This window comes from Eggerthia catenaformis OT 569 = DSM 20559, from assembly GCF_000340375.1.
Classification (GTDB): Bacteria; Bacillota_I; Bacilli_A; order Erysipelotrichales; family Coprobacillaceae; genus Eggerthia; species Eggerthia catenaformis.
On the sequence record NZ_KB446646.1, the window covers coordinates 342,301 to 399,971 of the forward strand.

Sequence of the window (57,671 nt, forward strand, 5' to 3'; positions counted from 1 at the left end):
GCATCATAGGTAGTATACTCATCGCTTGTATAGCTTGTTTTTCTTGTTTTATTGAATAATAGGCAATAATAGTAGTAAGAGTAGTTGCTGTAAGGGATATTCTCTACTCTAAAGTGTACTTTGTTTCCTTTCTGCTCGACAGAGAACTTCCCATATACTGCATAGTAATCAAAGGTATTGCGACCAAAAAGCTGAGGATTATCTTCTTTCCAAACCTGTTGATCTAGTGACTGATCTGTTGTCCATCCAAGGAAAATAACACCTTTCTTCTCCAATACAGGATGTGTAAGAGCACTATCATAAACTCCTAATTTTTTTGAATTGTTGAAGTGATAATCTTTTACAACTTTACCGCCATTGAGATGATAACGCAGTGTCTGCTTGCGATTTTTGTGAGAAAGAGTCACTGTATACACCTCATCCTTTACTTTCTCTTTGGAGCATCCACAGAGAAGTGAAAGAATAATTAAGCTTAATAATATCTTTTTCATGTCAGGAATAACCTCCTTAATCTTTAATAAGTGCATTTCTATCAACTCTGCAAATATACTGTACTGTCTTTGTATGAACCGGACCATGGCGAAGGATATTATCAGTTTCAACAAGTAATATTCTTATAAAATTACCACTTTTCGGTAGGCTAGGGGCTTCCATTTTCATCTTATCATTATAAAAGTTTTGTTTTATATGTCTGTCAGTACAGAATCTTCCACTACTTTCATATCTTTTGATTCCTAGGAAATGTTCAGCTTTATTCAATGGTAATGCACTATTTTGCTTATCTTCATCACCTAATGTCCAGTAAATAGAAAAGAGTCCATTTGATTGCTTGTTTGATAATTCTATACCTTGACTTCTAGATAATGTATAGTCACCTTTCTTTGATGAGAATGATTGAATACTTTTTATCTTGGTATTATGATGAAAAGTAGCTGTCTTATAGCCTTTACTTAATCTTGTATCTAATTCATTATTAACGGCTTTAAAATCATGAATTGTACATTCAACCGCAGTTGTTGGATTGTTCTTCTTTTCTCTTCTTTTCCAGATAAGCAGATAATTTCTATCAGTAGAGAGAGCACCATCAGCACGTGATATTTTGCCAAAATCATCATAACCATTTTTAGAATCACATAAATACGTCAGGCGAGGGATATTCTCTCTTTTTATTGTTTTACCGGGCTGATATTCTACACGACCTAGCTGAGTTCCCCATTCAGCTGTATTATCTGTTGTATTTAGATCAACTAGGAAGTAAGTTTTTCCTTTATGATCAAAAAGTTCTAATGTTTGTCCATGACCACCACCAATAATTTTCATTGATGATTCATAGGTAGCCTCTGTATCAGCTTTGTTTTTAATAAGTCTATGAATGTAGACGTTATAAATATTTCCAATCTTTTTTAAATTAGTAACATAAATATATTTACTGCCTACATGGTAGGCTTGAATCACCGGACTCTTTCTTACGGATTTTTTCCAGTATTCATCTTTTTTTAGATAAATACAAGGATTATTTGGGTGATCCAACCTTAATGTATATTCAGGATTATTTATGACATAGTCACGTGCTTTCCATCTGATTCTTCTAGGTGTTTTTGGAGCTTTTTTAGTTTTTTCCTTTTCTTTACGTAAAAGTTTTTCATAAATAAGTCTTTCTTCACTGCCTAGAGTATCAATACCGTCTCTAACATCAAAATCATCTAATGTTAAAGAGTTTTCTGCTTCTTTAGGAGTTTGTACTTCATCCGCTTCATATCCTGAATAATTTTCTATAGATTGAATCGAAGATATGAAGTTTTTAATGTCTTCTTGAATAAGCTCTTCATATTTAAATGAAAAGCTATGAGACTCTTTTTGTTTCCATACTTTATTCCATTGTTCAGAATTTCTTATCACAAGACCGTTATGGGGTGTATCAGCAATCGCAAAGGCATCATGAATAGAATCAGGATTTTTCTTACACTTTATTCTATAGGATATATTCTCTAAATTTTTATTAGAAATATTTGTTAGAGTAAAAGTAAATATTGTATGATTATCTTCATACTTTTTTGAAATTGTAAATTCACATAATTTATCTTCACTCTGTCCTTTATGTATTTGATGATTATCAGTATTTACTATTATTGTTGAAGAGAGCAGAAGGGAAAGAGTAACAGATATAGAAGTGATTATTGAAATTATCTTCCTTATTTTTTTACTCCTTTTGTTTAATGAATAAACTAATCAATATAATATTCATCTCCTTTCACCGGATTAGTTTATCTCTTTGCTATATTATATCACTTTATTTTACTGATTAAAGAAAATCAAAATGTTTATAAAAAATAGCAGTCAATTTGACTGCTATTTTACTAATACATACTTTAAAATTAATGGAATACCAATATTTTTTTCGACTAGATAAGAAATGTTCGTTCCTTGAAGATATGATTTTGCTCCCTGAATAAGAGGAATTAATGCATAATCTTCTAATGCCATCTTTTCTAATTCAAGAATAAGATCAAAACGATTGTTTTGGTTTTCCTGATTTGATACTTCATCCAGTTTATAATCATATTTTATATTATGATAAGAACCAAAGTTTTCCTTAGACTGTGATGCTAATAAAGAAAGAAAAGGTATAGCACTTAAATATTGAGCACGTTTGCTTACTAAATAGAGATCATAATTTCTATTTGAGAAATCATTAACCTTTTTTATCTTAAAATCAATATGACCAATAATATTTAATCTACTGGCAATTTTCTGAGCGATTACTTTACTTTCAGGAGAGTTATCCATATAGGCAATAGTAACAGTAGGAAACTCTTTAGCTTTGATAACCTGTCTCATTAATTGTCTTGCTTTTCTTAAATTAGTTATAATCTCTGTTCTGGCACTATTCCTAATGAATTTTCCTGTTGAGTCAGCCTCTATTTCTGTCGGAACAAGCCCCGGCAAAGCCTTATATCCACCCTTTAATATATTTGTTGTATTTGTAGTAAAGGCTGTTCTGTCTAAAGCATAGGATAAGCTGGCTCTTAAATACTTATTTGACATATACCGGCTTTTAAAGTTAGGAGCAAGATACCAGGCTGTCTGATTTTCTTTGTTTATAAAGGTATCTTTTTTTGAATATTTTTCAGTAATATTACCACTGATAGCCCCATAATCAATCTGATGCTTTTCAAACATTTTAGCAGTCTGTTTACTGGATATATTAAAGAACATTTCGATTCTATCAGTAGGGATATTCTTTTTATCATAATAATTCTGATTCTTTTTAAAAGTTATCTTCTGATTATTCCACTGATCTATTAAATAGGCTCCATTAGATAGGATATATTCTTGAGAAGAAGCATATTTGTTTCCTGCTTTCTCTACAAACTTTCTATTTAAGGGATAGAAAGCAGGAAGAGTGAGATAACTCTTAAGATCATCAACAGGTTTAGTCAGTATTACTTTTAAAGTATCTTTGTTTTTAGCTTTAATACCTAAAGTATTTAAATCACTTTGAGAAACGGACTGAGATTTATAAAGCTTATCTGCTCCTTTAATATGAGCACCCAGAGAAGTAAAAAGATAAGTGTTAGGGGAATGAGAGGAAAAAGCTCTTTGCCAGCCATAAACAAAGTCATCAGCTGTAATATAATCCCCATTAGACCACTTAGCTTTCTTAATTTTAAAAGTATAGGTTAGTCCATCAGCACTTACTTCATAGTCTTTAGCAAGTTCCTCTTGAATATTACCGTACTTATCATAACCATATAATCCATCATTAATAGTATGTAAGGCAATGAATGATGATTCATCATTCGCTAATGACGAATCAAGTGTTTTTACAGAAGTATATTGAGTCATTCTAAAGACTGTATCTTTATTTGAATATTTAGATCCCACACAACCGGAAAGCATCAAGACCGATAATAATATAAGTAATAGTTGTTTTTTCATATATTCTTCCCCCTTAACGAAAAACATGGCTTAACCATGTTTTTATTCAGGTTTTACAATAGAGAATGATCCTTCTCCATATATTTTTATAATTTCATCTTTGTTTTCTTTAATCCATTGATCAATCGTTATTGAAGTAATAATCTCATCTACAATTACGACAGGAATTGTATTATCAAACTGAGCAACAAGATGTCTCTTTTCATCTTGCTTTGTGATATAGAATAAACGATACATACTCTTATCTTCGTTTTTGATATTATATTTATCTTCTGTCTTTTCTACCGTGAATAGTTTTGGCTTTTCTTCAGATTCTTTTTTCTGAGGTTCAGGATTGATTGTTTTCTTTTTATTTTTTTTTGTAGTCTTTTTTTTACTGACAGTATTTTTAGCTTTAACAGTAACATGACAAATTAAAGTTTTATCACTCACTTTTGCCTGAATATGTGTTTTTCCTTCAGATATTCCCGTTACCAGACCGTTTTTTACAGAAGCAATCTTTTTATTTAAAGAAGTCCATGTAATAGATGAGGAAGTATTAACCTTTAAATGAGATGTGTTTCCTATATATAATGTAATATTTGTATAATTTAATTTTAAATTTTCTTTTTTCTTAGTTTTTGTTTTTTCTTCAGTTTTAGGAGTATTTAGACCCTTCTTTTCTTTTTTAGAAGAGCATCCCAACAGCTGAATAAGTAAAACAAAACATATTAAGAATGCCAATCCTTTTTTCATAGTTATCACCTGTATACATACTAACATATTTTTTAGTGAATATAAATAAGACATTGACAGAGTCTATTATAATTATTAAAAATATGTTATAGTAAATTTAATTTAGAGGTGAGTTTATGGCTAAAAAAATTTTTTCTATTATCCTTCTAATAGTAGAAGTAATAATATATTACCTATTATTTAGTCTTATGAAGATAAATTTAGGTTTATTACGTGAATCTTTAGGTCTTTATTTAATTTATATGTTTATTTTTGGTCATTATTATCTAAGAGATACTTTGGTATGGGATGAGATTCAGAGAGTTTTTAAGGCAACAGTTGTTTATATTGCTACATTTATTGTTGTGTTGCCATTGTCTTTATATCAGGATAAGAGAAGGTATATTATCTTTTTGGCTTTTATTATGTTCTTTGTATCAATCTTTGTATCTAGAACTTTAAGAATAATTATGAGGCAATTTATAAAGCGAAGAACGCTTGTGATTGGAACCGGGAAAGATGCTTTAAAATATGCCAGAACCGCAAATAATAATAGATTTGCAGTAACTGAGATTATCGGTTTTGTGAATATGAATCATGAACCTGCTTTTAATCAGAAGTTTGAAAATGTAGTAGAAGGTTATGAATATGACTATCTGAAATATGAAGTATTCTCATATCATGATTTAAAGAGAATTGTTGAAGAAAGACATATTGAGCAGATTGCGATTGTTGATCCTAATATTTCTCAGAAGGCTATTGATATAGTGATGAGAGATGTGATTACACTGGTCAATAAGATTAAATATATGGCTCAGGATAATCATATGATGAATTTCTCCAGTGATATTAGAGATATTAATGGTTTCTTAATGATTTCTGCTTCTAGAAATGAAACGAATTATCTGACTGCTTTTGGCAAGAGGATGATAGATATTGTAACAGGCATGATTGGTGTATTATGTACTCTTCCATTAGCTTTAATTGTAAAGATAATGAATTTAGTACATCATGATCATGCACCTATTTTTTATACTCAGAAAAGAGTAGGAAAGAATGGTAAGATTATTGATGTTTATAAGTTTAGGAGCATGATTCCTAATGCTGAAGAAAAGCTTAAGGAAATATTGGCTAATGATCCGGCTTTAAGAGAAGAATGGGAATATAGTGCAAAGCTAAGAAAGGATCCTCGTATTACTCCGGCCGGAAAGTTTTTAAGAAAGACATCATTAGATGAATTTCCACAGTTCTTTAATATCTTAAAAGGAGATATGAGTTTGATTGGACCACGTCCGGTTATTGAAGAAGAATTAAAATGGTATGGTGAAGATACTGATAAGTTCTTATCAGTGAGACCGGGTCTGACCGGCTACTGGGCAAGTCATGGACGTAGTGAAGTAGATTATCCGGAAAGATGTGAATTGGAACTCTATTATGTAAGTCATCAAAGTATTCTGTTAGATTTAGAAATAGTTATTAAAACAGCTTTAGGTGTATTCTTAGGAGAAGGAGCAAGGTAATGAGAGATATTAGAGTTATAGTGGCAACACATAAAAAATATAGAATGCCAGGTGATTCTATGTATATACCTGTACATGTAGGAGCGGAAGGAAAAAAATCAATAGGATATCAGAGAGATGATCAGGGTGAGAATATTTCATCGCTTAATTCGGCATTTTGTGAATTAACAGGTTTATACTGGGCTTGGAAAAACTTAGATGCAGAGTATATAGGTCTTGCTCATTATCGCAGACATTTTAAGGGATGGAAGAAATCAAAGGATTTATTTGAAGAGGTGCTTACGTTAGAAGAGGCCAATAGTATTTTAGATCATAGTGATACAGATATTATTTTAACCAAAAAGAGAAAATATTATATTGAAACAATCTATGATCATTATGCACATACGATGTATGTAGAGCCTTTAGATGAAGCAGGCAGAATTATTGCTGAGAAATATCCTGAGTATAAGCCTTATTTTGATAAGCATATGAAAGAAAGATCACAGCATGCTTTTAATATGTTTATTATGAGAAAGGATAAACTGGACGCTTATTGCAGCTGGCTATTTGATATTCTTTTTGAATTGGATAAGAAGTTTGAACAGGCAGATTATAGTGCTTTTCATAAGCGTTATCCCGGTAGAATATCAGAACGATTATTAGATGTATGGCTTATGAAGAATAATGAGCATTATGTAGAAGTTCCTTTTCTATATATGGAAAAGATTAATAAAATAAAAAAGATTACAGGATTTCTGAAAGCTAAATTATTTCATAAAAAGTATGGGGAGAGCTTTTAATGGATAAAATTATTAATATATACAGTCAATACAAAGAAAAAATATTTTATCTGACTTTAAGCATTTATACATTTTTACAGCTTATGACGATTACTATTATGACAAGTCTATGGAAATTTGATTTGATTTTTAAAATAGGAAGATATCTCTGTTATGGTATATTTGCTTTAGGTGTTATAGATTATTTTCTTTGTGAGATTAAAACATATCAGGGGAATTTTATAGAGAAAACAATAAGATATATAAAATCACATTATTTATTAATCGTTTTTTTTCTGATAAGCCTTTTAACAGTTTTCGGTTCTAAAGGTTTTGGGGCACTCGTTATGTTTTTATTGTTTGTGAATGCCAGCCGCTATGAATTTAGTAAATATCTGAAATATATTCTTGTTGTGAATACGGTTGTGATGCTGATGATATTATTTGGCGGAGTATTAGGGATACTTCCGGATGTTCTTATTTATCGGGGTCTGACTGTAAGACATTCTTATGGATATATTTATCCGACAGAATGTATGTCACATTTTCTTTTTATGGTACTTATGTATTTTTCATTATATAAAGAAAAATATACGATTAAAGAGTTTTTTATCATAAATATTATTAATATTTTGTTTTATGCAATTACAGATTCAAGAATGGATTTTATAATTCTATTAATGATATCTGTAATAGTTCTTATTTACCATTATAAGGAAAGAATAATTGTTTTCTTTATTAGACCATGGACTATTATCTCATTAGCTGTTTCATGTTTTGCTTTTTCTTTTATGACCGCATTATTCTATAATGGGAATAGTAATATATGGTCAAAGCTTAATGGCTTATTAAGCGGTCGTCTAAAGCTTGCTCAGAATGCGATTAAGTATTATGGTATTCCTTTATTAGGAAGAAAGATTTCATGGCTGGGATCAGGAAGCAATGGAATAATTAAGACTGTTAATTATGCTGATTATAATTTTGTTGATTGCTCCTATATCCAGAATGTTTTAGATTATGGCATTATTTTCTTTTCATTATTATTTGTATGTTTACTGATGGCAATGATTATCTATTTTCATAGAAAAGACTATGCAGTGATTATTTCAGTTATGATTATTTTTATTATTGCGATTATAGAACCTAGACTATTAAGTATTCAAATGAATCCTTATTTATTATTAATAGGATCAGTGATTACAATGTCTAATATAGAGATTAAGCAGATGTTTAAAAAGAAGGAGAAAAGTGATGAGTAAGTATGATTATTTGGTTGTAGGAGCAGGTTTATTTGGTGCAATATTTGCTTATGAGGCAGCTAAAAAAGGAAAGCAAGTATTAGTTATTGATAAGAGAGACCATCTGGCCGGTAATATTTATACAAAAGAAATAGAAGGCATCAATATGCATGTCTATGGAGCACATATTTTTCATACATCTAATGAAGAAGTATGGAACTATGTGAATAAGTTTGCAAAATTTAATAGATATACTAATAGTCCTGTTGCGTTTTATAAGGATGAAGTTTATAATTTACCTTTTAATATGAATACATTCAGTAAGCTATGGGGAGTCAGAACACCTAAAGAAGCTATGGCTAAAATAGAACAACAGAAGAAAGCTTCCGGCATTACTGAACCTAAAAATTTAGAAGAACAGGCTATTAGTCTGATTGGAACAGATATTTATGAAAAGCTGATTAAAGGCTATACACAAAAACAATGGGGGAAGCTATGTTCTGATTTACCGGCTTTTATTATTAAGAGACTGCCGGTTCGATTAACTTATGATAATAATTATTTTAATGATGATTATCAGGGGATTCCTATTGGCGGCTATACTCAGATTGTAGAGAAGATGCTTGCTGAGATAGAAGTAAAGCTTAACTATGATTTCTTTGATCATCGCCAGGAATTAGAAAGTATTGCTGATAAGATTGTTTTTACCGGTATGATTGATGAATACTATGATTATAAGTTTGGAGAACTGGAGTATCGTTCATTAAGATTCGAAACTGAAGTATTGGATGAAGAAAATTTCCAGGGAAATGCGGTTGTTAATTATACAGAATATGAAGTGCCTTATACAAGAATTATTGAACATAAGCATTTTGAATATGGAATACAATCAAAGACGATTATTACAAAAGAATATCCGGCTGATTGGCATAAGGGAGATGAACCTTATTATGCTATGAACAATGATAAGAACAATTCTCTTTATACTAAGTATAAAACTCTTGCAGATAATGAAGGAGAAGTTATTTTTGGCGGTCGATTGGGAATGTATAAATATTTTGATATGGATGATACAATTGCAGCGGCATTAGAGTGTGTAAAGAAAGAATTAGGATAAGAGGAAATAATAATGCTAAACTTACGGTTGGTATTGTGATGTCTTCTGATAAAATTAGAAAAATAGGAGCAAAGCACGTGCCTTATTTTAGAACGGCAGAATTTCTAGCTGTAATGTTTGAAAATGAGAGACTTATATTAAAAATTATACAAAAGCAAAAAAAAAGAATCAAGAGCTGTTTTTATGACAAATTTCGGCACCGGATCAATTTGATATTAATGGCGGAGATATGAAGCATACAGTATTTAGAGTTGGACACATCGGATATTTAAATCATGATGATAATACAGTTTTAGTTAATGCCTTAAAAGATTTACATCAAAAAGGAAAGTTTTAGAAGTTAAGAGGATAGATTGATGAATGATTTAAGAAAACTACAATTAGAAGAGCTGTCAATTCTTAAGGAATTTGTAAGAATCTGTGAAGAGAATAATCTTAGATATTACCTTTTAGGAGGAACATTATTAGGAGCTATTAGACATCAGGGATTTATTCCCTGGGATGATGATGTGGATATCTGTATGCCAAGATGTGATTATAACAGGCTTCATCAGATTTATAGTAATCTAGATACAAATTATTCGTTAGTTAATTATCATCTTTCCGATACTTATAAGTATCCTTGGGCCAGAATGGAATCAAATAGTATGAAAATTATTAATCATTCTGCCAATATTCCTAGAATTGAAAAGGCTTGGATTGATATTATTCCTTTAGATGGTTTTCCTGATAAAGGAATAAAGAGAACCTTTCATAAACTTCATTTATCTTTTTGGTGGAATTTAAATCAGATTGTTCAGTTTGATGAACTGGTTGATCAAAAAAGAAAAAGAAGCTGGAAAGGAAAACTTTCTATCACATTAGCAAGTTGTTTTAAATGGTTAAATAAATGTATTTCTTTTAAGACAACTTTAAGGAAATTAAATCAGGTATTAGAAAAATATCCTTATAATAGTGATACTATAGATATTATTAATTTCTTAGCTGCTTATGGTTTTGATGAAGTTTTTCCAAGAAAATATTTTGAAGAAAGCAGAAAATATTCTTTTGAAGGAGAAAGCTTGGATGGTCCTATTGACGGAGAGAAAGTTTGTCAGATTATTTATGGAGATTCTTATATGGAGCTTCCTCCATTAGAAGATAGAAACAAACATAATGCAGAAATCATTGTGAATAAGTAGAGGGTCATTATGGAAACAGAGAAGATTATAACCATTAAAGAAATGCAGGCTGCATATATAGAAATGCTGGATGAGTTTGATGAATTATGCAAAGAGTATCATTTAAGATATGATCTGGCAGGAGGATCACTGCTTGGAGCTATTAGACATCAGGGATTTATTCCCTGGGATAATGATATTGATATTTCAATGCCGCGACCGGATTATGAGAAATTAATAACTCTTACTATTGAAAAGAAAATCAAGATGCATGAGGATAGAGATGTTATTTCGTGTAAGGATCATACTTTTCCTAGACATTATGCTCGTTATATTCGCTATGATTTAAGAAGAACATCGGAATTTATGGAAGATGATGATTGTCCTTTCATCGGTATTGATATTTTTACAGTAGATGGAGCACCGGAGAATTTAGAATCTTTTAAAAGACAAACGAGAAGGATTCATTTTCTTAGAAGATTATTATTGATAAGCACTTCTAAACCTAATACCAGCAGTCGAGGCAGGTTAATGGCTGTATTAAAGAATATTTTAAGACCACTTTTGAAAATGATGGGCTCTTATCGCATTGCCGGAAAAATGGATAAATTGTGTGCTCAATATAACTATGAGAATGCTGTTTATGTTGCTTCTCATAATGGTATGTATGGATTAAAAGAAAGATGGCTGAAAGAGGAGTATCTTCCTCAAGAATTATATAAATTTGGCAATCGAGAGTATTTAGGGTATAAGAATTATGATATCTATCTTTCTAATCTATATGGCGATTATATGAAACTTCCGCCATTGGAAAAGCAGATACCGCACTGTGATGACGGATATTATGTAGACCCTAAAAAACAAATGAAATATCGTTAAAGAAAAGAGGAATGGAATATGTATTATTTAAATCCGAATATTAAAGATTTAAACAGAATATTTGATCAGAATGAAAGAAAAGATTATTTAAGATTAGATCTTAATGAAAATCCCGGCGGATTACCGGAAGTATTTATTAAGAAAGTTTTAAATCAGGTAACACCTCAGATGATTTCTCAATATCCTGAGACATTGCATTTTACTGAAGTGCTTGCTAAGCATCTTCATACAAACATTGAAAATATATGCTTAGTGAACGGTTCAGCAGAAGGAATCAGATACATTATTCAGGCATTTACTGCTCCAAAGGGAAAGATTGTAGGTGTTGTACCTTCTTATTTTATGTTTCAGATTTATTCTGAAATGTATGGCAGAGATTTTATTCAGGTTCCTTATCATGAAGATCTCACAATATCCGTTGAGGATATTATTTCTCATCTTTCAGAAGAAACACAAATGCTGATTCTTCTTAATCCTAATAATCCTATGGGAAATGTTTATAGTGAAGAAGAATTTAAATGTATTTTTAAAGCTTGTCAGGAAAAGGAAATTACTTTACTGATTGATGAAGCTTATCATTATTTTTATCCTAAGACTTTTATTGATTATGCACTTGCTTCAAGACATGTTTTTGTTACTAGAACATTTTCAAAATTATTTTCAATGGCCGGATGTCGTTTAGGATATGTGGCAGGACATCCTGAAGATATTAAAATGGTGCAGAAATTATGTACACCACATAATACTAATGCTTTCGCAATGAAATTTGCAGAAGAAATTCTTGAAACACCGGGGATGTTGGATTCATTAATTAGTAAGTTTATGGAGGGAAGACAATATCTTATAGATTCATTAGATTATTATGGCTATAGACATAAAGGAGATGCGGGAAACTTTTTGTTTATTGAGCCTAAGACAGATGCCAATAAGATTGTAGAAAGAATGAAAGAAGAGAAAAAGATTCTTATTAAGTCTTACCCTCAGGTAGGGGAATTCGGTACTTGCTTAAGAGTTTCTATTGGGGAAAAGAAATATATGGAAATATTTATGAATGCATTGCGTGAATTGGATAAATAATAGGTTCAGGAGAGGAGATTCTTATGGTTAAGGTTATCACATATGGAACATATGATTTACTTCATTATGGCCATATTAAACTTCTTGAACGGGCAAAAGCTTTAGGAGATTATCTGATTGTTGGTGTGACAGCTGATGATTTTGATAAATCAAGAGGTAAGATTAATGTTCAGCAAACATTAATGGAAAGAATAGAAGCTGTCAGAGCAACAGGATTAGCAGATGAAATTATTGTTGAAGAATATGAAGGACAGAAGATAGACGATATTAGAAAATATGATATTGATATTTTTACTGTTGGATCAGACTGGGAAGGACAGTTTGATTATCTTAATGAGTATTGTAAGGTTGTTTATTTAAAGCGTACTGAAGGTGTTTCCAGTTCTGAAATAAGAGAAAAAGTCAGAGAAATCAGATTCGGGGTTGTCGGTGAGTCAGCTTTTCTTAATAAGATACAAAGAGAAGTCAAGTATGTTAATGGGATTACTCTCAAAGGTGTATGTACTGCTGATGCTTCTTTATTATCAGATGATTTGAAGGAATTAGAAGTCGTAACTGATAATTTAGATGAATTATTAGATCAGACAGATGCTATTTATATCCATTCTGATCCCGGCAGACATTATCAGGAAGCTTATCAGGCATTGCATAAAGGTAAGCATGTACTTTGTGAGTCTCCAATGACTTTAAAGGCGGAGGAATATAAAGAATTAAAAGACTATGCTTCTAAGCATCATTTAGTTTATATGGAAGCATTGAAGACTGCTTATATTACAGCTTATGAAAGAATATTATTACTTGTAAAAGGCGGTATTATTGGGAATCCTGTTGCAGTAGATGCGGTATGTACAAGTATGGAAGGACTGCAAAAAAGTTGGAACAGCATCTGTGACTGGGGTCCCACAGCTTTGCTTCCTGTCTTTCAAATATTAGGGACGGATTATAGATATAAAAAAATTATATCTTTATTGGATCCTAATAAAAATATGTATGATCAGTTCACAAAGATTAGTCTTATTTATGATCATGCGGTTGCTTCTATTAAAGTAGCTAAAGAAGCTAAATCAGAGGGAAGTCTTATTGTGACAGGAACAAAAGGATATATTTATGTACCTGCTCCTTGGTGGAAAACAGATTATTTTGAAATTAGATTTGAAGATTCTAATACTAATAAGAGGTATTTCTATCAGTTAGATGGAGAAGGGATCAGATATGAACTTGTTGCTTTTACTCGAATGATTTCTGATCATGCGGAATATTTAGTTATTAATGAAAATATCAGTCAGGCCATTACCGGTATTATTGAAGATTTTTATAGAAAGAAAGATTTTATTGAAATAAAATCATAGAGGAAAGAATCATGAATATTGCATTATTAACAGCGGCTGGTGTAGGTTCAAGAATGCATCAGGATATCCCTAAACAATTTATGAATGTAGAGAATAAGCCTATTATTATTTATACATTAGAAGCATTTCAGAATCATCCATCTATAGATGCTATTATAGTAGTTACTTTACCTAACTGGATAGATGTTTTACAGGCATATGCCAGACAGTTTAATATTACAAAATTAAAATGGATTGTTGCCGGCGGTGAGACAGGACAGGAATCCATTCATAATGGGCTGGTTAAGTTGCAAGAGGAATGTCATGAAGAAGATGTAGTAATGATTCATGATGGCAACAGATGTCTTGTATCAAGTGATATTATTTCTGACAGTTTAGCTGTTTTTAAGACACATGGCAGTGCGGTAGCTGCTATTCCATGTGTAGAAGCTGTTTTTAGGAGTAAAGATAATGGAGCTTCCTCAATTATTTCTATTCCTAGAGAACAGCTTTATAGAACACAGACGCCGCATACATATACTCTCAAAAAACTGTTATGGGCACATGAACAGGCGGAATTACAGAATATTGTTAATACTGCTGCAACATGTACATTGATGCAACAGCTGGGTGAAACAATTTATTTTTCAAAGGGTTCTGAAGAGAATTTAAAGATTACGACAGTTGATGATATTATGATTTTTAAAGCATTATTACATACCAAGAAAGATGAATGGATAAAATAAATGATAGATACAACATTTCAAGATGTCAAAAAAGTCATTAATCATATATCGGATATAGAAGAGTTATTTAACTCTTCTATTCTAATAACCGGAGCCACCGGCATGATTGGTATTTCTATCAGTGCCATATTGCTTTATTTAAATAAGATGAATCATGCTAATATTACTATTTATCTTGCCGGTCGTAATAAAGAGAAACTTATTAACAGATTCTTGCCTTTTACTGAAGGAAAAGATTATTTCTTTATTCAGTATGATGCTACAGCTTTATTAGATTTTAATCAGTCTTTTGATTTTATTATTCATGGGGCAAGTAATGCGAGTCCTGATTTATATACTTCTAAGCCTGTAGAGACAATGCTTGCGAATATTTTAGGTGTTCATAATCTTCTTAGCTATGCAGCAGAACATCATACAAAAAGATTACTCTATATATCGTCCAGTGAAGTTTATGGCAAGAAAGAAGATAATCAGCCTTATTTAGAAAATGATTACTGTTATCTCGATATATTAAATGATAGAGCCAGTTATCCAAGCGCAAAAAGAGCTTCTGAAACGTTATGTGTCTCTTATGCAAATGAGTATTCTATTGATACTGTTATTGTTAGACCGGGGCATATATATGGACCTTCTATTCTTCCCGGTGATCAAAGAGCATCCGCTTCATTTTCCAGAAATGTGCTTAGGGGAGAGAATATTATTATGAAAAGTGCCGGTCATCAGTTAAGATCATATTGCTACAGTATGGACTGTGCTTCGGCTATTTTGACTGTTTTAATTAAAGGAGAGAATAAGCAGGCGTATAATATTTCTAATAAAGATTCTATTGTAAGTATTAAAGATATTGCTTTTGCGATCGCAAAAGCAGGAAATAAAGAAGTTGTTTTTGAAAATCCTGATGATGCTGAAATGAAAGGATATAATCTTATGTCAAATTCAAGTCTTAATTCAGATAAATTAGAAAAACTGGGATGGAAAGCATCATTCAGCCTTGAAGAAGGAACACAAAGAACAATTACTTTATTAGAAAGAGGAATGATATAATGGATTATTTTATTAGTGAAACTCAGGAAGATGGCTTATCAAGAACGGCCGGAGTGAAAGCCAGAGATGATTTGGAGACTCTATTATTATCTCAGGGATATTTAAAGATCAGTATACCGGTAAGTGCTTATGATAGAAAAAAAGCCGGCAGTATCAATAAATTAAGATGGCATTATAATATTTATAAGATATGGAAAGATAAACTCTCTTTATTAAAAAAGAATGATAGGGTGATTGTTCAGTTTCCGATTATTGAGCATTCTCTACTGCTTCCGGGTTTATTAAAGAAACTGGTTAGAAAAGGTATTGACGTTAATCTTGTGATTCATGATTTAGAGCTTCTAAGAGCTGCTAAAAGAGATGATGTAAGCTTTAAGAATAAATTAAGACTAAGCATAGAAGAAAAGAACTGTTTAAAAAATGTATCACATATTATTGTTCATAATGAGCATATGAAAAAATTTTTAATGAATGAGTTTCAAATTCATGAAGATCAGCTTGTTTCATTAGAAATATTTGATTATTTAATAGATGATTTTGACAGTAATAAAATGAAAGTCTTTGATAAGTCATTACCGATTATTATTGCCGGGAATCTGCGTCAGCATAAAGCAGCTTATGTTTATGATTTACCGGATAATGTAAATTTTAATTTATATGGGATTGATTATACCGGTAAAGTTAATGATAAAATTCAATACCATGGTTCTTATCCTCCTGATGAATTACCTTATGCTTTATCAGGAAGTTTTGGATTGGTATGGGATGGTATATCCTCGCAGACATGTACCGGTGTATATGGTGAATATTTAAAGATTAATAATCCTCATAAAACATCATTATACTTAGCTTGTGGAATACCGGTCGTTATATGGAGTCAGGCAGCACTTGCTGATTTTATTATCCAAAATAAATGCGGTATTACTGTTGAAAATATTAAAGATATAGAAAATAAGCTTTCTTCTTTATCTGGTGATGAATATAATACTATTAAGAAGAATGCAGAAAAAATAGGGAGGCTGCTAAGAGAAGGCTACTATACAAAACAAGCAGTCAAAAACTGTGTTTCTTAATAGATGATGCTTATTAGGAGGTAATTTATGGATTATTTAAAGGGATTTATATGGATTTTTTGTTATATATCATTCCTATATGTTATAGGGACTGCCTTGTTTCCTAAAAAGAGTGCACCTTATCGTTTTTTAGGAGGTTATTTTCTTTATTTAGCTTTATTAGCAGTTGTCGGTATTCCTTTACAGATGTTTAGAGGAAACTGGAAGATTTTCTTCTATTACCAAATATGTCTGATCATTATATTATTAATCTTTGCTTATTGGTATATTAAGAAAAAAGAGATTGTTTTATTTGAAGAGGGAACTTTACAGTTTATTAAGACATATTGGTTTGTGATTGTACCGCCTGTTTTAATGATTTTTGTAAGTCTCTTCTATAATCATTATTTCTGGTTTAATGAAAGTGCTGATGGCGGTTTCTATCTTACCAGAATGGCCAGTATACCATATATTTCTAATCCGTTTGGTATTAATCCTAGTGTTGGCAATACTGTAGGATTCAGATTGTTTGGTGCTTATACATTCTCTACTTTTGAGCTGAATGCTTCTTTTTTCATTTATTGTTTAGATATTATGCCTACTATTTTTGCGCGATGCTTCTTATCTATGTTTAATTATTTCGTATATGCCTGTTCTCTCTATTGTTTAACTGAAGTTATTAATGAGAAAACAGGATCAAAGATAGCTAAGTTGCATCTTCAGTATTTCACATTAAGTATGCTGATTTTCAGCTTTTGTGCCAGACAGATGCTAGATTTAGTAAAAGTTTATTTTCTTAGCGGCTGGGCTATTAATGTTGCTATGTATTATGGGTCTATGATTGTCAGAACAGCCGGACTGATTGTATTATTATTACCTATTCTTGATGGTGATAAGCCTAATCTTAAGAATGCTGTTATTTTCTTTGTAACTTCATTTGCCCTATTCTCACAATCACCTACCGCACTTCCATTTATAGCTTCTGTTATGATAGGCTATATCTTTGTTACTTTAAGAAAGAACTATAGTAGAGAATTATTCTTTGTCAGTATATTCTTATTTGTATTATTCAATCTTCTTATTAAAGATACGAAAGTTGTAGATGATAAAGTATTATTTATTATGAAGTTGGACATGAAATCTTTTTTACCATTGATCTTTATAATAGGGTTCTATTATTTAGATAAATATAATGATGCTTTTAAGACATTAACTGAATATCTGATTATTTTTTATGTTTTAATAGTCATTGAACCATTTAATTTTTTCTTAAAGAAAGTCAGTGGCTTTAGCTTTGTATTAGGAAGATATTTATCAAGCTATTACATGTTGCTTCTTATTATCAGTGTCATAGTCATAATGATCTGTTTATATCAGCTTATCGCTCAGCTGCAATATCAGCAGATCTTTATCCCGGTGTCTTATATTTTGTTGGCACTATGCTTAACATTTGTCTCTGTTAAAGCAAAGACGCAATATAGTCATACAAGAATATCTTCTGAATTTAAGCTTTTCTTAAGACATCATCAGTTTGCGAATAAGGCGGTTGTAAAATTGGGATACTCTTTAAATGGATTAAGCAAGAAACATAAAGAAAAGCTTATTGTAGCAGCACCTTATAAAGTTGGTAGATTTAGAGAACAGGTACATGATGGATATGTGCATACTTCTATTATGGTGGCATGTTCATTAAGACAGTTTGCACCTGATATTATCTCTTTAAACGGACTGCAAAGATATCCGGATAATTCTGATCCGACATTTGAAGGATATGATGAGAATAAGATAAAGAGTTATCATCAATTTATTTTTCATCCATCAAAAAATACATTTAAAAAATTTAAACAGGATATATTAGAGAAGTACCCAATTAATTGTATTGTAACAATCAATAAGAAATCTGATTCTTTCTTAAAGGGTATAGGTTATAAGCTTATTAATGTCAGCAGTGATCATGAACATATAACATTTTATACATATTGTAAGCTGTCTTAGTGTTATAGTATGAAGGAGGATTTTATGTCTAAACAAAGATCATTAAAAATGAATTTTATAATGAATGCATTACTTACAATGTCTTCCTTCATTTTCCCATTAATTACTTTTCCTTATATCTCCAGAATATTATTACCTATAGGAATGGGAAAAGTAAATTTTGCGACTTCAATTATTAATTATTTTCTGCTTTTTTCTCAATTAGGGATACCAACCTACGGAATCAGAGCCTGTGCCAGAGTAAGAGATAATAAAGAAGAATTAACAAGAGTTACTCATGAATTATTATTTATTAATATTGTGATTAGTATTCTATCATATATTGTTTTCTTTATTACTGTTTTTACTGTTCCTCGTCTTTATAATGATAAGACTTTATTTATCTTAATGAGTTTTACTATTATTTTAACAGCAATAGGAATGGAATGGCTTTATCGGGCATTAGAACAATATACTTATATTACTGTCAGATCTATTATTTTTAAGTTTATTGCTTTAGCTGCCATGTTCTTATTAATACATAAACAAAGTGATTATGTGATTTATGGTGCTATTACTATTTTTGCATCAAGTGCTTCCAGTATACTGAATTTTATTAATGCCGGAAAATATATCAGTTTTAAGCCGGTAGGTCATTATCAGCCTCAAAGACATTTAAGAGCTGTTGCTACTTTTTTTGCGATGAGCTGTGCAGTTACTATATATACTAATTTAGATTCAGTTATGCTGGGATTTATGAAAACTGATGCAGATGTAGGATACTATGGAGCTGCGGTTAAGATCAAATCGATTTTAGTATCAATAGTGACTTCATTAGGAACAGTCTTATTGCCAAGAGCTTCTTATTATATTCAGACAAATGAGATAGATAAGTTTAAGGCACTTACTAAGAAAGCATTAAATTTTGTGTTTTTAATTGCTTTGCCTTTAATGATTTATTTTATCTTATTCGCAAAAGAAGGCATTTATTTCTTATCAGGGCAAGCTTTTAAGAATTCTATCATACCTATGCAGATTATTATGCCAACATTACTTATTATTGGTATTTCAAATATTACAGGTATACAGATTCTTGTTCCGTTGGGCTATGAGAAAGCGGTTCTTTACTCTGAGATAGTAGGTTCGATAGTTGATATTCTTCTTAACTGGCTATTAATACCTTGTTTTGCTTCTGCCGGAGCGGCATTTGGAACGCTGGTAGCTGAAGCTTCTGTTTTATTGGTTCAGTATCTTTATATTAGAAATGAATTTCCGAATCTTTTTAAAGGCATTAAGTATTTGAAACTTTTGATCGCAAATATTTTTGCTTTACTCCTATCATTCTGGGTACCTTTGTTAGGACAGAGTCATTTTATAACGTTGCTCATTTCAGCTATTCTTTATTTCAGTGTTTATGGTATAACTCTCATATTATTAAAAGAAAGTTTAGCTCATGAGATCTTTAATCAGCTGAAAGCTAAGTTATTATATATTATAAAACGCTAATTTATACACTTAATAGTTTTTATTAGGTGTTTTTCTTTTAAGAAATTCCACTATGCCCTTTATAGAATGCTAGTTTTATATTTGTATTTGTGGTATATTGTGTTTATGAAAAGGGAGAGGATTATGTTAAAGACTTTAGTGATATTGCCTGCCTATAATGAAGAACTTAATATTGTAAAAACAGTAGAAGATATCCTGACTAATGAGCCTCATGTTGATTATATAGTTGTTAATGACGGGTCTGGAGATAATACTTTAAATATCTTAGAAGAACATCATTATAATTATATTAACGGCTTTTTAAATCAGGGTCTTTTTGGTGCTGTACAAACAGGATTTAAGGTTGCATTGGAAGAAAACTATGATGTAGCTGTTCAGTTTGATGGTGATGGGCAGCATTTGGCAGAATATATTAAAGATTTGGTTGCTGAGATTGAAAAAGGAAATGATATTGTGATAGGCTCTCGTTTTGTTTCTAAAAAGAAGCCGATAACTGCCAGAATGCTGGGAAGTAGATTAATCAGTTTCTGTATACGATTAGTTACAGGAAAGAAGATTACAGATCCTACCAGCGGCTTTAGAGCCTATGGCAGAGAGTGTATTAAATTATATGCTAAGGATATGAATAATCCTCCTGAACCTGATACATTGGTTTATATGATGAAATCAGGCAAGAAAATAAAAGAAGTACAGGTACAGATGAAAGAAAGAGAATTTGGTGAATCTTATTTGAATCTTGCTAATACTATTAAGTATATGTCAAGAATGATTGTTTCTATATTCTTTATTCAGCCATTTAGAAAGGGGGAATAATAATGGGTCTAAAACAGCAGATGTTTTTCATTATTATTAGTGTAATTACTTTTATATTTATTATTAGAAAGATTCAAAAAAATCATTTAAATATAGAACAGGCTATTTCATGGATTTTATGGTCCATTGCTTTACTTATTGTTAGTATATTTCCCGATATTGCCGCTTTTTTAGCACGGATGCTGGGATTTATATCAACCAGTAATTTTATTTTTTCTATGTTTATTTTCTTTTTATATATTATGCTTTTTAGTCAGACCATTACGATCTCTAAAATGAAGGAAAGAGAATTGGAAATGATACAGAAATTGAGCATTGAAGAATATAAGAATAAAAAGAAAGGTGAATAATATGAAAATAAAGAAATATTACTTTCAGTCACATGGCGATGAAAGGGGTAATTTAGTAGCTTTAGAAGAATTTAAGGATATTCCTTTTCAAATTAAAAGAGTCTATTATATTTATGAGACTGCTCATGGTGTAACAAGAGGATATCATGCACATAAGAGTCTTGAACAGATTCTTATCTGTGTTAAGGGATCATGTGTTATTAAATTAGATAATGGAGAAGAAATTGAACATGTACTTCTTAATTCTCCTAAAGAAGGACTTTATGTAGCTAATAATATTTGGCGAGAAATGTCGGATTTTTCTGATGATGCAGTCTTAGTAGTCTTAGCTTCAAAGCCTTATGATGAAAATGATTATATTAGAAACTATGATGAGTTTTTAAAGTATGTAAGAGGAGAATAATATGAGAGTACCATTTGTAGATTTAAAGCCCATGCATAATGAATTGAATACAAAACTTCATCATGCTTTTGATGACGTTTTAGATGAAAGTAATTATATTCAGGGCGAGCAGCTGCATCAGTTTGAAAAAGAATATGCTGATTATATTGGCACTAAATATTGTGTTGGTGTCGCTACGGGTTTAGATGCATTGTATTTATTATTAAAAGCTATGGATATTCAATCAGGTGATGAAGTTATTATTCCTTCAAATACTTATATTGCGACTGCTCTGGCTGTATCATATGTAGGAGCATTGCCGGTATTTGTAGAACCTGATATCAATACTTTTAATATTGATGTTTCAAGAATTGAAGAAAAGATTAATGAACATACAAAAGCGATTATTGCGGTTCATCTACAAGGCAGACCTGCTGATATGGACGCTATTCATGAGATTGCCGATAGATACCATTTAAAGGTGATAGAAGATGCTGCTCAGGCACATGGAGCTTTATATAAAGGTCATAAGGTCGGATCATTATCTGATGGAGCAGGATGGAGTTTTTATCCGGGCAAGAATTTGGGGGCTTTAGGTGATGGCGGCTGTATTACTACAAATAATAAAGAAATAGCTGATAAAGTCAGAGCTTTAGGTAATTATGGTTCTGATTATAAATATCATCATATCTATCAGGGAACTAATAGCCGTCTGGATGAAATACAGGCTGCATTTTTAAGAGTTAAGTTACCTGAACTTGATAAATGGAATCAGGCAAGAAAACATATTGCGGAAAGATATTTTAATGAGATTACAAATCCTTTTATTCATCTGCCGCAAAAGCCGAATGAAGTATTTGATCATATTTATCATGTATTTGTGATTAGATGTGATAAAAGAGATGAATTAGAAACTTATCTTAATGAAAAGGGTATTGGGACAGTTAAGCATTATCCTATTCCCATGCATTTACAAAAAGCTTATGAGAATTTGAATATTAAAGAAGGAGAACTTCCTATCGCTGAAGAAATCAGTAAGACAGTATTAAGTATTCCTATTTATTATGGTATGAATGAGGATCAGATTTCTTATGTTATCAAATGTCTTAATGATTTCAAGTAATAGTATTAAATAAAAAGGAAAGGTTATCTCATGAATTATTTAAAGGGAATAGTATGGATTATTATATTTTCATTCTATCTATTTACGATTGGAACCGCTATTTTTCCTAAGAAGAAAGCTCCTTATAGATTTATTGCCGGCTATATTGTTTATCTAAGTGCATCCGCAATTGTCGGTATTCTTCTTCAGGTGCTTCAAGGAGAATGGAAAATCTTTTATTATTATGAACTTATATTGATATCTGTTTCTTTACTGATATCAGTTATCCGAATATTAAAAAGAAAGATATCTTTATTTGAAAAAGGAATGATAAGTCATTACTGGTTTGTCTTTCTGCCAGCCATTGCAATGATTTTTATCAGCCTTTTTTATAATCATTATTATTGGTTTAATGAAGCTACTGATGGCGGCTTCTATCTTACCAGAATCGCAACATTACCTTATATAAAAAATCCTTTTATTACTAATTCCAGTGTTGGAAATATTGCTTACCCGAAGTTATTAGATGTTTATAATTATTCGGTTTTTGAACTGAATGCCTCATTCTTTGTTTATTTATTAGATATGATACCGACTCTTTTTGCGAGAGGATTCCTATCTTTGTTTAATTATTTTTTGTTTTCTTGTTCTATTTACTGTTTAGCAGATTATATCAATAGCCAATTAAAGAAACCTGTTGAAGATTATTATCTTCAATATGCTTCTGTTTCCTTGCTTATCTTCGGTTTCTGTGCAAGACAGGTTTTAGATATATTAGGAATATATTTTTATAGCGGATGGGCTATGAATGTAGCGATGTACTATGGTTCTATGGTTGTAAGAAGCTGTGGGATGATTTGGCTTATTATTCCTTTATTAGAAGAGAAGAGTTTTTCCATAAGATCTCTATCAGTTTATTTAATAACAGCATTTGCTTTATTTTCTTTATCTCCTACATCATTGCCTTATAGTATAAGTATTTTTCTTTGTGGCATATTTATTAATTTGCTGAAAGAAAAGAGATATTTATTATTTGTCTATATTATCATATTAGCTTTAATAGGTTTATTGATTGGAAATAACACTCATGTTGATAAAGATGTTCATTATATTATTTCATTAAATATAAAAACGATCCTTCCTTTTTTGATGGCTTTAGGTATTGCTTATCTTTTTTATCATTATCAGGAATTACAGGATATGCTTTTCTGTTCTATCGGTATTTGCCTATTCTGTATTCTTCCGCCATTTAATTATATAATTAAACAGGTAAGTGCGTATGGATTTGTGATGGCAAGATTTATTTCCAGTTATTATATGTTCAGTATTTTAATCAGTTTAATAGGATGTTTATTTATACTTTATCATTTAATAATGAAATTAAGGTTTCATAAAGTCATGATCAGTTGTCTGTCTGTCATACTGATGATAGCTGTCAGCATGACGGCTATCTCTTTAAAAGTAGACTACAGTCAGACGACTGTTCTAGATGAACTGAGATTATTTTTAAGACATCGTTATTTTGCGGCTGATTCAGTTATAAAGATGAGTCAAAGAATCAATCAGCTGGATATTAAAAAAGATCAGAATTTTGTTGTGCTGGCACCTGTTTATGTCCGTTCTTTTATAGAAAAAGTGAATGAGACTGAAAATACCGCTTCTATTGCGGTGGCTAATTCAATACGTCAGTTTGCTCCCTATTGTATCAGTCTTAACGGTTTAGCTCGTTATCCTGCTAACAGTGATCCTCGCTTTGATAAATATAATAAGAAATGTATTTCTATTTATAATGATTTTATATATCACCCGTCAGAAAAAACATATCAGAAATTTGTAAAAGAAATATTAAATAAGTTTCCTGTATCAGTTGTTGTTTCTACTGATGAAAATATAAGTAAGTATATGAAAAGATCTCATTATAGGCTTTCTTATATAGAAGGAGATAGGGATACAGTTTATTTTTGTATTTATGTAAAGGATTAAGAGAAATTGTATAGAAATAAGAGAAAGGATATATCTAAGATGAAGATCAGTGTACTTATGTCAACTTATAAAGAGGATATTTCTTTATTAAGAGAATCTATAGAATCTATTTTAAATCAGACATATAAAGATTTTGAGTTTATTATTATTTTAGATAATCCTGATAATAAGGAACATATAAAGTGTATTCAGGAGTATGTAGAGAAGGATTCCAGAATAAGGTTCTCTATTAATGAAATGAATATGGGATTAACACCTACATTAAATAAGGGTATTCAATTAGCTAAAGGAGAGTATATATGCCGGATGGATGCTGATGATATATCGGAAATTGATAGAATAGAAAAAGAATATGATTATTTAGTATCTCATCAGCTTGATTTAGTAGGATGTTTATCTATGATGATAGATGAACAGGGGAATACTCTTTATCAGATAAAAAAGGTTCCTTCTTCTGTTCAGAAGATTAAAAAATGTTTAAAGTATAATCAGGTTATTTCTCACCCGACATGGCTTGGTAAAAAGGAGATGTTTAAAGATCTTAATGGCTATCGTCAGATACCTTTATGTGAGGATACTGATTTTACTTTAAGAGCAGTATTAAAAGGATATAAGATAGGAAATATTAATCAGTGTTTATTAAGATATAGACTTACAAAAGATAGTATTTCCAGAACACATCTATATGAACAGTATCTTTATCTAAAGTATATTACCAAAGCTTATCGTAAAAATGAAATTGCTGATATTAAGAATGCTAAGGAATATGTAGAAAGACATAAGAGTGAAAAGAAGATAAACAGATTCTTAAAAGCGAATCAGGTTTTTAATGAAGCGTTATATGCTCTTGAGAATAAAAATTATCTGACGGTTATTGGAAAATGTTTTCATTTATTATTTATTTCTAAGGATTATCTTGGAAAGATATATAGATTAGTAAGAGTATCTTTATAGAATTGGGGCAATGTATGAAAAAGTTATATTTTGTATTTGATCAGTTTCCCAGACCTCAAAGCGGCGGGTTATTAGGAATGTATAAGAATATTTTTAAAGAATTAAAAGATCAGTATGATATTTGTATTGTAGAAGTATTTAAATCACCTGATTTTCATAAGGATGCTTTTTCAGATTATCAGTTTATTACGCTTCATCATTATTCTATAGATAGTGATTTTGTTGATCTGCTAAGTTATTTAAAAGCCTTAAGACTCATTGAGTTTATTAAAGCATTATGGAATATGATGATATACTTTATAAGTATTCCTTTTTCCAGAAGAAAAGCAAAGCATTTATTTGAAAAGGATGCTTTGATAGTTGCTACTTCACCTAGTGCTGCAATATTCTTACATCATACAAATCGGTTTATATTAGAGATACATACAAAATATGAATATTTCTTTGAAGGAACATTGGCTTCCAGACTTCAGATAAAGTTTATGACGGCTCCTTCGTTGATTATTTTTAGATCAGCTGCTGATGCATTAAAAGCGAAAAATAAGGGATTAAATGCTGATTATATTTATAATTTTGCTGACAGTCCTCTAAGAGAAGATGAATTACCTGATTTGAGAAAGGGATATCTTTTTTTAGGACGTTTAGCTCAAAGTAAGAATTTATTTGAATTAGCAGATATATTTAATCAGATTCATAAAGAGAATCAGGAGATCTATTTAGATATTTATGGAACCGGAGTTGTAGAAGAGAGCTTAAAAGCTTATATTGATGATCACCGGTTTAATGATTTTATTCATTTAAAAGGATTTACAGTAGATAAAGAAGTGTATCTGAATTATAAAGCATTAGTCTCTGCTTCCAGATTAGAAGGGTTGCCTCTTAATATTTTAGAGGCTAAAAGATGTGGTATACCTGTTGTTTCTTATAGCTGGGGTGAATCAACAGCAGAGGTTATTCATAATGGAAAAGATGGTTATATATTGGAGAATCAAAATGATTTTAAGGATAAGGTTTTACTGCTTGATCAGAATGATCAGTTATTGATGGAATTATCTAAGAATGCTTTTGATGATTATCAGAGATTTTCACCAAAATCTTTTATTGTAAAATATATTGAGTTTTTAGAAAATTATAAATAGGTAGGTATCATATGGATGTATCTGTAGTCATTATCACATATAATCAGGAAAATTATATAAGAGAGACACTTATGTCAATTATTAATCAGGATATTGATTTTTCGATGGAAATTATTATTGGTGATGATTGCTCAAAGGATCATACCGGAGATATTATTAATTCTATTGATCAAAAATATCCGGGATATATTAAAAAGATTTTTAATAAGAAAAACTTAGGTGTTATTAAGAATTATTTTAATGCAGTGAGAATGGCTCAAGGTCGATATATTATGGTCTGTGGCGGTGATGATTACTGGCTACCGGGAAAGATGAAGATTCAGTATGATTTTATGGAATCTCATCAGGATATTGGAATGTGTTATGGGAAAGTAAAGGTTTTTGACGATTATTTGTCTAAGATGAGAAAGCATACTATTGGCAGTTCAAGAGAAAAAAGGGAAGATCTGATTTTCTCTAATGGGATTCCTGCCTGTACATCTTGTTTTAAAAGATCTCTGATAGAAGAGTATATTAATGATATTAATCCGGAAACAAAAGATTGGCTGATGGAAGACTATCCATTCTGGATCTGGTTATCTAATCATACAAAGCTTGCTTTTATTGATCAGGAGCTTGCGGTTTATCGCTATATTAAGAATTCATTAAGTCATCAGGCTTCATTAGATAAGCTTGAGAGATTTGAAAATTCTATCTATGAAATACAGTCTTTTTATTCTTATCAGGAAGAAAAAGAAAAGCTAAGAAAACAGCATATGTCTAGATTATTTAATTTGTATAATCGTTATGGTAATAGAAAGAAATATCAGTTACTGGCGATTAAAGAATCTGATTTATTTAATAAGATAATAGGATATATACCTTTACTTTTTAAAATCAGACAATTATTATTAATATTCATGATTAGATGTAATGAAAGATAAACAAGAGGGATCATTATGAGATTATTAAGATTTATTTATCAGAAGCTATCAAGATTTTCTTTAATTAGAAATATGGGTAAAAAAATCTATTTTCATGGTTTTATATGGGATAATGCGAAAGCTTATTTTCGTATGAAAAAACAGTATATGAATAGAAAAAAATCTGATACTATCAGAGTTGTTTTCATGATTCAGAATAAGATCAGCTGGGATGTTATTAAAACGGTGTATGAAAAAATGATGTTGGATAAAACCTTTGATCTCTTAATTCTAACAGTTAAAGATTTTAATGAAACGTATAATTCAAGTTATTCTTATTTTAAGAAAATGTATCCTTCTTCACATATTATACAAGCAGAAGAAGGTCAGGAACTTTTTGATTTAAAGTCTATTCATCCGGATTATGTGTTTATTGCTCGTCCTTATGATTTTTATTTGCCTGAGCAATATAAGAGTTCCAGTGTTTCTGCATATGCCAGAGTTTGTTACTGTTCCTATGGATTCGGACCAATGGTTATGAGTATTCTTGATGATTGCTATAGCGGGAGATTCTTTAGAAATGTAGCCATTTTCTTTGCTGAATCGGAGTTTTTAAAACAGTATAATATCAGAAGATTTCGGATTGCTCATAAGCAAGGTGTTAAAAAAACAGTAAACTGCGGTTATCCGAGTCTTGATCATTTCAGCCATATTCAAAATATTCAAACAGATTCTTTTAATATTTTATGGACACCAAGATGGAATGATGATAAAGAAATGGGGGGAAGCAGTTTCTTTGATTATAAAGATAAGATAGTATCTTTTGTTAAAGATAATAAAGATCTTTATCTTATTTTTAGACCTCATCCACTATTATTTGATAACTTTATTTCTAAAAATAAGATTACCGGAGAAGAGGCGGATAAGTATCTGAATTCTATTACTATTTCTAAGCTGATGTGCTATGATAACAGCAGTGATTATACTGAGAGTTTCGCAAATTCAGATGTTCTTGTCACTGACCCTTCTTCTATCCTGGTTCAGTATTTTATGACGGAGAAGCCTATTATTTATTGTGATACGGGAGTAGAACTTGATGATATTTTTACTGCGATTGTTGATGCTAATTATATTGCTAAAGATTTTGAGGAAGTAAAGAAGTATATTCAATTGCTTAAAGAAGGGCATGATCCTAAAAAAGAAGCGAGAAAAAATCTGAAAAGACAGCTTTTCTGCCATGATGGAAGACCATCTGCCGACAGATTTATAGAGGTTATTAAAGATGACTATATCCATTAGTCATCTTTAATAGGGAATGGAGGCTTTATGAAGATAAGGGAATTAAAAGAGAAAGATGCTCCTTTTATGTTAGAATGGATGCATGATTTATCTGTTGTAGAACCGTTAGGAAGAGATTTTATGCATATGAAGCTTGAAGACTGTTTGAACTTTATTAGCAGTCATGATGCCGGAAATATTCATCTTGCGATTGCTGATGAGAATGATGAATATATGGGGACAGTATCTTTAAAGAATATAGATAAAGAAGAGGGATTTGCTGAATTTGCGATTACTATAAGAAAATGTGCTATGGGTAAGGGCTATTCATCTTATGGAATGAATAAAATTATTTGGTATGGCTTAGAAGAGCTAGGATTGAAGTCTATTTACTGGTGTGTAAGGAAAACAAATCAGCGTGCTATCAGATTCTATGATAAAAATCATTATCATAGAATTGTTGATAGAGATGTGCCTTCTGCTATTATCAGCTTATATGATAAAGATTCTTTAAATGAGCTTTTGTGGTATCAAGCCAATAATCGGGAGTTATGATATGATTCAATCATTATGGCATAAGTATAAAGATGTTCCTATTACTGTTAAGGCATCTATTGCTTATACTTTATGCAGTATTTTACAGAATGCATTAGGATTTATTACTTTACCCTTATTTACAAGACTGCTTACAACTAAACAGTTTGGTCAATATAGTATCTATGCATCATGGGGAGCTATCTTAGTTATTTTTACGACATTTAATCTGCCCTATGGTTCTTTTAATACAGCGATGATTAAGTTTGAGAATGATAGAGACAAATATATTTCTAATGTACAGAATATCTGTTTATTATTCAGTATGATCTTTCTTATTATTTATTTACCTTTTAGTCAATTATGGAATAAAGTCTTTGAGCTGCCGACTCTGATTATGGTTACTCTTGTGATTGAAACATTAGGTAAAACCGTTCTTCAATTCTGGATGGGAAAAGAACGTTTTGATTATCATTATAAGAAGGTTATCTTTATTACATTGCTTATTGCGATTATTTCACCTATTCTGTCATTTTCTCTGATTATGAACTTTAGTGAAAAGGGATATGCCAGAATAGCCGGCTATGCGATCGTCAATATTATTGTTGGTGCTATCTTTTTCGTATATAACTATTCAAAAGGAAAAGAGTTTTTTAATAAGAAATACTGGATTTATGCACTTAAATTTAATATTCCTTTAATTCCTTATTATCTTTCTCAGACTATTTTTAATCAGAGTGATAAGTTAATGATTAATGCTTTTTCGGGAACGGAAAAAGCAGGTATCTATAGTCTGGCGTATTCACTTGGGATAGTATTAGTCTTTGTCTTAAATGCGATTAATAATTCTTATGTGCCGTGGTTTTATAAGAAGCTTAAGAGCCATCAGGGTTCTGATAATATAAAAATTGCGAACTTAATAAGTATATTAATGGCTGTCTTATTATTGGGGGTCATTATTACAACTCCTGAATTAATTGCTATATTAGGAGGAGAACAGTATCAAGAAGCAATCTGGGTTGTACCTCCGGTTGCTATGAGTCTATTGCTTCAATTCTATTCACAACTCTTTATTAATGTAGAATTTTATTATGAAAAACGTGGCTTGCTTGTTTTAGGGACAATCGGAGCAGCTGTTTTAAATATTGTCTTAAATGCGATTTTGATTCCTATTGCCGGCTATATTGCAGCAGGATATACAACGCTTGCTTCTTATCTGTTTTTTGCTTTAGCTAATTATTATGGCTATCTTAAAACAAAAGAACAGGCACATATTGATCAGAAACTCTTTAATCTTAGACAGCTTATATTAATCTTTATAGTCTTTATGACTCTGACATTTATTTGTATGCTGTTCTATAAGTTTATTATGATAAGATATATCATTGTATTTATTGCATTTATATTTATTGTCATTTTTAGAACTAAGATTATCGGACTATTAAAACTATTAAAAGAATAATTAAGGAGATAGATATGGAATTAGTTAAAATGACTCACGAGCAGATTCAGTCATGTATGCTGGAGATGCTGATAGAATTTCATGATTTCTGTTTAAAATATAAGATTGACTATTCTCTGATGGGAGGAACATTACTGGGAGCTATTAGACATAAAGGATTTATCCCATGGGATGATGATGTAGATGTTGCTGTGAAGGCTGAAGATTATGATAAGCTATTAGAAATTATTAAGAAGCATCCTTATCTTAATGAAAAAAAGAAATATAAATTCTTATATCCGTCAACTATCCCGAGCTGTTATCCATTTATAAAGATAATAGATGAGAATACTATTGTTTATGAGAAGAATATTTCTCATAAATATAGAACAGGTGTTTGGATAGATGTTTTTAAAATGTCCTATTTACCGGATGATGAACATCAGATGCAATCTGCTTTTAAGAAGGTTTCATGGTATAAGAGAATGAATCAGATTTGTATAGCCGGTAATATTAAAGATTTAAAGTTTAAGCTTATTTATCCTTTTATTCTTCCCATTCGTTTTATTTTCAGTCTTTTTGGTATTGATAGTCGGTATTGTTGTCGAAAAATGATGAGTTTTGATACCTGTTTTGATACAGAAACATATGGTCTTTTATGCTGGCCTGAGAATATTCTTATTGATACATTTAAAAAAGAATGGTTTGATGAGCTGATTGAAGGTACCTTTGAAGGATATCCGTTTCTGATCCCCAAAGCTTATGATCAAGTTCTCTCTCATGCCTATGGTGATTATATGAAGTTGCCTGATGAAAAAGATAGATTAATTCATGGGTTTGATGCATTTTATATTGAGAATTAGAGATTATTTTAATATAATGGGTTAAACAATAAAAATTTAAGGGGTTGTTTTATAAAAATGATTATAGACCGACAGTTATTACGTAGAATACAGCAGGAAAATCTTAAAAGCTTAAAAGAATTAGATAGAATATGTAAGAAATATAATATTCAATACTGGATAGCTTATGGCTCACTTATTGGTACAGTTAGACATCAAGGATTTATTCCTTGGGATGGTGATATTGATATTGGTATGTTAAGAGAAGATTATAATAAGCTTATTAATGTTCCTAAAGAGGAATGGAAAGAAGGAATTCTCTTTTTAACAGGTTATTCTGATGAAGAAATGCATGATAAGGTTATTGGCAGAGTTTATAATACCAATGTAACTGTGCAGAGTCCTATTGATCTTAGCTGGATCAGACCTTCTGATAATAAGCTTTGGTATACACATCTTATGCTGGATATTTTTATTTATGATCATGTAGATAGTATTGAGCATTATAATGAAATCTATGCAATGAATTGTAAATATGTTAATAGGTATAAACTTTATAAGTTGAAAAATAAGATAGCCGGATCTTTTATACAGAAGGTTAAAGGATATCTTAAAAGAATATATGTATGTATTTATTCAAGGAACTATAAGAAATTACTTGATCAGTTTATTAAGAATGCTTCAAGGTACCCTGAGGGAAAGTTAATAGGATCTTATGATAGTGATGATACAAATGTTTATGCTTTAGATGAAGTATTCCCATTAATTGAAAAGAAATATGAAGATATGACGGTTCCTGTACCCAAGAATTATGATCAGATATTAAGAGATTATTATGGTGATTATATGGAGTTTCCACCGGAAAATGAAAGATATCATCTGAATCTTATTTATCTTAAGATTAATGATGATGAATATATTATAAATCCAATGAAAGGATCTTTAGGAGATAAGTAGTATGAAAGGAATTATATTAGCAGGAGGAAGCGGTACAAGATTGTATCCGCTTACAATGGTGACCAGTAAACAGTTATTACCTATTTATGATAAGCCTATGATTTATTATCCGTTAAGTATTTTAATGCTTGCCGGTATTAGAGAAATACTGATTATCAGTACGCCCAACGATACACCAAGATTTAAAGAATTATTAGGTGACGGTCATCAGTTCGGGATTGAATTGTCTTATCAGGTACAGCCTAGTCCGGATGGTTTGGCACAGGCTTTTCTTTTAGGAGAAGAATTTATTAATGGTGACAGCTGTGCCTTGATTTTAGGAGATAATATTTTCCATGGTCATGGCATGACTAAAAGATTAAGAAATGCAGTATCAAGAAAGGATGGTGCTACTGTTTTTGGCTATTATGTAGAAGATCCGGAAAGATTTGGTATTGTTGAGTTTGATGAGAACGGAAAAGCTATTTCTATTGAAGAAAAGCCTGAACATCCTAAATCAAATTATTGTGTTACAGGATTATATTTTTATGATAAGAATGTTGTAAAATATGCTAAGATGATTAAGCCAAGCCGAAGAGGAGAATTAGAGATTACTGATTTAAATAGAATTTATCTTGAGCAAGGAAAACTTAATGTAGAAATCTTACAAAGAGGATTTACATGGCTTGATACAGGAACACATGAATCTCTTGTGGATGCAACAAACTTTGTAAAAACTATTGAACAGCACTCACATCGTAAGATTGCCTGTCTTGAAGAGATTGCTTATCGGAATGACTGGATTACTAAAGATGATCTTGAAAAGATGTATCAGATGTTAAAGAAGAATCAGTATGGTGCTTATTTAAAGAATATAATTGATGGAAAGATAGCTTAAGGAGAAAGATATGAATATAATTGTAACCGGTGGAGCAGGATTTATAGGATCAAATTTTGTTTTTCATATGTTAAAAAAATATCCTAATTACAGAATTGTATGTGTAGATAAATTAACCTATGCAGGTAATTTATCTACATTGGAACCTGTCATGAGTAATCCGAATTTTAGATTTGTAAAGTTGGATATTTGTGATAGAGCTCGTGTTGATAAGCTTTTTGAGGAAGAACATCCGGATATGGTTGTTAATTTTGCAGCTGAATCACATGTTGACAGATCAATTGAAAATCCGGAAATTTTCTTGCAGACTAATATTATTGGAACATCTGTATTGATGGATGCCTGTAGAAAATATGGTATTCAAAGATATCATCAGGTATCAACTGATGAAGTCTATGGTGATCTTCCTTTAGATAGACCGGATCTATTCTTTACCGAAGAAACACCAATTCATACATCAAGTCCTTATTCATCTTCTAAGGCAAGTGCAGATTTATTAGTACTTGCTTATTATCGGACTTATGGACTTCCAATTACTGTATCCAGGTGTTCTAATAACTATGGTCCCTATCATTTTCCGGAAAAACTGATTCCTTTAATGATTGCGAATGCTCTAAATGATAAGCCTTTACCGGTTTATGGAGAAGGATTAAATGTCAGAGACTGGCTATATGTTGAAGATCATTGTAAAGCAATTGATCTGATTATTCATAAAGGAAGAGTTGGAGAAGTTTATAATGTAGGCGGACATAATGAGAAAACAAATATTGATATCGTAAGAATGATCTGTAAAGAACTTGGAAAGAGTGAAGATCTTATTACTCATGTAGAAGATAGAAAGGGTCATGATATGAGATATGCGATTGATCCGACTAAGATTCATAACGAATTAGGATGGTTGCCGGAAACAAAATTTGAAGATGGGATAAAGAAAACCATTAAGTGGTATTTAGACAATAAGAAATGGTGGAAAGATATTATTTCCGGAGATTACCAGAATTATTATCAAGAAATGTATGGTAATAGAAAAGAAGTATAAAAAGGAAGGAAGAGGACTATGTTAAATAGATTACGGAAACATAAAAAGTTTATATTTATTTATACAGTCCTCTTTCTTATTCTTTATTTTTTAGGTATTCAAATATGGTTTATGTTAAATAATAAATCATATATATGGTATTTGGATGGTTTACAACAGCAGTATGTTTCATTTATTTATGTAGGAAAATGGTTAAGAAGTATTATTAAAAATCTATTTATTCATCATCGCTTTATTATTCCTATATGGAGTATGTCCATGGGTTATGGCAGTGATATAATCACAACTTTAGGTGGTGTTTTTATGGATCCTTTTAATTATCTGTCTGTATTAGTGCCTACATCTTTAACTGAATTTCTTTTTAGTTTTATAGTCTTTTTTAAAATTTATCTAGCTGGGATTTCTTTTTATGCTTTTTGTGCATATAAGAAAAAAGATCAAAGATCCTCATTAGTCGGATCTCTTCTTTATTGTTTTTCTCCAGCTTTTTTAATTGTTTTCAAACAAGCAGCATTTGCGAATCTTTTTATTTATTTTCCAATGATTATGCTTGGCTGTGAGAAAGTTTGGTATGAAAAGAAAGGAACGCTCTTATTCATCTCTTTATTCTTAATGAGTGCATATTCCTTTTATTTTACTTATATGATTGTGATTGGAATAATTATTTATTATGCAATTAAATTTTTCTTTGATAATGATGAAAAAACATGGAGAAGATTTTTTGAGTTAATATATCATTTTTCCTTTCACGGTATTTTTGGTGTTGCCTGCGGTTTATTAGCGAATTTATCTATTATTATTAATTTAGCAGCAGCCTCTAGACTCTCTATTCAGCGTATTATCCCTCTTTTCTATAATTGGGAAACAATTAAAATATACTTTACGAATTATTTTCAGATTATTGATGTAGGAGCGGACGCACTGTTGGGTTTTTCGATAGTGACATTTCTAAGTATTATGATCCTTTTCTTAAGTAAGGGTAACAAGCATTTAAAGATTAGTTTTATTTTACTTACAACAGCGTTATTTTCTAGTAAAGCAGGAAGTATTTTTAATGGCTTTAATTATGCAACTTATAGATGGAATTTTCTTTATAATTTTTTGATTATGTATATAGTGGTTGAAACATTTCCATTACTTTTAAAAATAAACAAAAAGGATCTTTTAAAATTAGTAATAGGATTTAGTATTTATTCAATGTCTTTTTTGTTTTTAACTCATTTCAGCTTTCATAATTTCTGGATGAATCTTATGCTTATGAGTATACTGTTCATTTTATTATTGTTTAATAGGGAAAAGCTAAATAAATATAAGAATCAATGTATTGCGGTCATATTTATTTTTTCTTTGCTTATTAATACAACAATTTATTTTAGCCCTGATAAAAATGACTTTATTAATCAAGAATTAAATAGAAATGAAGCTTTATATAAAATAAGAGCTGATGGTAAAGGACTTATTGAAAATAAGTATAAGACGAATAATATTAGGTTTGATGAGATTGGGACATCCCATTATAGAAATTCTGATATGATCACTTCTCTAAATAGCTATAATTTTTATTTCAGTTACTATAATAATAATATAGATAATTTTCATAATTCAATGGGATATAGTTCTATTCAAGGGGCAAATTTCAATTTTAGCTATTTAGGACTCGGGTATTATGAATACTTACATCTTCTTAATGGTACAAAGTATATAATCATGCCTTCTGATTATTATAAAGCCCCCCCTTATCCCTATAACAAATTAATGAAGCAAGAAGGTTCTTATGGAAAAAAATATAGTTTATATACTACAGATAAAAAAGTTTCTATGGCTCATTTTTATAAAGATGTGATTAGTGAAAGCGATTATGATCAGTTAGGTGAGTTTAATAGATACCAGACATTATTAAGGGCTATTAGCTTAGATAATCAGTATAAAAACTGTAATGTTAAAAAAGCTATTGGACAATATGGTTATCTTAATTATCAATTAACTTTGGATAAGGGTATAAAAAATAATCAAAATTATTATGAAACAGAAAAGGATAATGTATCATTTCATCTGAAAATAAACAAGATTAAAGATAAACAGATTTATTTACAAATAAATAATCTTGATTTTTTATCAAATAACAGTGATTGGTATGGGGTAACTATAGAAGCTTATCATCAAAATAAAAAGATTAATACGATGATGTATAATCTTTATAGTCAAACGCTAAAATCTCATTTATATGCTAATAAGCATAATTGGCTTATTAATTTAGGATATGCCGACAAGAATGTAGATGATATTAAAATTACATTATCTCATAAGGGAAAGTATAAGATTTCCAATATCTCTTTATACACAAAAACACGCCGGCAAATAGCGAATGATATAAGCCATTTAGATAGTGAAAATATTGATTTTGAATATAATACAAATAAAATAGATATTCTTACAAATAAAAATGAAGCCGGTTATCTTTATATAGCAGTTCCGTATTCTAAAAACTGGGAAGCAAAAGTTGATGGAATTAAAAGTGAAGTCTTAAAAGCAAATAAAGCTTTCATGGCTATTAAGTTATCTAAAGGAAAACATAAAATTCAATTAACTTACAAGCAAAAAAATGTTTTAATTGGTATAAGTGGGATGTTTCTTGTATTATGTTTCTATACAGTATTAAATTTTATCTTTAAAAGGAGAAGGGTTAATTATGATATCATTTAACATACCGCCATGTACCGGCGATGAAATAAAATATGTTAAGGAAGCTATTGATGCTCATAAGATATGTGGGGATGGCATGTTTACAAAGAAATGTAATCAATGGCTGGAGGAGAGATTCAATGCACAAAAAGTGCTTTTAACGACTAGTGGAACAACAGCTTTAGATATGGCGGCTATTCTTTGTGAATTTAATGAAGGTGATGAAGTTATTCTTCCGAGCTTCACTTTTTCCAGTACAGCAACTTCAGCAGTGCTGGGAGGAGCTAAGCTGGTATTTGTTGATATTAGACCAGATACAATGAATATTGATGAAACAAAGATAGAATCGGCTATTACTGATCAGACAAAGGCTATTATTGTGGTTCATTATGCGGGAGTTCCCTGTGAAATGGATACTATTATGGATATAGCTGAAAAATATAATCTTATTGTGATTGAGGATGCAGCTCAAGGTGTTATGAGCAGTTATAAAGGAAAACCGTTAGGAACTATTGGTGATTTTGGATGTTATTCATTCCATGAAACTAAGAATTATTCAATGGGTGAGGGCGGAGCTATTGTTGTTAATAATCCGAAATATAATGATAGAGCAGAGATTATTAGAGAAAAGGGAACAAACAGATCTCGTTTCTTAAGAGGTCAGATAGATAAATATACTTGGGTAGACTTTGGAGATAGTTTTTTGCCTAGTGAATTAAATGCTGCTTATTTATGGGGACAGCTGATTCATGCTGATGAGATTAATAATGACAGATTAGCGACATGGAATGCTTATTATGATGCTTTTAAGCCATTAGAAGAGGAAGGATTATGTGAACTTCCTGTTATTCCTAATGGATGTATTCATAATGCTCATATGTTTTATCTTAAGTTAAAAGACTTAAAGCAGAGAACAGAGTTTATTCAATATTTAAAGGAACATAATGTATTAAGTGTATTCCATTATATTCCATTACATTCAGCACCTGCCGGGCTTAAGTTTGGAAGATTTCATGGAGTAGATGAATATACAACTAAAGATAGTAACAGACTGACAAGATTACCTCTTTATTATGGTATGACTAAAGAAGACAGAGAGACAGTGATTCAAACTGTTAGAGAGTTTTTTAAGAAGTAGGTGATAGTATGGAAATATCGGTTGTTATTCCGGTATATGGATGCAGAGCAGCATTATTTGAATTGCATAAAAGATTAGTCTCATCTCTTTCTACAATAACTGATAGTTTTGAGATTATCCTTGTAGATGATAATTGTCCACAAAATTCATGGGAAGATATTGAAACAATATGTCATAGAGATCATAGAGTTGTAGGTATTCATTTATCAAGAAACTTTGGTCAGATTAAAGCTATCACAGCAGGACTTGATCATGCTAAGGGTGAATGGGTTGTAGTTATGGATTGTGATTTACAGGATAGACCGGAGGCTATTATAGATTTATACGATAAGGCTCAGGAAGGCTTTGATGTAGTATTTGGAAGACGTATTGATAGAAAGGACACGGCTATTACGAAGTTTCTTTCCCGTTCATTCTATAAAGTTTATGATTATTTTACTGAAGGGAATTTTGACAGCACTATTTGTAATTTTAGTATTTCAAAAAGAAAAGTTATTAATTACTATAGTCAGATGCGTGAACAAAATAGAGCATATACTTTATTTATTAAATGGCTAGGTTTTAAACAGGCAGCGATTGATTTACAAGCGGATGAAAGATTTGCAGGAAAAAGTTCATACAATTTAAAAAGAAAATTAACAATGGCATTTGAATTTATCACTTCACAGTCAAATAAACCTTTACGTTTTTCAATTAAGACCGGGTTTATGATGGCTTTAGTTTCTTTTGTGTACATCTTGTATTTGATTATTAAGGCTAGTTTAGGTGGAGTCATTATCGGCTGGACAACAATTGTAGCATCTATTTATTTAATGGGTGGACTGTTATTAGTTTCTATTGGTATTATGGGGATTTATGTAGGTAATATATTTAACGAAACAAAAAACAGACCACTTTATGCAATATCAGAAATATTAAATGAAGAAAGAAGGGAGAAATAAGATGATTTTAGTTATTGGGGCAACTGGATATATAGGAAGATATTTATGTCCGTATTTAAAAGGTAAAGGATACGATATATTAGCTTTAGGAAGATCAGAGAAAGGTAAGAAATTTCTTGAAAAAAGGAATATTAAGTTTAAATACTTTGATTTAGATAATGATAAAGCTTTTGACGGTATTGACGCATCTAAAGTAGAAGCTATTATTGATTTGTCAGCTTGTTTAGCTGAACTAGAGACACCTGTTCAGAAGTTTTTTGATGTTAATACATTAGGTGTATACAAAACATTGGAATACGCTAGAAATAATGGAATTAAGAAAGTAGTTATTACATCTTCTCATAAAGTGTATAATGATGTTTATAAGGATATTATTTCTGAAGAAGATCCGATATCATTTACAGGAGATCATTCGCCTTATATTATTTCTAAGATTGCTGCTGAAAACTTTATAACATACTATAATAAAGATTTTAAAATGAATGCTGTTGCATTAAGGCTGACAGGTGTACATGGATATGGAGAAATATTGGGAAGCTTAAAGACAGATGGATCATATAAAAAGAGCAGTTTTGAAATATTTTTTGAAAAAGCTATTAAAGGTGAATCTATAGAGATATGGGGAGATCAATCTATAAAAAGAGATCATGTTTATATTAAAGATGTTTTAAAAGCAATTGAAGCTGCTGTTAATGTAAAAGAGGCAAAAGGTATCTATAATATTGCCTCAGGAGTAGGATACTCACAATATGAAGAAGCTCTAGCTTTGGCTAAAGTGTTTGCAGAAGATAAAGTTTCTCAAGTAATTTTAGTTCCTGAAAAAAAGGGTCTTCCTAGAGGTTATGTTTATAGTATTGAAAAGGCAAAAAAAGAGCTTCATTGGGAACCTCAATATGCTGATTTAGAAGATATGTTGACTGATTATAAAAAAGAATGGATATCAAAAGAATATCATAATTTTCATCAGTTTAAAGAAGAAGATAAGCCACTAACATTATGATAGATATATTAAATATTAAAAAGAATCATTTGTTTATAAGCAGAGCTGCTACAGGAATATATTTAATATTAAGGTATCAAAATATAGAGAATAAAAAAATACTTATTCCTGGAAATATTTGTTATGCTGCTGTTTATCCGATTATTTATAGCAGTAATATACCGGTATTTTGCGATACAGATAATTTAGGAAATGTAAGTTATGATATTTTTATAAGTAGTATTAAAGAATGTAAGGCAGCTATCATTCCTCATATGTATGGAAATCCCAATCAGGATATAATTAGGATTGCAGAATATTGTAAAAAACATCATATATTACTTATTGAAGATTGTGCTTCTTCAATGGGAGCAGTACTAGATCATAAATTTTGTGGTACTTGGGGAGATTATAGTTTATTTAGTACAGGATATTCAAAGACAATAGATTTAGGATATGGAGGAATTATTGTTTCTAATAATGATTTATCATCTATAGATCAGGCATATAAAAGCCTTCCGGTTAAAAATGCTGAGACTGATGTTAATGATGCTTTCTTCTCAAAATTATATAGACTTATAAGAAATAATAAAAACCAGTCTATATCACCTTTTATATGGGCAGGATTAAGAAATAATTTAAAGAACATTTATATACACTATACAGATTTAAAAGATTATCAGGTTAAATTATCTAAGCAATTAATATCTCTTCAGGAGAATATAGATGAAAGGATTAGAAAAGCACATCTTTATCGGTCAGCTATTCATATTAATGAGAATATAAAACATTATTCATTTAATAAAGGTGCTGTTCCATGGAGATATATTTTATTTGTTAATCCACATTTCAAATATAATTTTATTAATTATTTACTTAAAAATAATGTTCCGGTAAGTGACTGGTATCCTAATGTTACAGAAATTTTTGGAAATAAGATTTCTTTATTAAATATAGATTTAATAGAATGTTCTATTATTAATTTACCGATTACTATTGAAGATAGTGAGATTATAAGAATTATAAATATTATCAATAAGTATAAGTTTATATAGGGGGATAATATGAAAAAACTGGCAATTATAGGAGCATCCTATCTACAGCTTCCATTAATTAAGAAAGCAAAAGAAATGAAATTGGAAACCCATGTTTTTGCTTGGGCAGCTAATGATGTAGGAGAAAAAGAAGCCGATTATTTTTATCCGATCAGTATTATAGAGAAAGAAAAAATATTAAAGAAATGTCAGGAAATAAGTATTGATGGTATCTGTACTATTGCTTCTGATTTGGCAGTTATTACGGTTAATTATGTTGCCTCTGTAATGAATTTGCCGGGTAACAGTATGGAATGTACAGAGCTTTCTACTAATAAGCATTTAATGAGACAGGCATTCTTTTTAAATCATGATCCTTCTCCTAAGAGTTTATTGGCAGCAGGCATTGATGATTTAAAAGATATATCATTAGATTATCCGGTTATCGTAAAACCGATAGATAGATCAGGAAGCAGAGGCATTACGAAGCTGGAGTCTTCAGAAGGATTAAAAGAAGCGATTGAAGATGCTAAAAAACAAGGCTTTGATAAGCATGTCTTAGTAGAGGAATATGTATCAGGACAGGAATATAGTATTGAATGTATTTCCAATAATGGAAAGCATCATTTTCTAGCTGCTACTAAGAAATATACAACCGGAACACCTCATTTTATTGAAACCGGACATCTTGAACCTGCACCATTAAGTGATGAGCTGCTAGAGAAAATAAAGAATAGTGTATTTCATGCTTTAGATTCATTAAAAATTAAAAATGGTGCTTCTCATAGTGAGCTCAAGATATCTGATACAGGAGATATTAAGATTATTGAAATAGGTGGCAGAATGGGAGGAGACTTTATTGGCAGTACACTTGTAGCTTCTTCCACCGGCATTGACTTTGTAAGAGGGGTTATTGATATTGCTTTAGGAAATCCGATTGATTTAAAGCCTATGTACACCGGCTGTCCAACAGGAATTAGATTTATTTTTACTGATCAGGATCTTAAAGTATTAGAAGAGTTAAAGAAAGATGATCATATTGTTTTAGTAGATAGTGAAGTACATATTATCAAAGAAGGAACTGTCACAGACAGTTCTACCAGATTTGGATATTATATATTTAAGGCAAAGAGAATAGAAGATTTAGAGAAGTATCTTCCTAAAGGAGAATGATAATGAATAAATCAACAGTTAAAACTTTAATCTTATTACATTTGATGCTGATGATTTATTCATTAAGCGGAATATGTTCAAAAATGGCTTCTAAGCAGACGTTTTTAAGTATCCCTTTTATTCTTTATTATGGAGCTATTATTCTTCTTTTAGGCTTTTATGCAATAGGATGGCAGCAGATTATTAAAAGACTGCCTCTTACTACAGCTTTCTCCAATAAAGCTGTTACGGTTGTATGGGGATTAGTATGGGGAGTTTTATTCTTTCATGAATCTATTACATTAGGTAAGATTATAGGGATTATACTTATTATCAGCGGTATAGTTATTTTTGCTTCATCAGATCAGGAGGAAACAAATGAATAGTACAGTTATTTTTTATTCATGTTTTCTTTTGTTAGGCGTATTTGTAAGTGCTATTTCTCAGGTTATGTTAAAAAAAGCATCACAAAAGAATTATGATAGTTTTATTCAGGAATATACTAACCCATTAGTATTCTTTGCTTATGTATTATTTGTAGGGACTACCTTTTTATCAATCTTGGCTTATAAAGGCATTCCTTTATCAATGGGGCCGGTATTAGAAGCAACAAGCTATATTTATGTAACATTCTTTGGTGTTAAAATATTTCATGAAAAGATTAATAAACAAAGAATAATAGCATTAGTATTGATTATTTCAGGAATCATTGTTTTCTCATTATTAGGATAGTATAAACAGAAAGGAGCATTTTATGTTAAAAATAATAAAGAAACATAAAAAATTTCTTTTTATATATACTTTAATTTTTTTAATACTATTTCTATTAAATATTCAATTCTGGTTTATAAAATATAATAAATCATTTATATGGAAATATGATGGTCTGGAACAGCAGTTTACAGGTTTTATCTATGTAGGAAAATGGATAAGAACAGTATTCTCAAATATTTTTATTCATCATCAGTTTACTATTCCTTTATGGGATCTGTCTATTGGATATGGCAGTGATGTCATGTCAACACTCTGTGATTACTTCTATGATCCATTTAATTATTTATCGGCATTTATATCACCATTATATGCTGAATATCTTTTTGATTTTTTAATAGTATTAAGATTATATTTGACAGGTCTTTCTTTCTATGCTTTTTGTTTTTATAAGAAACATAGCTATAAAGCATCATTATTAGGATCTGTTTTATATGTCTTTGCTCCGGCAGTCATGATTGTATTCAAACAGCCAAATTTTATTAACTTATTTATATATTTTCCACTTATCATGCTAGGATGTGAAAAATTATGGTATGAAAAGAAAGGAACTTTATTATTTATTAGTTTTCTTTTAACAACAATCTATAATTTTTATTTTTCATATATGATTTCTATAATGATTGTTGTCTATGCAGTTATTAACTTTATATTTATAGAAAAAGAGAAAACAGGAAAAAGATTTATAGAGCTTTTTAGACAGTTTAGCTATCATTGTGGCTTAAGTGTTAGTGCAGGACTGGTATTATATCTTCCTGTTATTATGAATTTAATGAATACCAGCAGATTATCTTATCAAAGAAAATTATTTTTCTTCTTTCGATTTGATAAGATACAGACTTATTTCACCTATTATTTCTTATCTTATGATACAGGAACAGATGCTATCTTGGGATTTTCTATTCTTACATTAGTAAGTATTATGGTATTAATGCTAAGAAAAGGCTATAAAGATCTTAAACTATATTATATCTTACTTACAGTCAGTCTTTTTTCAGCACAGATCAGCAGTTTATTTAATGGCTTTAATTATCCGGCTTATCGTTGGAATTTTGCTTATCAGTTTTTAATATCTTATATTATGGTTGTAACATTTAATAAACTGTTTGAATTAAGTAAGAAAGAAATTCTTATCATTATTTCTTTTTTTACAGGATATCTTATCTTATTCTCTCAAACTAAAAATTATCAGTTTAATGTCTTTCTTTATCATTATAGAGTAGTATTCTCAATACTATTCATTTTATGTATAAGTCTTTTCTTTATCGTGACACTAATTAAAAAAATTCCAAAGACTCTTAAAGAGAATCTTATTATTATGTTGTTTTCATTATCTACAGTTATTAATTCAACAGTTTGCTTTAGTGCTAGAATGTCTTCACTGGTAACAAAAGAAGTTAATAGAGGAAAAGCATTTTCTCTTTTGACAGAAAGCAAAAAGATTCTTCATGAGATTAAAGATAAGAAAGATTACCGATATGATGAAATAGGTACAAATAGATATAGAAATGCCGGTATGATAGAATCTCTAAACAGTTATGATTTCTATTATAGCTATTATAATGAGAATATTGATCATTTTCATAAATCTATCGGATTAACTAACAGTTCGTTTAGTTTTACATATGCCGGATTAGGATATCTCTCTTACCTTCACTTATTAAATGGAACAAAGTATATTATTACTCCATCTGATTATAAGAAGATGAACCCTTATCCTTATAACAGACTGATCAGAAAAGAAAAGAACTATCATCTTTATCAGTCATCAATAGATACATCAATAGCTCATTTCTTTACTCATAATATCAATGAGCAGGATTATGATTTATTCAATGAATTTGAAAGATATCAGATATTGACTCGGGCAATTGTATCTAAAGAAAAGAGTGATTATCAAAAAACTCAAAAGAATTATGAACAAATGAATTATCAGACTCTATTTAATAACAGTTCTTCTTATAAAGATTCTATTTATAAGGCGAACTGGGATAATGCTTCTGTTGATTTCAAGTTTAAAGAGATTAGGAATCGGACTCTTTATCTTCAGATAAAGGATCTTGATGTGATATCAGAATGGATACAGTCATATAGAATTAAAATAGAAGGATATTATCGGGGCAAGAAAATTGATAATATCAATGAGTATATTGATTCACAAACAATTCGTTCAAATCTTTATGGTCATAAGCATAATTGGCTTATGAGTCTTGGTATGATGACAGGTATTGATACAATACGTATTATTTTTCCTTATAGGGCTCAATATAAGATATCTTCCTTAAATCTTTATACAAAATCAAAGGAACAGACAAATAAAGATATCAGTCATCTGGATTGTACAAATATTGATTTTCACTATGATACAAATAGGCTTAGTATTCATACAAATAAAGATCAGGATGGCTATTTATATGTGGCAGTACCATATGATAAGAATTGGCAAGCCTTTATAGATGGTAAGAAAACTGACATATTAAAAGCAAATAAAGCTTTTATGGCAGTGAAATTACCGAAGGGCAGACATACTATATTATTTAAATATCATCAGAAAGAATTATTTATTGCTTTCTTTGGTTCAATAGGTATAGTGTGTTTATATGTGATATTAAATAGAATGACAGGAAAAAGGAATTAGAGGTATGGATGGCGAGAAAATAAGTTTTATTATTCCTTGTTATGGGGGAGAAGAAAGTATAAAAGAAGTGATTAATGAAATAGATCAGGTTATCTCTATGTCATCATATGACTATGAAGTAATAGCTGTTAATGATTGTTCACCGGATCATGAATGGGATATGATTCAACAGGCAGCTCAGAAAAATCATCATGTGACCGGTATTAATCTTTCAAAAAATGGTGGCAAGGATAATGCGATTATATGTGGTATGAGCTATGTAAAAGGAGACTATATAGTCATTATTGATGATGATTTACAGTGTCCTGTAGATCATCTTTTTGAACTGATGGAACCTCTTATAAATGAGAATTATGATGTATCAATCGCAAAATATAAAGAAAAGAAAGAAAGCAAATTTAAGCGTTTCGGTTCTAAAGTTAATGATATGATGGTTAATCTTTTTTTGCAGAAAGATAAAAATCTTGTTTTATCTAACTTTGTAGTGATGAAAGCCTATATCAAAGATGAGATCCTTCATTATAAGAACCCTTATACTTATTTGGATGGATTATTAATCAGAAGCACAAGATATATTAAGAATGTATTATTAGAAGAAAGAGAAAGACCTTATGGTAAAGGGAATTTCACTTTCTATAAATCTTTTCAGATGTGGATTAATGGCTTAACTTCATTTTCAGTCAAGCCATTAAGATTTACAACAATACTGGGATTTATCTTTGCTTTTATAGGGGCTATTTTGGTTTTATATACTGTTTTTAGAAAGATTTTTATTGGTGGAGTAGAGATAGGATTTAGTTCATTATTCTCTATTAATCTGATTATTGGCGGTATTATTATGATTATGTTAGGTATAATCGGAGAATATATTGGAAGAATATATATCTGTTTAAATAATTCACCTCAGTATGTTGTTAAGGAAGTTATTAAAAAGGAGAAATCTCAAAGTGAAGATATTTCATAAAATAGAAAAGAAATATTTTATCATTTTGGGTATATGTGTAGTATTCTTTTTAGGTTATCTCTTACTGGGTAGAATATTTTATGAAGAAAATGATGACTTTGCTTTGAATCTTATTGCGAACGGAACATATACACCACATAGTGAATATTTAGTTTTTAATAATATTATCTATGGTTATATTTTGAAAATTCTTTATAAGATTACAGGACGTGTGAATTGGTATTTATTTGTAATGCTTTTTATGAATTTTGTTTCTATTACTCTGTTATGCTTAATGGTTTCTAAGAAAACTATTCTTCCAATATCAATCGGATTAACAGTATTTATAAATATCTTATTGGACTATGATTTTTATAATTGTCTTCAGTTTACTAAGAATGCTGCCTTATATAGTATGATTGGCTTCTTAATTCTTTATTTTGTAATGATTGAAGATATATCTAAGAAAATGATACCAATAGGTATAATACTCATGATATTAGGTGCGTTAGTTCGTTTTGATAGTTTTAAAGCGGTTCTTCCGTTTGGATTATGTTTACTCATTGTTGAAATGTTTGGGAGTCCTATTAAAAAATATTTAAAAAAGCTAATACCTCTAGGTATATCATTATTAATGATATTCAGTTTTCAAATGTTTCATGAATATTTTTATAATTCTCAACCGGAATGGAATTATGCTCTTCAATATAATCATCAAAGAAGCTTACTGTTAGATTATGGAGTACCTCCTTATGAAGAGAATAAAAAGCTATATAAAAGCCTTGATATTGAGTTACTTGATTTAAATATGCTTAAAAGCTGGGCATATTCAGACTTTGATAAATTTACTCTTAAACGATTAGAAATGATTAATAATAATAAGAAAGCGGTTAGTTATGATTTAAGTCTTATTACTAAAAGTTTTTCTAATATTTATGCTGCTATTAGAAATCATTTATTACCGGCAATGTGGCTGATCGGCTTATTAGTTTTATTATTTTTGGATACAAAATCCTGCTTTTTATACCTGCTTTTAAGTGGTGTTATATGTGCAGAATATATACTATTAAGTTCCGTTAATAGAGTAATATGGCGTGTTGTCTATATGATTTGGTTATCTTTTTTTATAATTTTTTATCCTTTTATTTTGAATAGATATTCTAAAAAAATAAATGATCTCTCTTTTGATAAAACTTATAAAAAATATGTTTATTATGTAATCATTCTTTGTTTGCTAGTAAGTAATGGATTAAATCTGCTGTCAAATACTTTTAATGATAAAGATTTGGGTAAAGATTATTTTTTATTTTTTCATAATATCAAACAACAAAAAGATAAGGTTTATGTTGCTGATGCACTTACATTTGGTTGTATAGCTCCGGCAACTAAGATATACAGAATTAATAGGCGGTATAAAGATGTTTATAGAAATACTCTTTTTTTAGGGGGATGGTCTGTACCTTCACCGCTTAATAATAGAATAGATAAGAGTATTTTAAAAAATCCTGTCAAATCATTAATAAAATCAGATGTTTATTTTGCTTGTAACAGTGGCAGTAAAGATACAATATTGAAATACCTGCAAAAAGAATACAGTAAAAAGGTTAAAATAAAATATATAGAAACAATAGAAAATATTCAAATCTGGAAATATTATATTGACTAACTAAAAAAGAAGATCATTATGATCTTCTTTTCTTATCTTGTTTTATTCCATTCTCCGTTAGAATTAACATGATATCTGCCGATCCATGTATTTGCCGCCATTTCACCGCTGCCTTTTAAGAAATACCATTTATTCTTAATCTTTTGCCAGCCTGTCAGCATAGCGCCGGAATCACCAAGATAATACCATTTGTTTTCAGATTTAATCCAGCCTGTCAGCATTTTTCCATCATTATTAAAGAAATACCATTTATTGTTTATTTTTTGCCAGTTATATACTAAACCGGAATCATAAGAGTAATACCATCTATCCTGATTATTCTTTCTATCATTAATCCAGCCGGTCTGTAAGAAATTATCTTTATTAAAATAATACCATTTCTTATTAATATAATGCCATGCTGTTTTATTAATACCGTTTTTGTTTCCGGCAAATTCAATATCTGTTTCATGATCAGTATACTTTCCTTCCTTCTTTAGAGTATACTGCCACTTATAACCGACATGAATCCATCTGTAAGGAAGATGATTAAAAGTATTAATATTCAGTTTCAGCTGAGTGTTCCCAAAATGAATAGAACCGGGTAAAGATTTACAGTTTTCAAAAGCATATTCTCCTACTTCAGTAACAGAAGATGGAATTGTAATTGAGTTAAGTTTCATACAATCTCTGAAAACTGATTCATGGATTTCTTTTAAAGTAGAAGGCAATTCTACTTTTTCCAAGTTCTTACAGCGAGCAAAAGCGACATCCCGGATTATTTTAATACCATTTTTTAATACAACAGTTTTAATAGTTTGATTTCCTGCAAAAGCAAATGCACCGATTACAGTTACCTTTTTACCTTCAATTGTATTCGGTACTACTACATTCTCGTTTTTGTTATCTTTAAATTTGTCAATAGTAACAGTATTGTCATTATTGACAGTATATTCCCATTTATTGTCATGGGCATAAGTTTCTATAGACGATAAAGTAAAGATCCCGCTTAACATTGAAATACACAGTATTGATTTGAAAGTTTTCCTTAAATTCATTTATTTTATTACCTCCTAGAAAATTTTCTTTGATATTCTAACAAATAATACTTATTAATGCAATAGAAATGATTAAATATAAAATGAAGATAATAAGTTTGTTGATTTTATTAAGATATATGGGTATAATGTTCATATAAATAAGGAAGTGAAATATAATGAACAAGCATATTTTAGATGTTTTTAAACAAATAGTCATTCATAAAATAATAACGCAAAGGCAAATAGCTGTTAATGAGAATCTTTCGATTGGAATGGTTAATAAATGTATTAAATATTTAAGAGATAATGATTTTATAGATAAATACAGTAAGATTACTGCTAAAGGAAGCCACCTTTTAAAAGTATCTAAGCCTAAAAATGCGATTATATTAGCATCCGGTTATGGGATGAGGATGGTTCCTATTAATACAGAAGTCTCTAAAGGAATGCTGGAAATTCATGGTGAACCTCTTATTGAAAGACTTATCGGACAGTTAAAAGAAAAAGGCATTAATGATATTTATATTGTTGTTGGATTCTTAAAAGAACAGTATGAATATTTGATTGATAAATATAATGTTTACCTTATTGTGAATGACTGCTATTCTATAAAGAATAATCTTTATTCATTATCATTGGCTACTACTTATATAGATCATAGTTATATTATCCCCTGTGATATGTATGCTTATGAAAATCCATTTTCAGAATATGAGCTTTATTCATGGTATATGGTAAGTGACGAGACGAAACTATCATCAGATGTGAGAGTTAATAAAAAAGGTGAAATTGTTAGAATAAAAGCACATGAAAGAGGTCAAGATATGCTGGGAATTGCTTATCTTGATAAAGATGCATCTTTAGCGGTTAAAAGGAAATTAAAAGAATATTCGGAAAGCAATGAGTATGATCAGGATTTCTGGGAAAAGACCTTAGTTAATCATGATAAATATCTTGTTTATGCGAATGTTGTAGATCATTTAAAATATGTTGAAATTAATACCTATGAACAGTTAAGAGAATTGGATGAAAACTCTAATCAACTGAATACGGAGGCTATTTCTATTATTAAGGAATCATTACATGCAGAAGATAAAGATATTAAGAATATAACTGTCTTAAAGAAAGGCATGACAAATAGATCTTTCTTGTTTGAATGCCGTGATGAAAAATATATTATGAGAATTCCCGGAGAAGGAACTGATCAGCTTATTAATAGATTACAGGAAGCTGATGTTTATCATACGATAGAAAATAAAGGGATATGTGATAATAATATTTATTTAAATCCTCAGAACGGCTATAAGATCACAAAGTTTATCAATCATTCAAGAAACTGTGATCCTTCTAATGAGGATGATGTGAAGAAATGTATGAAGAAACTTAAGAAGTTTCATGATATGAATTTGCAGGTTTCTTATTATTTTGATATTTTTAAGCAGATTGATTTTTATGAAAGTCTCCGAGATAATCAAAAATCAGCATATAAAGATTATCTGACTACTAAAGAACATGTTTTTGAGTTAAAAGAGTATATAGATAAGCATGTTCAAAAGAAATGCTTAACTCATATTGATGCAGTATGTGACAACTTTATGTTTTCTACAGATGAAAAAGGACATGAGAAGATTGATCTTATTGATTGGGAATATGCGAGTATGCAGGATCCTCATGTAGATATTGCAATGTTCAGTATTTATGCTTTTTATGATAAACAACAGATAGATCATCTGATAGATATATATTTTAGTAATCAGTGTGATAAAACTGATAGAATCAAGATATATGCTTATGTATCGGCTTGCGGATTATTATGGAGTAATTGGTGTGAATATAAGAGAAATATCGGTATTGATTTTGGAGAATACTCTTTAAGACAATATCGTTATGCAAAAGACTATTATAAAATTGTAAAAAATGAATTGGAGAAGAGGAATAGAATTTGAATACTGTAAAAAGAGCTATTATAATGGCTGCCGGTCTTGGTATGAGACTACAGCCATTAACACTGGTAACACCTAAACCTTTAATTAAGGTTCATGATGAACCGATGATTGAAAATGTGATTAAGGGATTATATGCTCAAAATATAAATGAGATTTATATTGTATGCGGATATTTAAAAGAGCAGTTCTATTATTTGGAAGAGAAGTATACGGGAATTGTGATTATAGAAAATCCTTATTACAAGACTTGTAATAACATTTCATCACTTTATGTGGCAAGAGATTATTTGGAAGAAGCGATGATCTTGGACGGTGATCAGATAATATTAAATAATGATGTTCTCAGTCCTCAGTTTAATCTTTCCGGATATAATGCGATTTATACTGATAAGATCACTGATGAATGGCTGATGCAGATTAATGAGAAAGAAGAAGTGATCAGCTGCTCTCGTACAGGCGGTCAGAAAGGATGGCAACTATATAGTGTTTCCAGATGGACTAAGGATGATGGCAGAAAGCTGAAGAAACATCTGGAAATAGAATTTGAAAAAGGCAATACACAGATTTATTGGGATGATGTTGCAATGTTCTGTTATCCTGATGAATATAAATTAGGTATTTATAAAATGAATAAGAATGATGTGATTGAAATAGACAGCATTGAGGAATTAAAAGCGATTGATTATTCGTATAGGGGAAGGATATAGTTATGGAAAAGGAAAAATTAAGCAAACAGATAGATTGGTTTTCAATTGTTGTTCCATTGATAGGAGTTGTTGGATTATGTCTTATTTTTATGCTGATACCTGATCAATCGAAAATTATATTAGAAAAAGTAAGAGGCTTTATCGGAAATGATCTGGGACTCTATTATGCTCTTTTAGGAGTAGGGATATTCGGATCAACGCTTTATATGGCTTTTTCAAAGTTTGGTAATATTAAATTGGGTAATCTTAAAAAACCTGAGTATTCATCATTTGCCTGGGGAACAATGATTTTTACATCTACAATGGCGGCAGATATATTATTCTATTCATTATGTGAATGGGCATTATATGCTAATGAAGGATATATACAGGAATTGGGAGGAGTTCAGAAATGGGCTTCTACATTTCCTTTATTTCATTGGGGTCCTATTGCCTGGAGCTTCTATATTGCTTTAGCTGTTGCTTTTGGCTTTATGCTTCATGTCAGAGGACGAAATAAGCAGAAATTCTCAGAAGGCTGTCGGCCTTTATTAGGAAAGAAGGTAGATGGCTTTTTTGGAAAAGTTATTGATTTAATTGCAATCTTTGCTTTAATCGCCGGTACGGCTACAACTTTTTCCCTTGCAACACCATTATTATCACAAGCTATTTCAAAAATCTTTCATATTCCTAATGGCAGATTTCTCACAATCGGTATCTTAATACTTATTGCAATTGTCTATACTGTAACAGTTCTTTTAGGAATGGAAGGTGTTTCTAAATTAGCTGTTTATTGCACATACTTATTCTTTGGTTTACTTGTTTATTTCTTATTCTTAGGCGGAGAAACAAGATATATTTTAGAAACCGGATTCAGTGCTATGGGTAATATGATTCAAAATTTTACCGGTCTGGTGACTAATATGGATCCTTTAAGAAAAACATCATTTCCGCAAAACTGGACTATTTATTATTGGGCATACTGGATGGTATGGTGTGTTGCAACACCGTTCTTTGTGGGTAAGATATCAAAAGGAAGAACAGTTCGAAATACTGTTTTAGGAGGATACAGCTGGGGTCTGGCAGGTACTTTTACTTCTTTTATTGTCTTAGGAAACTATGGCTTAGCTCAGCAGTTGAAACATGGTGTAGATGTTGCCGGCTTTATTGCTAAGGGAGGCAGCTATTCAGAGGCTATTATGAAGATTTTTGATACATTGCCTTTGCCGGCATTGGGACTATTGTTATTAGTAATCACAATGATTGCTTTTTACTCTACAACTTTTGATTCAATCACAATGGTTATTTCTTCCTATTCATATAAGAAGCTTGATACAGATAAAGAACCGGATAAACGTATTCGTACTTTCTGGTCTGTTATGTTTATTCTTTTTCCTATCGCATTAATATTTGCTGAAAATTCTATGTACAGCTTACAATCTGTTTCTATCATAGCTGCTTTTCCGATAGGTATTATTATCATTATTATTGTTGCTTCTTTCTTTAAAGATGCTAAGTCTTATCTTCAGGAAAACGAGAAAGAATAGCTAAGTATCTCTTATTCGTATGAGTAAGAGATTTTTTTCTTGCTCGGCTGATAAAATATTGTTATTATGAGGGTGGTTTCCATTCATAAATATGATAGACTGATAAAAGAAATAAAGGAGTATATAATATGAAAACAACATTAGTAATTATGGCAGCCGGTATCGGTTCAAGATTTGGTGGCGGGATTAAACAGTTAGAACCTGTTGGTATGCATGATGAGATTATCATGGATTATTCTATTCATGATGCTATAGAAGCGGGATTTAATAAGATTGTCTTTATTATTCGTAAAGATATTGAGAATGATTTTAAAGAAAGAATAGGAAATCGTATTGAGAATGTAGCTAAAAAAGCGAATGTAGAAGTCGCTTATTGCTTTCAGGCATTAGATAATCTTCCATCAGGATATAAAGTGCCGGAAGGAAGAAATAAGCCTTGGGGAACAGGACAGGCTGTCTTAGCTGCTAAAGAACTTGTTCATGAACCATTTATTGTAATTAATGCTGATGACTATTATGGCAAACAAGCATTTGTATCATTGCATGCATTTTTAGAGGAAGGTCATGATGCTTATGAATTTGCAATGGCAGGATTTATCCTGAAGAATACATTAAGCGATAATGGCGCAGTTACCAGAGGAATATGTGAAGTTAATGGTCAGGGCTATTTAACTGATATTTGTGAAACATCAAATATTATAAAGACAGCAACAGGAGCATCAGTTGAAGGAAAAGATATTGATGCTAATAGTTATTGTTCTATGAATACATGGGCTTTAACACCTGAATTTATGAATGTATTGGAAGAACAGTTTACCGGTTTCTTAAATAATCTTTCTAATCCGTTAAAGGATGAATATTTATTACCAACAATTATTGGTAATTTATTAGATGAAAAGAAAGCGACAGTTAAAGTATTGGAAACAAAGGATAAATGGTTTGGAGTTACTTATAAAGAAGACAAACAGACAGTAGTAGATAGTTTTAAGTATCTGATTGAAACAGGTGTTTATAAAGAAGATTTATATAGTGATTTATAAGGAGAGCCGGTTTGAAAAAGATTTTAGCAATTATTGTAAGCTTAACCGTTGTTTTTTCGGTCATTTTACCTGCTTATGCAAGAAGCGGTCATTGGAAAGAAAATAAGATTGGCTGGTGGTATCAGTATGATGATGGAACATGGGTTCAAGGATCATTTTTAAAAATAGGGTATCATACATTTTATTTTAATAAGAAAGGATATGCAGTTAAAGGATGGCATTTCATAGATAATAACTGGTATTATTTTGATGATAACTGTTATATGCTTAAAGGAAAACAATCTATTAAGAGTTTATCTTTTCTATTTGATAATGAAGGTAAATTAGTTAATCAGAGTACTTCTTATCAGGGTGCTGTAGGAACAACAGTCAAAGCTTATAAGGCTTTTAATGACCCTTTATTAGCTGTTTTAGATAATGCTCATTTCAGTACTGATAAGTATCATGTTTGTCAGACAGATAAGGAAGGTTTACTTATGCCTACCGGAAAAGGTTATGCAACAGTGACTGTTAAAGGAACCTTAAACGGTTATTCTTTTAGTAAGAAATATGGTGTAAGCATTACTTCATCATCAGCTAAAATAGGTGCTGATTTCTCAGCTTATCAGGGAAATATTGATTTTAATAAGGTTAAGAAATCAGGTATACAGTATGTTATTTTACGTGGAGGACATGGTTTTCATACAACGGGTAATTTAATAGATGGAGTGGATAGAAAAATCTATGATAATCTAAAGCTTGTTTCTGATGCTAAGATGAATTTCGGGCTTTACTGGTATTTAGATTCTTCTACTGCTGATAAGATCTCCATACAGGATTCTATTGATCAGGCTAATAAGCTAGTTAATATCTTAGATCATAATAAATCTTATTTATCTAAGATGGTTTATCCTATTTATCTTGACTTGGAAACTAATCAGTTAGTAAAAGGCATACCTGCTTCAAAGAGAGCATCTTATTTAGAAAGTATTGTTAAAGCTTTTATAGATGTTCTTCATGCTCATAATTATAAAAATATTGGTATCTATGCAAATACAAACTGGTTTAAAAACTATATTAATAGTACTTATTTTACACAATTTCCAATCTGGCAGGCTCATTATAGCTTAGAAACATCTCAGCCTTCATTTATGATAGGCAATAAGCTTATTAAAGCTCATATGTATCAGACAGGATCAAGCTATTATATAGAGGGAGTCAATGGAAGAGTAGATTTGAATTATGATTATAGCACGCCTCTTACTATAAAACAGGCAGGATGGCATTATACCGGGAAATACTGGTATTATCTCAACACTCACAATCAGAGAGTTACAGGCTGGGTTCAATATAAGAATAAATGGTATTTTATGGATAAAGAAGGTATTATGCAGACAGGCTGGGTTAAGCCTAAAAAATCATGGTATTATCTTAATGATTCCGGCGCTATGCTGAGAGGATGGCAAAAGATTAAGAATAAATGGTATTATCTGGGTGACAGCGGAGCGATGTTGACAGGATGGCAGAAAATCAACAAGAAATGGTATTTCCTGGAAGACAGCGGTAAGATGTCATCTAACAGATGGATTGGCAATTACTATGTAACTGATAGCGGGGCAATGGCTGTTAGTACGTGGATTGGTAAATATCATGTAGATTCTAATGGTAAATGGAATAAGACACGTTAAAGATGCTTAGGCATCTTTTTTATTAAATAGAGTTATAAAATTTTAGTATAGAATACTTTATAGTATTTGCTATAATAAATATACAGTGAGAGGAGTTTTTAAATGGGAAGATTAATAATTTTAGGATTACTTTTATTTTTAGCTGTTTCATTTATTGCGATTTGCGTAGGCATGTATATTTATATGAAAAGAACAGTTAAAAATGGACAGACATTAATGGAAGAAACTGTTAATAAACAAACAAGAGAAAGTAAATTAAGTATTAAGGAAATATTGATATATCTTTCTATGATTATAGTTGCTGTATTATTTTCTTTATATCTGATGAGAAAACTGGGACACGGTTTTGCTCCGCTGGCAAGTGCTATTGTGACACCATTTGTTTTAGCTTTCTTTAATGCCAGAAGACGTACAGGAAGATCTGTATTTATATTTACAGTGACCGCCGTTTTAGCTTTATTTTTGTTTTTTGTTTATATATTTATTGATATTCCTCCTACTGTTCCTAATATTACTATAAATAATACAAAAATTACTCTAGCAAAGACAAAAGCATCTGATGTATTAAAAGACGGCTTTGATATATATGTTAATCAGAAAGATAATTATTATATAAGATATCAGGACTTATTAACTTCAGGAAAACTGAAAAAATATGAAATCAGTCAGAATATCTTAGTAAAAAAGGGCTTTAGGAGATATTATATGTCCGATTGTCTATATTATCTTGCTAAAGGTAATACGATAATTGGAAGTATTGGATTATATGGAGATTTAAATAAAGATACTCTTTTAAAAGATTGTCGGATAGTACATTTTTATTTAGATCAGGATTGTGTTCAAGTATTAAAAAGAAACTCTATATCATTTCAATTAAATGGAGTGAATCTACTTGATACTTTAAATATAGAGGTGTTAAGAAAAACATTTGGCAAGAAGCTATGGTCTGTTCCTAACAATCCTCAGGATATTACCCAGTTATATTATGGCATTAAGTGGACATCACACAGCAGTCATTTATTCTGGAATGAGTATTATTCATATATTCATTTTGATGAAAACAATAATATGACTTCTTTTGAAATGATGAGTGAAATAGCCAGAGACCGGAAAGAATAAAAAAGTAAGATTGATGATAAATTTATTATCTCCTGTTTTAGTATTCCTTTCTTAT

The 57,671-nt window shown here is 30.4% G+C and carries 50 protein-coding genes; 45 read left to right on the forward strand and 5 right to left on the reverse strand.

Translation table 11 applies throughout. The features are described 5' to 3' along the window. The 4 genes from HMPREF9943_RS10155 to HMPREF9943_RS01635 all read right to left on the reverse strand — a co-directional run. Positions 1-491 (reverse strand): hypothetical protein (locus HMPREF9943_RS10155; RefSeq protein WP_004801447.1); only part of this gene is annotated, 491 nt, incomplete at its 3' end. A gap of 16 nt (positions 492-507) precedes the next feature. Beyond that, positions 508-1,899 (reverse strand): helveticin J family class III bacteriocin, encoded by a 1,392-nt coding sequence (locus tag HMPREF9943_RS01625; RefSeq protein ID WP_004801448.1) that lies wholly within the window; start codon positions 1,897-1,899, stop codon positions 508-510. A 450-nt stretch (positions 1,900-2,349) separates the two neighbouring features. After that, positions 2,350-3,939 (reverse strand): peptide ABC transporter substrate-binding protein, encoded by a 1,590-nt coding sequence (locus tag HMPREF9943_RS01630; RefSeq protein ID WP_004801451.1) that lies wholly within the window; start codon positions 3,937-3,939, stop codon positions 2,350-2,352. A 42-nt stretch (positions 3,940-3,981) separates the two neighbouring features. After that, on the reverse strand, positions 3,982-4,674 hold the full coding sequence (locus HMPREF9943_RS01635; protein WP_004801453.1) for an Ig-like domain-containing protein: 693 nt from the start codon (positions 4,672-4,674) through the stop codon (positions 3,982-3,984). Positions 4,675-4,790: 116 nt separating this feature from the next. Between HMPREF9943_RS01635 and HMPREF9943_RS01640 the strand changes: the two genes are divergently transcribed. The 39 genes from HMPREF9943_RS01640 (at position 4,791) to HMPREF9943_RS01835 (ending at position 48,592) form a co-directional block, all read left to right on the forward strand. Continuing rightward, positions 4,791-6,173, forward strand: coding sequence for an exopolysaccharide biosynthesis polyprenyl glycosylphosphotransferase (locus HMPREF9943_RS01640; RefSeq protein WP_004801455.1), 1,383 nt, complete (start codon positions 4,791-4,793; stop codon positions 6,171-6,173). Further along, positions 6,173-6,955: a DUF4422 domain-containing protein gene (locus HMPREF9943_RS01645; RefSeq protein WP_004801457.1), complete on the forward strand. Its 783-nt coding sequence runs from the start codon at positions 6,173-6,175 to the stop codon at positions 6,953-6,955. Before HMPREF9943_RS01640 ends, HMPREF9943_RS01645 begins: the two co-directional genes overlap by 1 nt. After that, positions 6,955-8,193, forward strand: a complete 1,239-nt coding sequence (locus HMPREF9943_RS01650; protein ID WP_004801459.1) for a hypothetical protein — start codon at positions 6,955-6,957, stop codon at positions 8,191-8,193. Before HMPREF9943_RS01645 ends, HMPREF9943_RS01650 begins: the two co-directional genes overlap by 1 nt. Next, complete coding sequence (gene glf, locus HMPREF9943_RS01655) at positions 8,186-9,289, forward strand: UDP-galactopyranose mutase (protein ID WP_004801461.1); 1,104 nt, start codon at positions 8,186-8,188, stop codon at positions 9,287-9,289. Before HMPREF9943_RS01650 ends, glf begins: the two co-directional genes overlap by 8 nt. Positions 9,290-9,645: 356 nt before the next feature. Continuing rightward, positions 9,646-10,470 (forward strand): LicD family protein, encoded by an 825-nt coding sequence (locus HMPREF9943_RS01665; RefSeq protein ID WP_004801463.1) that lies wholly within the window; start codon positions 9,646-9,648, stop codon positions 10,468-10,470. Positions 10,471-10,479: 9 nt separating this feature from the next. Continuing rightward, positions 10,480-11,328 (forward strand): LicD family protein, encoded by an 849-nt coding sequence (locus tag HMPREF9943_RS01670; protein ID WP_004801464.1) that lies wholly within the window; start codon positions 10,480-10,482, stop codon positions 11,326-11,328. Between the two features lie 18 nt (positions 11,329-11,346). After that, positions 11,347-12,405 carry a pyridoxal phosphate-dependent aminotransferase gene (locus HMPREF9943_RS01675; protein WP_004801466.1) on the forward strand — a complete coding sequence of 353 codons (1,059 nt, stop codon included), beginning with the start codon at positions 11,347-11,349 and terminating at the stop codon, positions 12,403-12,405. Positions 12,406-12,428: 23 nt separating this feature from the next. Continuing rightward, positions 12,429-13,754, forward strand: coding sequence for an adenylyltransferase/cytidyltransferase family protein (locus HMPREF9943_RS01680; protein WP_004801467.1), 1,326 nt, complete (start codon positions 12,429-12,431; stop codon positions 13,752-13,754). A gap of 11 nt (positions 13,755-13,765) precedes the next feature. Next, complete coding sequence (locus HMPREF9943_RS01685) at positions 13,766-14,479, forward strand: IspD/TarI family cytidylyltransferase (protein WP_004801469.1); 714 nt, start codon at positions 13,766-13,768, stop codon at positions 14,477-14,479. Continuing rightward, a complete protein-coding gene (locus HMPREF9943_RS01690; protein ID WP_004801471.1) occupies positions 14,480-15,523 on the forward strand; it encodes an NAD-dependent epimerase/dehydratase family protein in 1,044 nt (347 codons plus the stop codon). Next, positions 15,523-16,596 (forward strand): glycosyltransferase, encoded by a 1,074-nt coding sequence (locus HMPREF9943_RS01695; protein ID WP_004801472.1) that lies wholly within the window; start codon positions 15,523-15,525, stop codon positions 16,594-16,596. The genes HMPREF9943_RS01690 and HMPREF9943_RS01695 overlap by 1 nt, the downstream gene beginning before the upstream one ends. Positions 16,597-16,623: 27 nt before the next feature. After that, positions 16,624-18,570 (forward strand): DUF6077 domain-containing protein, encoded by a 1,947-nt coding sequence (locus HMPREF9943_RS01700; RefSeq protein ID WP_004801474.1) that lies wholly within the window; start codon positions 16,624-16,626, stop codon positions 18,568-18,570. 24 nt (positions 18,571-18,594) lie between these two features. Continuing rightward, entirely contained in the window at positions 18,595-20,055 is a 1,461-nt protein-coding gene (locus HMPREF9943_RS01705; RefSeq protein ID WP_004801477.1) for a flippase, read from the forward strand. A 123-nt stretch (positions 20,056-20,178) separates the two neighbouring features. Then, complete coding sequence (locus tag HMPREF9943_RS01710; protein ID WP_004801479.1) at positions 20,179-20,868, forward strand: glycosyltransferase family 2 protein; 690 nt, start codon at positions 20,179-20,181, stop codon at positions 20,866-20,868. A gap of 2 nt (positions 20,869-20,870) precedes the next feature. After that, positions 20,871-21,218: a DUF2304 domain-containing protein gene (locus tag HMPREF9943_RS01715; RefSeq protein WP_004801482.1), complete on the forward strand. Its 348-nt coding sequence runs from the start codon at positions 20,871-20,873 to the stop codon at positions 21,216-21,218. 1 nt (position 21,219) lies between these two features. Next, positions 21,220-21,621: a sugar 3,4-ketoisomerase gene (locus HMPREF9943_RS01720; protein ID WP_004801484.1), complete on the forward strand. Its 402-nt coding sequence runs from the start codon at positions 21,220-21,222 to the stop codon at positions 21,619-21,621. 1 nt (position 21,622) lies between these two features. Further along, positions 21,623-22,723, forward strand: coding sequence for a DegT/DnrJ/EryC1/StrS family aminotransferase (locus HMPREF9943_RS01725; protein ID WP_004801486.1), 1,101 nt, complete (start codon positions 21,623-21,625; stop codon positions 22,721-22,723). Between the two features lie 30 nt (positions 22,724-22,753). After that, positions 22,754-24,685, forward strand: a complete 1,932-nt coding sequence (locus HMPREF9943_RS01730; RefSeq protein WP_004801488.1) for a hypothetical protein — start codon at positions 22,754-22,756, stop codon at positions 24,683-24,685. A 39-nt stretch (positions 24,686-24,724) separates the two neighbouring features. Continuing rightward, the gene (locus HMPREF9943_RS01735; RefSeq protein WP_004801490.1) at positions 24,725-25,639 is read left to right on the forward strand and encodes a glycosyltransferase; all 915 of its coding nucleotides are present in this window, start codon (positions 24,725-24,727) and stop codon (positions 25,637-25,639) included. 14 nt (positions 25,640-25,653) lie between these two features. Further along, on the forward strand, positions 25,654-26,778 hold the full coding sequence (locus HMPREF9943_RS01740; RefSeq protein WP_004801492.1) for a glycosyltransferase: 1,125 nt from the start codon (positions 25,654-25,656) through the stop codon (positions 26,776-26,778). Between the two features lie 11 nt (positions 26,779-26,789). After that, complete coding sequence (locus HMPREF9943_RS01745) at positions 26,790-27,701, forward strand: glycosyltransferase (protein ID WP_004801494.1); 912 nt, start codon at positions 26,790-26,792, stop codon at positions 27,699-27,701. Positions 27,702-27,716: 15 nt separating this feature from the next. After that, the gene (locus HMPREF9943_RS01750) at positions 27,717-28,979 is read left to right on the forward strand and encodes a CDP-glycerol glycerophosphotransferase family protein (protein ID WP_004801496.1); all 1,263 of its coding nucleotides are present in this window, start codon (positions 27,717-27,719) and stop codon (positions 28,977-28,979) included. A gap of 27 nt (positions 28,980-29,006) precedes the next feature. After that, complete coding sequence (locus HMPREF9943_RS01755) at positions 29,007-29,513, forward strand: GNAT family N-acetyltransferase (protein ID WP_004801497.1); 507 nt, start codon at positions 29,007-29,009, stop codon at positions 29,511-29,513. A 1-nt stretch (position 29,514) separates the two neighbouring features. Further along, positions 29,515-30,954: a lipopolysaccharide biosynthesis protein gene (locus tag HMPREF9943_RS01760; protein ID WP_004801499.1), complete on the forward strand. Its 1,440-nt coding sequence runs from the start codon at positions 29,515-29,517 to the stop codon at positions 30,952-30,954. 14 nt (positions 30,955-30,968) lie between these two features. Then, positions 30,969-31,796, forward strand: a complete 828-nt coding sequence (locus tag HMPREF9943_RS01765) for a LicD family protein (RefSeq protein ID WP_004801501.1) — start codon at positions 30,969-30,971, stop codon at positions 31,794-31,796. 57 nt (positions 31,797-31,853) lie between these two features. Continuing rightward, complete coding sequence (locus HMPREF9943_RS01770) at positions 31,854-32,732, forward strand: LicD family protein (protein ID WP_004801502.1); 879 nt, start codon at positions 31,854-31,856, stop codon at positions 32,730-32,732. Position 32,733: 1 nt separating this feature from the next. After that, on the forward strand, positions 32,734-33,609 hold the full coding sequence (gene rfbA / locus HMPREF9943_RS01775; RefSeq protein ID WP_004801504.1) for a glucose-1-phosphate thymidylyltransferase RfbA: 876 nt from the start codon (positions 32,734-32,736) through the stop codon (positions 33,607-33,609). Between the two features lie 10 nt (positions 33,610-33,619). After that, positions 33,620-34,648 carry a dTDP-glucose 4,6-dehydratase gene (gene rfbB / locus HMPREF9943_RS01780; protein WP_004801505.1) on the forward strand — a complete coding sequence of 343 codons (1,029 nt, stop codon included), beginning with the start codon at positions 33,620-33,622 and terminating at the stop codon, positions 34,646-34,648. A gap of 18 nt (positions 34,649-34,666) precedes the next feature. After that, positions 34,667-37,351, forward strand: coding sequence for a YfhO family protein (locus tag HMPREF9943_RS01785; protein ID WP_004801508.1), 2,685 nt, complete (start codon positions 34,667-34,669; stop codon positions 37,349-37,351). After that, a complete protein-coding gene (gene rffA / locus HMPREF9943_RS01790) occupies positions 37,338-38,468 on the forward strand; it encodes a dTDP-4-amino-4,6-dideoxygalactose transaminase (protein ID WP_004801509.1) in 1,131 nt (376 codons plus the stop codon). The genes HMPREF9943_RS01785 and rffA overlap by 14 nt, the downstream gene beginning before the upstream one ends. 8 nt (positions 38,469-38,476) lie before the next feature. Beyond that, a complete protein-coding gene (locus HMPREF9943_RS01795) occupies positions 38,477-39,409 on the forward strand; it encodes a glycosyltransferase family 2 protein (RefSeq protein ID WP_004801511.1) in 933 nt (310 codons plus the stop codon). Position 39,410: 1 nt separating this feature from the next. Further along, positions 39,411-40,409: an NAD-dependent epimerase/dehydratase family protein gene (locus HMPREF9943_RS01800; protein ID WP_004801513.1), complete on the forward strand. Its 999-nt coding sequence runs from the start codon at positions 39,411-39,413 to the stop codon at positions 40,407-40,409. Beyond that, positions 40,406-41,443 carry a DegT/DnrJ/EryC1/StrS family aminotransferase gene (locus HMPREF9943_RS01805; protein WP_004801515.1) on the forward strand — a complete coding sequence of 346 codons (1,038 nt, stop codon included), beginning with the start codon at positions 40,406-40,408 and terminating at the stop codon, positions 41,441-41,443. The genes HMPREF9943_RS01800 and HMPREF9943_RS01805 overlap by 4 nt, the downstream gene beginning before the upstream one ends. Before the next feature lie 9 nt (positions 41,444-41,452). Then, positions 41,453-42,595 carry an ATP-grasp domain-containing protein gene (locus tag HMPREF9943_RS01810; RefSeq protein WP_004801516.1) on the forward strand — a complete coding sequence of 381 codons (1,143 nt, stop codon included), beginning with the start codon at positions 41,453-41,455 and terminating at the stop codon, positions 42,593-42,595. A gap of 2 nt (positions 42,596-42,597) precedes the next feature. Beyond that, complete coding sequence (locus HMPREF9943_RS01815) at positions 42,598-42,960, forward strand: EamA family transporter (protein ID WP_004801519.1); 363 nt, start codon at positions 42,598-42,600, stop codon at positions 42,958-42,960. Further along, positions 42,953-43,306 (forward strand): DMT family transporter, encoded by a 354-nt coding sequence (locus tag HMPREF9943_RS01820; protein ID WP_004801521.1) that lies wholly within the window; start codon positions 42,953-42,955, stop codon positions 43,304-43,306. Before HMPREF9943_RS01815 ends, HMPREF9943_RS01820 begins: the two co-directional genes overlap by 8 nt. A 22-nt stretch (positions 43,307-43,328) precedes the next feature. Further along, positions 43,329-45,983 (forward strand): YfhO family protein, encoded by a 2,655-nt coding sequence (locus HMPREF9943_RS01825; RefSeq protein WP_004801522.1) that lies wholly within the window; start codon positions 43,329-43,331, stop codon positions 45,981-45,983. 4 nt (positions 45,984-45,987) lie between these two features. After that, positions 45,988-46,947, forward strand: coding sequence for a glycosyltransferase (locus tag HMPREF9943_RS01830; RefSeq protein ID WP_004801523.1), 960 nt, complete (start codon positions 45,988-45,990; stop codon positions 46,945-46,947). Further along, positions 46,931-48,592 (forward strand): hypothetical protein, encoded by a 1,662-nt coding sequence (locus tag HMPREF9943_RS01835; RefSeq protein WP_004801524.1) that lies wholly within the window; start codon positions 46,931-46,933, stop codon positions 48,590-48,592. Before HMPREF9943_RS01830 ends, HMPREF9943_RS01835 begins: the two co-directional genes overlap by 17 nt. 32 nt (positions 48,593-48,624) lie before the next feature. Here the strand turns inward: HMPREF9943_RS01835 and HMPREF9943_RS09630 are convergent, their stop codons facing one another. Then, positions 48,625-49,629: a leucine-rich repeat protein gene (locus HMPREF9943_RS09630; RefSeq protein WP_004801525.1), complete on the reverse strand. Its 1,005-nt coding sequence runs from the start codon at positions 49,627-49,629 to the stop codon at positions 48,625-48,627. A gap of 158 nt (positions 49,630-49,787) precedes the next feature. Between HMPREF9943_RS09630 and HMPREF9943_RS01845 the strand changes: the two genes are divergently transcribed. The 6 genes from HMPREF9943_RS01845 to HMPREF9943_RS01870 all read left to right on the forward strand — a co-directional run bounded on the left by HMPREF9943_RS01845 (position 49,788) and on the right by HMPREF9943_RS01870 (position 57,616). Continuing rightward, positions 49,788-51,557 carry an NTP transferase domain-containing protein gene (locus HMPREF9943_RS01845; protein WP_004801526.1) on the forward strand — a complete coding sequence of 590 codons (1,770 nt, stop codon included), beginning with the start codon at positions 49,788-49,790 and terminating at the stop codon, positions 51,555-51,557. Continuing rightward, complete coding sequence (locus HMPREF9943_RS01850; RefSeq protein ID WP_004801528.1) at positions 51,554-52,264, forward strand: sugar phosphate nucleotidyltransferase; 711 nt, start codon at positions 51,554-51,556, stop codon at positions 52,262-52,264. Before HMPREF9943_RS01845 ends, HMPREF9943_RS01850 begins: the two co-directional genes overlap by 4 nt. 2 nt (positions 52,265-52,266) lie before the next feature. After that, the gene (locus tag HMPREF9943_RS01855; RefSeq protein WP_004801530.1) at positions 52,267-53,790 is read left to right on the forward strand and encodes a BCCT family transporter; all 1,524 of its coding nucleotides are present in this window, start codon (positions 52,267-52,269) and stop codon (positions 53,788-53,790) included. A 128-nt stretch (positions 53,791-53,918) separates the two neighbouring features. Then, positions 53,919-54,830, forward strand: coding sequence for a sugar phosphate nucleotidyltransferase (locus HMPREF9943_RS01860; protein ID WP_004801532.1), 912 nt, complete (start codon positions 53,919-53,921; stop codon positions 54,828-54,830). A gap of 11 nt (positions 54,831-54,841) precedes the next feature. After that, positions 54,842-56,497 (forward strand): GH25 family lysozyme, encoded by a 1,656-nt coding sequence (locus tag HMPREF9943_RS01865; RefSeq protein ID WP_004801534.1) that lies wholly within the window; start codon positions 54,842-54,844, stop codon positions 56,495-56,497. 102 nt (positions 56,498-56,599) lie between these two features. Beyond that, positions 56,600-57,616 (forward strand): hypothetical protein, encoded by a 1,017-nt coding sequence (locus HMPREF9943_RS01870; RefSeq protein ID WP_004801536.1) that lies wholly within the window; start codon positions 56,600-56,602, stop codon positions 57,614-57,616. The last annotated feature ends 55 nt before the right edge of the window (positions 57,617-57,671 follow it).

Coding starts and splice junctions, on each gene's coding strand:
- HMPREF9943_RS01630 (WP_004801451.1), bottom strand. CDS start 3,939: ATGAAAAAACAACTATTACTTATATTATTATCGGTCTTGATGCTTTCC.
- HMPREF9943_RS01635 (WP_004801453.1), bottom strand. CDS start 4,674: ATGAAAAAAGGATTGGCATTCTTAATATGTTTTGTTTTACTTATTCAG.
- HMPREF9943_RS01640 (WP_004801455.1), top strand. CDS start 4,791: ATGGCTAAAAAAATTTTTTCTATTATCCTTCTAATAGTAGAAGTAATA.
- HMPREF9943_RS01645 (WP_004801457.1), top strand. CDS start 6,173: ATGAGAGATATTAGAGTTATAGTGGCAACACATAAAAAATATAGAATG.
- HMPREF9943_RS01650 (WP_004801459.1), top strand. CDS start 6,955: ATGGATAAAATTATTAATATATACAGTCAATACAAAGAAAAAATATTT.
- glf (WP_004801461.1), top strand. CDS start 8,186: ATGAGTAAGTATGATTATTTGGTTGTAGGAGCAGGTTTATTTGGTGCA.
- HMPREF9943_RS01665 (WP_004801463.1), top strand. CDS start 9,646: ATGAATGATTTAAGAAAACTACAATTAGAAGAGCTGTCAATTCTTAAG.
- HMPREF9943_RS01670 (WP_004801464.1), top strand. CDS start 10,480: ATGGAAACAGAGAAGATTATAACCATTAAAGAAATGCAGGCTGCATAT.
- HMPREF9943_RS01675 (WP_004801466.1), top strand. CDS start 11,347: ATGTATTATTTAAATCCGAATATTAAAGATTTAAACAGAATATTTGAT.
- HMPREF9943_RS01680 (WP_004801467.1), top strand. CDS start 12,429: ATGGTTAAGGTTATCACATATGGAACATATGATTTACTTCATTATGGC.
- HMPREF9943_RS01685 (WP_004801469.1), top strand. CDS start 13,766: ATGAATATTGCATTATTAACAGCGGCTGGTGTAGGTTCAAGAATGCAT.
- HMPREF9943_RS01690 (WP_004801471.1), top strand. CDS start 14,480: ATGATAGATACAACATTTCAAGATGTCAAAAAAGTCATTAATCATATA.
- HMPREF9943_RS01695 (WP_004801472.1), top strand. CDS start 15,523: ATGGATTATTTTATTAGTGAAACTCAGGAAGATGGCTTATCAAGAACG.
- HMPREF9943_RS01700 (WP_004801474.1), top strand. CDS start 16,624: ATGGATTATTTAAAGGGATTTATATGGATTTTTTGTTATATATCATTC.
- HMPREF9943_RS01705 (WP_004801477.1), top strand. CDS start 18,595: ATGTCTAAACAAAGATCATTAAAAATGAATTTTATAATGAATGCATTA.
- HMPREF9943_RS01710 (WP_004801479.1), top strand. CDS start 20,179: ATGTTAAAGACTTTAGTGATATTGCCTGCCTATAATGAAGAACTTAAT.
- HMPREF9943_RS01715 (WP_004801482.1), top strand. CDS start 20,871: ATGGGTCTAAAACAGCAGATGTTTTTCATTATTATTAGTGTAATTACT.
- HMPREF9943_RS01720 (WP_004801484.1), top strand. CDS start 21,220: ATGAAAATAAAGAAATATTACTTTCAGTCACATGGCGATGAAAGGGGT.
- HMPREF9943_RS01725 (WP_004801486.1), top strand. CDS start 21,623: ATGAGAGTACCATTTGTAGATTTAAAGCCCATGCATAATGAATTGAAT.
- HMPREF9943_RS01730 (WP_004801488.1), top strand. CDS start 22,754: ATGAATTATTTAAAGGGAATAGTATGGATTATTATATTTTCATTCTAT.
- HMPREF9943_RS01735 (WP_004801490.1), top strand. CDS start 24,725: ATGAAGATCAGTGTACTTATGTCAACTTATAAAGAGGATATTTCTTTA.
- HMPREF9943_RS01740 (WP_004801492.1), top strand. CDS start 25,654: ATGAAAAAGTTATATTTTGTATTTGATCAGTTTCCCAGACCTCAAAGC.
- HMPREF9943_RS01745 (WP_004801494.1), top strand. CDS start 26,790: ATGGATGTATCTGTAGTCATTATCACATATAATCAGGAAAATTATATA.
- HMPREF9943_RS01750 (WP_004801496.1), top strand. CDS start 27,717: ATGAGATTATTAAGATTTATTTATCAGAAGCTATCAAGATTTTCTTTA.
- HMPREF9943_RS01755 (WP_004801497.1), top strand. CDS start 29,007: ATGAAGATAAGGGAATTAAAAGAGAAAGATGCTCCTTTTATGTTAGAA.
- HMPREF9943_RS01760 (WP_004801499.1), top strand. CDS start 29,515: ATGATTCAATCATTATGGCATAAGTATAAAGATGTTCCTATTACTGTT.
- HMPREF9943_RS01765 (WP_004801501.1), top strand. CDS start 30,969: ATGGAATTAGTTAAAATGACTCACGAGCAGATTCAGTCATGTATGCTG.
- HMPREF9943_RS01770 (WP_004801502.1), top strand. CDS start 31,854: ATGATTATAGACCGACAGTTATTACGTAGAATACAGCAGGAAAATCTT.
- rfbA (WP_004801504.1), top strand. CDS start 32,734: ATGAAAGGAATTATATTAGCAGGAGGAAGCGGTACAAGATTGTATCCG.
- rfbB (WP_004801505.1), top strand. CDS start 33,620: ATGAATATAATTGTAACCGGTGGAGCAGGATTTATAGGATCAAATTTT.
- HMPREF9943_RS01785 (WP_004801508.1), top strand. CDS start 34,667: ATGTTAAATAGATTACGGAAACATAAAAAGTTTATATTTATTTATACA.
- rffA (WP_004801509.1), top strand. CDS start 37,338: ATGATATCATTTAACATACCGCCATGTACCGGCGATGAAATAAAATAT.
- HMPREF9943_RS01795 (WP_004801511.1), top strand. CDS start 38,477: ATGGAAATATCGGTTGTTATTCCGGTATATGGATGCAGAGCAGCATTA.
- HMPREF9943_RS01800 (WP_004801513.1), top strand. CDS start 39,411: ATGATTTTAGTTATTGGGGCAACTGGATATATAGGAAGATATTTATGT.
- HMPREF9943_RS01805 (WP_004801515.1), top strand. CDS start 40,406: ATGATAGATATATTAAATATTAAAAAGAATCATTTGTTTATAAGCAGA.
- HMPREF9943_RS01810 (WP_004801516.1), top strand. CDS start 41,453: ATGAAAAAACTGGCAATTATAGGAGCATCCTATCTACAGCTTCCATTA.
- HMPREF9943_RS01815 (WP_004801519.1), top strand. CDS start 42,598: ATGAATAAATCAACAGTTAAAACTTTAATCTTATTACATTTGATGCTG.
- HMPREF9943_RS01820 (WP_004801521.1), top strand. CDS start 42,953: ATGAATAGTACAGTTATTTTTTATTCATGTTTTCTTTTGTTAGGCGTA.
- HMPREF9943_RS01825 (WP_004801522.1), top strand. CDS start 43,329: ATGTTAAAAATAATAAAGAAACATAAAAAATTTCTTTTTATATATACT.
- HMPREF9943_RS01830 (WP_004801523.1), top strand. CDS start 45,988: ATGGATGGCGAGAAAATAAGTTTTATTATTCCTTGTTATGGGGGAGAA.
- HMPREF9943_RS09630 (WP_004801525.1), bottom strand. CDS start 49,629: ATGAATTTAAGGAAAACTTTCAAATCAATACTGTGTATTTCAATGTTA.
- HMPREF9943_RS01845 (WP_004801526.1), top strand. CDS start 49,788: ATGAACAAGCATATTTTAGATGTTTTTAAACAAATAGTCATTCATAAA.
- HMPREF9943_RS01855 (WP_004801530.1), top strand. CDS start 52,267: ATGGAAAAGGAAAAATTAAGCAAACAGATAGATTGGTTTTCAATTGTT.
- HMPREF9943_RS01860 (WP_004801532.1), top strand. CDS start 53,919: ATGAAAACAACATTAGTAATTATGGCAGCCGGTATCGGTTCAAGATTT.
- HMPREF9943_RS01870 (WP_004801536.1), top strand. CDS start 56,600: ATGGGAAGATTAATAATTTTAGGATTACTTTTATTTTTAGCTGTTTCA.